Origin of the sequence: Oerskovia enterophila, from assembly GCF_001692445.1 — a bacterium.
GTDB classification, from domain to species: domain Bacteria; phylum Actinomycetota; class Actinomycetes; order Actinomycetales; family Cellulomonadaceae; genus Oerskovia; species Oerskovia enterophila.
In genome coordinates, this window is sequence record NZ_MAQA01000039.1 from 1 (window position 1) to 46149 (window position 46149).

At 72.8% G+C, this 46149-nt stretch carries 44 protein-coding genes and 1 riboswitch; of the genes, 26 read left to right on the plus strand and 18 right to left on the minus strand.

Going from position 1 to position 46149, the window contains the following annotated elements; genetic code table 11:
- The 10 genes from OERS_RS14650 to hisG form a co-directional block, all read left to right on the plus strand.
- On the plus strand, positions 1-652 hold a 652-nt coding region (locus OERS_RS14650), incomplete at its 5' end, for an HAD family hydrolase (protein ID WP_322788302.1).
- Positions 653-773: 121 nt separating this feature from the next.
- On the plus strand, positions 774-1727 hold the full coding sequence (fmt, locus tag OERS_RS14655) for a methionyl-tRNA formyltransferase (protein ID WP_068626545.1): 954 nt from the start codon (positions 774-776) through the stop codon (positions 1725-1727).
- Positions 1724-3364 carry an RsmB/NOP family class I SAM-dependent RNA methyltransferase gene (locus OERS_RS14660; protein WP_068626547.1) on the plus strand — a complete coding sequence of 547 codons (1641 nt, stop codon included), beginning with the start codon at positions 1724-1726 and terminating at the stop codon, positions 3362-3364. Before fmt ends, OERS_RS14660 begins: the two co-directional genes overlap by 4 nt.
- Before the next feature lie 97 nt (positions 3365-3461).
- On the plus strand, positions 3462-4124 hold the full coding sequence (gene rpe / locus OERS_RS14665) for a ribulose-phosphate 3-epimerase (protein WP_068626549.1): 663 nt from the start codon (positions 3462-3464) through the stop codon (positions 4122-4124).
- A gap of 152 nt (positions 4125-4276) precedes the next feature.
- Positions 4277-4402: riboswitch (FMN riboswitch) on the plus strand.
- A gap of 112 nt (positions 4403-4514) precedes the next feature.
- A complete protein-coding gene (gene ribD / locus OERS_RS14670) occupies positions 4515-5792 on the plus strand; it encodes a bifunctional diaminohydroxyphosphoribosylaminopyrimidine deaminase/5-amino-6-(5-phosphoribosylamino)uracil reductase RibD (protein ID WP_068626551.1) in 1278 nt (425 codons plus the stop codon).
- Positions 5792-6487, plus strand: a complete 696-nt coding sequence (locus tag OERS_RS14675) for a riboflavin synthase (protein WP_083201498.1) — start codon at positions 5792-5794, stop codon at positions 6485-6487. Before ribD ends, OERS_RS14675 begins: the two co-directional genes overlap by 1 nt.
- Positions 6484-7932 carry a 3,4-dihydroxy-2-butanone-4-phosphate synthase gene (ribB, locus tag OERS_RS14680; RefSeq protein ID WP_083201499.1) on the plus strand — a complete coding sequence of 483 codons (1449 nt, stop codon included), beginning with the start codon at positions 6484-6486 and terminating at the stop codon, positions 7930-7932. Before OERS_RS14675 ends, ribB begins: the two co-directional genes overlap by 4 nt.
- Entirely contained in the window at positions 7929-8396 is a 468-nt protein-coding gene (gene ribH / locus OERS_RS14685) for a 6,7-dimethyl-8-ribityllumazine synthase (protein ID WP_068626553.1), read from the plus strand. The genes ribB and ribH overlap by 4 nt, the downstream gene beginning before the upstream one ends.
- Before the next feature lie 154 nt (positions 8397-8550).
- A complete protein-coding gene (locus OERS_RS14690; protein WP_056651951.1) occupies positions 8551-8814 on the plus strand; it encodes a phosphoribosyl-ATP diphosphatase in 264 nt (87 codons plus the stop codon).
- A gap of 193 nt (positions 8815-9007) precedes the next feature.
- On the plus strand, positions 9008-9862 hold the full coding sequence (gene hisG, locus OERS_RS14695) for an ATP phosphoribosyltransferase (protein ID WP_068626554.1): 855 nt from the start codon (positions 9008-9010) through the stop codon (positions 9860-9862).
- 183 nt (positions 9863-10045) lie between these two features.
- Here hisG and OERS_RS14700 read toward each other — a convergent pair whose 3' ends face one another.
- Positions 10046-10579 carry a GNAT family N-acetyltransferase gene (locus OERS_RS14700; RefSeq protein WP_068626555.1) on the minus strand — a complete coding sequence of 178 codons (534 nt, stop codon included), beginning with the start codon at positions 10577-10579 and terminating at the stop codon, positions 10046-10048.
- A gap of 109 nt (positions 10580-10688) precedes the next feature.
- Here OERS_RS14700 and OERS_RS14705 point away from each other — a divergent pair, with 109 nt between their 5' ends.
- Positions 10689-11168, plus strand: a complete 480-nt coding sequence (locus OERS_RS14705; RefSeq protein ID WP_068626591.1) for a PH domain-containing protein — start codon at positions 10689-10691, stop codon at positions 11166-11168.
- Positions 11169-11318: 150 nt separating this feature from the next.
- Here OERS_RS14705 and OERS_RS14710 read toward each other — a convergent pair whose 3' ends face one another.
- Entirely contained in the window at positions 11319-13229 is a 1911-nt protein-coding gene (locus OERS_RS14710) for a DEAD/DEAH box helicase (RefSeq protein ID WP_068626558.1), read from the minus strand.
- A gap of 473 nt (positions 13230-13702) precedes the next feature.
- On the opposite strand from OERS_RS14710, the gene OERS_RS14715 reads away from it, so the two are divergent.
- The 11 genes from OERS_RS14715 to OERS_RS21580 all read left to right on the plus strand — a co-directional run bounded on the left by OERS_RS14715 (position 13703) and on the right by OERS_RS21580 (position 24523).
- The gene (locus OERS_RS14715; RefSeq protein WP_068626560.1) at positions 13703-14308 is read left to right on the plus strand and encodes a CDP-alcohol phosphatidyltransferase family protein; all 606 of its coding nucleotides are present in this window, start codon (positions 13703-13705) and stop codon (positions 14306-14308) included.
- Positions 14305-15237 carry a DUF881 domain-containing protein gene (locus OERS_RS14720; protein WP_068626562.1) on the plus strand — a complete coding sequence of 311 codons (933 nt, stop codon included), beginning with the start codon at positions 14305-14307 and terminating at the stop codon, positions 15235-15237. Before OERS_RS14715 ends, OERS_RS14720 begins: the two co-directional genes overlap by 4 nt.
- Positions 15234-15566: a small basic family protein gene (locus OERS_RS14725; RefSeq protein ID WP_056651935.1), complete on the plus strand. Its 333-nt coding sequence runs from the start codon at positions 15234-15236 to the stop codon at positions 15564-15566. The genes OERS_RS14720 and OERS_RS14725 overlap by 4 nt, the downstream gene beginning before the upstream one ends.
- 8 nt (positions 15567-15574) lie before the next feature.
- Positions 15575-16918 carry a DUF881 domain-containing protein gene (locus OERS_RS22060; protein ID WP_068626563.1) on the plus strand — a complete coding sequence of 448 codons (1344 nt, stop codon included), beginning with the start codon at positions 15575-15577 and terminating at the stop codon, positions 16916-16918.
- Between the two features lie 183 nt (positions 16919-17101).
- Entirely contained in the window at positions 17102-17593 is a 492-nt protein-coding gene (locus OERS_RS14735) for an FHA domain-containing protein (RefSeq protein ID WP_068626565.1), read from the plus strand.
- 137 nt (positions 17594-17730) lie between these two features.
- Positions 17731-18399 (plus strand): transcriptional regulator FtsR, encoded by a 669-nt coding sequence (gene ftsR, locus OERS_RS14740; protein WP_082848662.1) that lies wholly within the window; start codon positions 17731-17733, stop codon positions 18397-18399.
- A 131-nt stretch (positions 18400-18530) separates the two neighbouring features.
- Positions 18531-19043 (plus strand): bifunctional nuclease family protein, encoded by a 513-nt coding sequence (locus tag OERS_RS14745; protein ID WP_068626599.1) that lies wholly within the window; start codon positions 18531-18533, stop codon positions 19041-19043.
- A gap of 207 nt (positions 19044-19250) precedes the next feature.
- A complete protein-coding gene (locus tag OERS_RS14750; RefSeq protein ID WP_056651927.1) occupies positions 19251-19844 on the plus strand; it encodes a MerR family transcriptional regulator in 594 nt (197 codons plus the stop codon).
- 244 nt (positions 19845-20088) lie between these two features.
- Positions 20089-23487, plus strand: coding sequence for a pyruvate carboxylase (locus OERS_RS14755; protein ID WP_068626600.1), 3399 nt, complete (start codon positions 20089-20091; stop codon positions 23485-23487).
- 206 nt (positions 23488-23693) lie between these two features.
- Positions 23694-24374: an MBL fold metallo-hydrolase gene (locus OERS_RS14760; RefSeq protein WP_068626567.1), complete on the plus strand. Its 681-nt coding sequence runs from the start codon at positions 23694-23696 to the stop codon at positions 24372-24374.
- Positions 24371-24523 (plus strand): hypothetical protein, encoded by a 153-nt coding sequence (locus OERS_RS21580; protein ID WP_157257649.1) that lies wholly within the window; start codon positions 24371-24373, stop codon positions 24521-24523. Before OERS_RS14760 ends, OERS_RS21580 begins: the two co-directional genes overlap by 4 nt.
- Before the next feature lie 16 nt (positions 24524-24539).
- Here OERS_RS21580 and OERS_RS14765 read toward each other — a convergent pair whose 3' ends face one another.
- The 5 genes from OERS_RS14765 to OERS_RS14785 all read right to left on the minus strand — a co-directional run bounded on the left by OERS_RS14765 (position 24540) and on the right by OERS_RS14785 (position 28764).
- Positions 24540-25793: a phospholipase D-like domain-containing protein gene (locus OERS_RS14765; RefSeq protein ID WP_231907592.1), complete on the minus strand. Its 1254-nt coding sequence runs from the start codon at positions 25791-25793 to the stop codon at positions 24540-24542.
- Between the two features lie 82 nt (positions 25794-25875).
- On the minus strand, positions 25876-27024 hold the full coding sequence (locus OERS_RS14770; protein ID WP_082848657.1) for a tyrosine-type recombinase/integrase: 1149 nt from the start codon (positions 27022-27024) through the stop codon (positions 25876-25878).
- Positions 27025-27222: 198 nt separating this feature from the next.
- The gene (locus OERS_RS21210) at positions 27223-27480 is read right to left on the minus strand and encodes a hypothetical protein (protein WP_139107860.1); all 258 of its coding nucleotides are present in this window, start codon (positions 27478-27480) and stop codon (positions 27223-27225) included.
- A 348-nt stretch (positions 27481-27828) separates the two neighbouring features.
- Positions 27829-28155 carry a hypothetical protein gene (locus tag OERS_RS14780; protein ID WP_068626570.1) on the minus strand — a complete coding sequence of 109 codons (327 nt, stop codon included), beginning with the start codon at positions 28153-28155 and terminating at the stop codon, positions 27829-27831.
- 159 nt (positions 28156-28314) lie between these two features.
- Positions 28315-28764, minus strand: coding sequence for an iron chaperone (locus OERS_RS14785; protein WP_322788304.1), 450 nt, complete (start codon positions 28762-28764; stop codon positions 28315-28317).
- A 490-nt stretch (positions 28765-29254) separates the two neighbouring features.
- Between OERS_RS14785 and OERS_RS14790 the strand changes: the two genes are divergently transcribed.
- Entirely contained in the window at positions 29255-30208 is a 954-nt protein-coding gene (locus OERS_RS14790; protein ID WP_068626573.1) for a patatin-like phospholipase family protein, read from the plus strand.
- Positions 30209-30299: 91 nt separating this feature from the next.
- On the opposite strand, the gene OERS_RS14795 is transcribed toward OERS_RS14790, so the two are convergent.
- Both OERS_RS14795 and OERS_RS14800 read right to left on the minus strand, forming a co-directional pair.
- Entirely contained in the window at positions 30300-30587 is a 288-nt protein-coding gene (locus tag OERS_RS14795) for a DUF1905 domain-containing protein (protein WP_248948594.1), read from the minus strand.
- A 437-nt stretch (positions 30588-31024) separates the two neighbouring features.
- Positions 31025-32110 carry a tyrosine-type recombinase/integrase gene (locus OERS_RS14800; RefSeq protein WP_056651909.1) on the minus strand — a complete coding sequence of 362 codons (1086 nt, stop codon included), beginning with the start codon at positions 32108-32110 and terminating at the stop codon, positions 31025-31027.
- Positions 32111-32579: 469 nt separating this feature from the next.
- Between OERS_RS14800 and OERS_RS14805 the strand changes: the two genes are divergently transcribed.
- Complete coding sequence (locus tag OERS_RS14805) at positions 32580-32924, plus strand: RNA polymerase-binding protein RbpA (protein WP_030151331.1); 345 nt, start codon at positions 32580-32582, stop codon at positions 32922-32924.
- A gap of 288 nt (positions 32925-33212) precedes the next feature.
- On the opposite strand, the gene lnt is transcribed toward OERS_RS14805, so the two are convergent.
- The 9 genes from lnt to OERS_RS14850 form a co-directional block, all read right to left on the minus strand.
- Positions 33213-34811, minus strand: coding sequence for an apolipoprotein N-acyltransferase (gene lnt / locus OERS_RS14810; RefSeq protein WP_056651906.1), 1599 nt, complete (start codon positions 34809-34811; stop codon positions 33213-33215).
- Positions 34812-35106: 295 nt separating this feature from the next.
- Positions 35107-36771, minus strand: a complete 1665-nt coding sequence (locus tag OERS_RS14815; RefSeq protein WP_068626578.1) for an amidohydrolase — start codon at positions 36769-36771, stop codon at positions 35107-35109.
- A gap of 74 nt (positions 36772-36845) precedes the next feature.
- Positions 36846-39875, minus strand: coding sequence for a DEAD/DEAH box helicase (locus tag OERS_RS14820; protein ID WP_068626580.1), 3030 nt, complete (start codon positions 39873-39875; stop codon positions 36846-36848).
- Positions 39876-39983: 108 nt separating this feature from the next.
- A complete protein-coding gene (locus OERS_RS14825) occupies positions 39984-41138 on the minus strand; it encodes a diacylglycerol/lipid kinase family protein (protein WP_068626582.1) in 1155 nt (384 codons plus the stop codon).
- Positions 41131-41877, minus strand: a complete 747-nt coding sequence (gene tatC / locus OERS_RS14830; RefSeq protein ID WP_056652289.1) for a twin-arginine translocase subunit TatC — start codon at positions 41875-41877, stop codon at positions 41131-41133. Before tatC ends, OERS_RS14825 begins: the two co-directional genes overlap by 8 nt.
- Positions 41878-41913: 36 nt before the next feature.
- A complete protein-coding gene (gene tatA / locus OERS_RS14835; RefSeq protein WP_036571710.1) occupies positions 41914-42111 on the minus strand; it encodes a Sec-independent protein translocase subunit TatA in 198 nt (65 codons plus the stop codon).
- 46 nt (positions 42112-42157) lie between these two features.
- Positions 42158-42484: a hypothetical protein gene (locus OERS_RS14840; RefSeq protein WP_056651892.1), complete on the minus strand. Its 327-nt coding sequence runs from the start codon at positions 42482-42484 to the stop codon at positions 42158-42160.
- Between the two features lie 10 nt (positions 42485-42494).
- Positions 42495-43499 carry a helix-turn-helix transcriptional regulator gene (locus OERS_RS14845; protein ID WP_068626584.1) on the minus strand — a complete coding sequence of 335 codons (1005 nt, stop codon included), beginning with the start codon at positions 43497-43499 and terminating at the stop codon, positions 42495-42497.
- On the minus strand, positions 43492-44520 hold the full coding sequence (locus OERS_RS14850) for a helix-turn-helix transcriptional regulator (protein ID WP_248948596.1): 1029 nt from the start codon (positions 44518-44520) through the stop codon (positions 43492-43494). Before OERS_RS14850 ends, OERS_RS14845 begins: the two co-directional genes overlap by 8 nt.
- 119 nt (positions 44521-44639) lie before the next feature.
- On the opposite strand from OERS_RS14850, the gene OERS_RS14855 reads away from it, so the two are divergent.
- Entirely contained in the window at positions 44640-45812 is a 1173-nt protein-coding gene (locus tag OERS_RS14855; protein ID WP_068626587.1) for a DUF3866 family protein, read from the plus strand.
- Positions 45809-46149, plus strand: a 341-nt coding sequence (locus OERS_RS14860) for a hypothetical protein (protein WP_211268490.1), incomplete at its 3' end; no start/stop codon positions are given. The genes OERS_RS14855 and OERS_RS14860, both read left to right, overlap by 4 nt.

Genomic DNA, 46149 nt, shown 5'->3' on the forward strand with positions numbered 1-46149 from the left:
GCCCCCGAGCGCCGACCCCGGGGGGAGCGCGCCCGCCCCCGAGATCGACACCGTGCTCTTCGACTTCGGCAACGTCCTGGTGACGTGGGACCCGTACGCGGCCTACGAGGGACGCATGGCCCGTGCCGACGTCGAGGCCTTCTTCGAGGCCGTCGACTTCCCCACGTTCAACGCGCGCCAGGACGCGGGCCGGTCCTGGGCCGACGCCCGCCGCGAGCTCGCCGAGCACCACCCCGGGCATGTGGGCACGCTCGACGTGTACACCGAGAACTTCGCGGCGAGCCTCGTGGGGCCCGTGCCCGGGACCGAGGAGGTGGTGCGCGAGCTGCGCACGCTCGGCGTCCGGCTGTACGGGCTGACGAACTGGTCCGCGGAGATGTTCCACGAGGCCGAGCCCGCGGCCCCGGCGATCGGGCTCATGGAGGACGTCCTGGTCTCGGGGCGCGTGGGGCTCGTCAAGCCGGACCCGCGCATCTTCGAGGTCGCGATCGAGCGCTTCGCCCTGGACCCCGCACGCACGCTCTTCGTCGACGACTCCGTGGCGAACGTCACGGCCGCCGGGACGCTGGGGTTCCGGACGCTGCGCTTCGAGCACGTCGAGGGGCTGCGCGCGAGGCTGCGAGAGCTCGGCGTCCAGGTCGCCGCGGCCTGATCCGCGCCCTGACCCGGCCCGGGCGCTGACGCCGCACCCGGCCCCGCGCACCGCCCGGACAGGGGCGCCCGTGGGGCGCCGCCGTCCCTGCCCGCAGGGGTGCACCGCCTAGACTCGCCCCATGCGTGTGCTCTTCGCCGGAACCCCGGAAGCGGCCGTCCCGGCCCTCGATGCCCTGATCGACTCCCGGCACGAGGTGGTCGCCGTCCTCACCCGCGCCGACGCGCCCTCGGGCCGCGGCCGCAAGCTGACCCCGAGCCCCGTGCGGGTCCGGGCCGAGGAGGCCGGGATCCCGGTCATCACCGACCGGCCCCGCGGCGCGGAGTTCGTCGCCCGGCTCGAGGCCCTCGAGATCGACTGCGCACCCGTCGTGGCGTACGGGCAGATCCTGCGCCGCGAGGTGCTCGACGTGCCCCGCTACGGCTGGGTCAACCTGCACTTCTCGGTGCTCCCCGCCTGGCGCGGCGCGGCCCCCGTGCAGCGTGCGATCATCGCGGGCGACGAGGTCACCGGCGCCACGACCTTCCTCCTCGAGGAGGGCCTGGACACCGGCCCCGTGCTGGGCACCGCGACCGAGACCATCCGCCCCCGCGACACCGCGGGCGACCTCCTGGGACGCCTGGCGACCTCGGGGGCCGGCCTGCTCGTGGCCACGCTCGACGCGATCGAGGACGGCGTGGCCTCCCCGGTCGCCCAGCCCGCCGAGGGCGTCAGCACCGCCGCCAAGCTCCTCCCGGAGGACGCGCACGTGCACTGGGCCCACCCCGCGCTCGCGATCGACCGTCAGGTGCGCGGCTGCACGCCCGCACCCGGCGCCTGGACCACGCTGCCGGACGGGGCCCGCCTGGGCCTGGGGCCCGTCGCGCCGCGCCCCGACGTGCAGGACCTGGCCCCCGGCGAGCTGCGCGCCGGGAAGCGCGAGGTCCTCGTGGGCACCGGCACGCACGCGGTCGCGCTCGGCGAGGTCGCCCCCGTGGGCAAGAAGCACATGGCCGCGACCGACTGGGCCCGCGGCGCCCGCCTGGGCGACCACGTCGTCCTGGGGACCCCCGACGACACGAAGGACCACGCATGAGCGGCGAGGCACGCACCCCCGGAAGCCCCCAGCGCGGCGGGGGCACCGGACCCGACCGGCCCGGCGGCGACCGCCGCGACGCCCAGGGCCGCGAGCGCGGCGCGGCCCGCGCCCGGGGCGCGGGCCAGCGGTCGGAGTCGGCGCCCTCCCAGCGGGCCAAGGTGACCGACCCCGCGCGCAACGTCGCGTTCGACGTCCTGCAGGAGGTCGCGTCCTCCGACGCCTACGCGAACCTCGTCCTGCCGCCCCTGCTGCGCGTGCGCGGCATCCGCGGGCGCGACGCGGCCTTCGCGACCGAGCTCGCCTACGGCACCCTGCGCCTGCGCGGGCGCTACGACGCGATCGTCTCCCGGTGCGTGGACCGCCCGCTCGACCAGGTCGACCCGAACGTGCTCGACCTGCTGCGCCTGGGCGCCCACCAGCTCCTGGGCATGCGCGTGGCCCAGCACGCGGCCGTCTCGGAGACCGTGGGCCTGGCCCGCGCCCGCGCCGGGGCGGGCAGCGCCCAGTTCGTCAACGCGGTCCTGCGCAAGATCTCGCGCTCGACCCTCGAGGAGTGGCTCGAGGTCATCTCCGCCGACGCGCCCGACGACGTCACGCGCCTCGCGATCACCCAGTCCCACCCCGTGTGGATCGCCCGCGCCATGCGCGAGGCACTGGTCGGCACGGGACGCTCGGCCGACGACCTGGCCGAGCTCCTCGAGGCCGACAACACCGCACCCCGGGTGACCCTCGTCGCGCGCCCCGGCCTGGTCAGCCGCGAGCGCCTCGCGGGCGAGGTCACGCACGACGTGCGCGGGGACGCCACCACGGCCCCCGGGCGCTGGGCGCCCACGGCCCTGGTCCTGTCCGGCTCGGACCCGGCCGCGATCCCCGCGGTCCGCCACGGGGCCGCGGGCGTCCAGGACGAGGGCAGCCAGCTCGTGACCCTCGCGTTCGCCGCGGTGCCCACGCTGCCCAGCGTGCCCGAGCTCCCCACTGCAGGCGCCGGCACCGGTGCTACGGCGGGCGACCTGCCCGACGGCGCCGCCAACCCCGACGAGCGCTGGCTCGACCTGTGCGCGGGCCCCGGCGGCAAGGCCGCGCTCCTGGCGTCCCTCGCGGGCGAGCAGGGCGCACGCATCGTCGCGAACGAGGTCGCCCCGCACCGGGCCCGCCTGGTCGAGCAGGCGCTCGCGGCCGTGCCGGCGGACGCGGTCGAGCGCGTGCAGGTGGGCGACGGTCGCCGGGTGGGGGTCGAGGAGCCCGGCGCGTACGACCGCGTCCTGGTCGACGCGCCCTGCACCGGTCTGGGGGCGCTGCGCCGGCGCCCGGAGTCGCGCTGGCGCCGCACCCCCGGCGACGTCGCGACCCTCACGACGCTGCAGCGCGAGCTCCTCGGCTCGGCCCTGGACGCCGTGCGCCCCGGCGGCGTCGTCGGGTACGTCACGTGCTCCCCGCACCTGGCGGAGACCCAGCTCGTGGTCAAGGACGTCCTGGCCGGGCGCGACGACGTCGAGGTCCTCGACGCGGCCGCGGCCGTGCGGCAGGTCGCGGGGGACGACATCCCCCTCGCGGACCGCACCGACGTGCAGCTGTGGCCGCACGTCCACGGGACCGACGCGATGCACCTGACGCTGCTGCGCCGTCGGGCCTGAGCGCTGCCGTCCGCGGCCGGGCCGGGTGGTGAAGGCCACCTGGCCCGGCCGTTCCGCGTTCCCGCACGCGGAGCGGGTGCCCTCTAGGCTGGTGCCCATGTCCGCACTCATCGCCCCCAGCATCCTGTCCGCCGACTTCGCGAACCTCGAGCGCGACCTGGGCGCGATCGCGACCGCCGACTACGCGCACGTCGACGTGATGGACAACCACTTCGTGCCCAACCTGACCCTGGGGCTGCCGATCTTCGAGCGCCTGGCCCAGGTGTCCCCGGTGCCGATCGACGCGCACCTCATGATCGCCGACCCGGACCGCTGGGCTCCCGGCTACGCCGAGGCCGGCGCCGCGTCCGTCACCTTCCACGCCGAGGCCGCCACGGCCCCCGTGCGCCTGGCGCGCGAGCTGCGCCGCCTGGGCTCGCGCGCGGGCCTCGCGCTGCGCCCCGCGACGTCGGTCGAGCCGTTCCTGGACCTGCTGCCCGAGTTCGACATGCTCCTGGTCATGACGGTCGAGCCGGGCTTCGGCGGCCAGTCCTTCATCGAGGGCACGCTGCCCAAGATCCGCCGCATCCGCGACGCCGTGTCCGAGGCCGGCCTCGACGTGTGGATCCAGGTCGACGGCGGCGTCTCGCGCGCCACGATCGAGCGCGCGGCCGAGGCCGGCGCCAACGTGTTCGTCGCGGGCTCGGCGGTCTACGGGGCGGAGAGCATCCCCGAGGAGATCGCGGCCCTGCGGGCGCTCGCGGAGGGCCACGCGCACTGACGTCGTTCACATCGGTCCAGCCCGCGGGACGGGCAGGGCTGCGTGCCCGCCGTCGAACGCCGGTGTGGCATGCTGGGTGGAGACGAGAAGCCGGGCCCGGCGCGCACCTTCGGTGGGCGGGGTCCGGGCTCGACAGCATGAGCAGTACGCACACACGTGCTCCGGGGTCGGTGTAATTCCGAGCCGGCGGTGACAGTCCGCGACCCACGCCTCGGCGTGGTTGACCTGGTGGAACTCCAGGACCGACGGTGAAAGTCCGGATGGGAGGAAGTACGTGGCGGCGCGGGGCGGAGCCCTGTGCCGTGGTGTCGTGACGTCCGTGGACCCTCGGGTCCCGTGGCGTCCGCCACCCCTCACCCCGGAGCGTCGTGCTCACCGGGAGGAGGACGTATGGGCGCCAGGCCCACCCTGACGATCGACGCCGCGATGGTGCGCGCGCTCGAGCTGGCCGCGCGCGGTCCGGCGCACGGCCCCAACCCGCGCGTGGGCTGTGTCCTGCTGGGGGCCGTGCCCCGCCCGTTGGACTCCCTGCCCGACGGCGCCGCTCCCGGCCCCGTGGACGACGCACCCCGGGCGGTGCTCGCGGAGGGCTTCCACCGGGGCGCGGGCACCGCGCACGCCGAGGCCGCGGCCCTGGCCGACGCCCGCGAGCGCGGCGTGGACGTGCGCGGCGCGACGGCCGTGGTGACGCTCGAGCCCTGCAACCACACCGGACGCACCGGGCCCTGCGCCCAGGCGCTGCTGGACGCGGGCGTGGCGGAGGTCGTCTACGCCGTGGGCGACCCGAACCCGGTCGCCACCGGGGGTGGCGAGCGCCTGCGCGCGGCCGGGGTGCGCGTCGCCGCAGGGTTGCGCGAGGCCGAGGGCGAACGGCTGCTCGGCCCGTGGCTGGTCGCCGTGCGCCGGGGGAGCCCGTACGTGACCCTCAAGCTCGCCTCGACCCTGGACGGGCGCGTGGCGGCCCTCGACGGCACCTCGCAGTGGATCACCGGTCCGGTCGCGCGCGCGCACGCCCACCGGGTGCGTGCGCAGGTCGACGCGATCCTCGTGGGCACCGGCACGGTCCTGGCCGACGACCCGTCGCTCACGGCGCGCACACCGGTCGCCTCGCCCGCGAGCGCCGCTCACGGTGACGAGCGTGCGGCCGGGCCCGAGCCCGGGCTTGCCGACCATCAGCCGGTGAGGGTCGCTGGTGGGGTGGTCGGGCTGGAGCCCGGGCTTGCCGACCATCAGCCGGTGAGGGTCGTCGTCGGGCTCCGTGACCTTCCTGCGCACGCGCGGCTCGCTCCGGGCGGGGCCTGGAGGGCCGACGGCGGCGGGCCCGTGCTGCACCTGCGCACGCGCGACGTGCGGGCCGTGCTGGCCGACCTGGGCGCTCGCGAGGTGCGTCACGTCCTGGTCGAGGGCGGGCCGGGCCTGGCGACCGCGTTCCTCGCGGCCGGGGCGGTCGACGAGATCCACGCCTACCTCGCCCCCGTGCTGCTGGGGGCGGGCCTGGGTGCGGTGGGCGACCTGGGCGTGAGCACGCTCGCGGGCGCTCCCCGCTTCACCACGCACGACGTGCGCCGCCTGGGCGAGGACGTCCTGGTCGTGGCCCGTGCCTCACCCGCTGCCCCCGCACACCTCCCGAGCACCGTCCCCAGCACCACCCCCGAACAGGAGAGCTGATGTTCACCGGAATCGTCGAAGAGATCGGTACGGTCCGCGAGATCGCGTTCCCGGGCGGTCAGGAGTCCGACGCGGTCCTGACCGTGCACGGCCCCCTGGCCACCTCGGACGCGCACCTGGGCGACTCGATCGCGGTCAACGGCGTGTGCCTGACCGTGACGGGTGTGGGTCAGGACGGCTCGTTCACGGCCGACGTGATGCCCGAGTCGCTGCGCCGCACCGCGCTCGGCGACCTGGCCGCCGGGTCGCCGGTGAACCTCGAGCGGGCCGTGCGGGCCGACACGCGCCTGGGTGGGCACATCGTCCAGGGCCACGTCGACGGCGTCGGCGAGCTCGTGAGCCGCACGCCGGGCGAGCGGTGGGACGACCTGGTCCTGTCCGCGCCCGCGGGCCTGACCCGCTACGTCGCGGAGAAGGGCTCGATCACGGTCAGCGGCGTCTCCCTGACCGTGACGCACGTGGGCGAGACGACGTTCGGCGTCTCGCTGATCCCCACCACGCTCGAGGCCACGATCCTGGGCTCGCTCGTGCCGGGCGACCGGGTCAACCTCGAGGTCGACGTGATCGCGAAGTACGTCGAGCGCCTGCTCGGCGCCCGCGAGCCCCACGGGGACGGCGCCTCGGGCGCGAGGACCCCCTCGACCGCCACCGACCTGCTCGGCACGAGCGCAGCACAGGAACGAGCACCGCGATGAGCACCCTCCCGGGCAGTGAAGAACCCGTCGACCCCGCCGCTCGCGCCGTCCCCGCCTCGGCCCCGCACGTGGACCCCGTGCGCACCGGCACCATCGAGGAGGCCCTGGACGCGATCCGCGCGGGGCGCCCCGTCCTGGTCGCCGACTCCCCGGACCGTGAGAACGAGGCCGACGTGATCTTCGCAGCCCGCACCGTGACCCCCGAGTGGGTCGCGTGGACGATCCGTCACTCCTCGGGCTACCTGTGCGCGCCCATGCCGGCCGCGCGCGCCGACGCCCTGGACCTGCCGCTCATGGTCCCGCACAGCCAGGACCCGCGGCGCACGGCGTACACGGTCACGGTCGACGCGGCCACGGGCGTGACCACGGGCATCTCCGCGGCCGACCGGGCCCGGACCCTGCACGTCCTGGCCGACCCCGCCTCGGGCGCGGGCGACCTCATCCGCCCCGGGCACGTCCTGCCCCTGCGGGCCGTGCCGGGCGGGGTGCTGCACCGTGCCGGGCACACCGAGGCCGCGGTCGACCTGGTGCGCCTGGCCGGGGCGGGCGAGGTCGGGGGGATCGCCGAGCTCGTCAACGACGACGGCACCATGATGCGGCTCGACGACGCCGCGCACGCCGCCGCGGAGGCGGGCCTGGTCCTCATCACCATCGCGGACCTCATCGCCTGGCGCCGCGAGCACGACCCCGTCGTGCCCGAGCACGAGGCCGCACCGAGGGCCACGCCCCGCGTGCAGGCCACGAGCGTCGCCGACCTGCCCACCGCGCACGGGCACTTCCGCGTCCACGGCTACCGCGACCTGCGCACGGGGGCCGAGCACGTGGCCCTGGTGCCCGTGGCGGTGCCCGCCGGGGGAGGGGGCGCCGCCGACCCGGGGCCGGGCGCCGCGGGCGCGACGCCGCTCGTGCGCGTGCACTCCGAGTGCCTGACCGGGGACGCGTTCGGGTCGCTGCGCTGCGACTGCGGCCCCCAGCTGCAGGCCTCCATGGAGCGCGTGGCCGCCCAGGGCGGGGCAGTGGTGTACCTGCGCGGGCACGAGGGCCGCGGGATCGGCCTGCTCGCCAAGATCGGCGCCTACGAGCTCCAGGACGCGGGCTTCGACACCGTGCAGGCCAACCTCGAGCTCGGCTGGCCCGTGGACCGGCGCGAGTACGGGGCCGCGGCCGCGATCCTCACCGACCTGGGTCTGGACCACGTCACGCTGCTGACGAACAACCCGGCCAAGGTCACGGGCCTGGCCGCGCACGGCATCGACGTCGTGGACGCCCACCGGCTCGAGGTCGGGCACGGCGAGCACAACCACGGGTACCTCATGACCAAGAAGGTCGCGATGGGCCACCTCCTGGACACCCTCGAGATCACGCCCGAGCCGGCCACCGGCCCCGGGCTCGTACCGACCGACCCCACCAGCACACCCACCACCACCGAGGAGAGCGACCGATGAGCGGCGCAGGAGCACCCCAGATCACCGTCGACGGCACCGGGCTACGGGTCACCGTGGTCGCCGCCAGCTGGCACACCGAGGTCATGGACGGCCTCCTCGCGGGGGCCCGCCGGGCGCTCGCGGCCGCGCACGTCACGCACGTCAAGGAGATCCGGGTCCCGGGCTCGTTCGAGCTGCCCGTGGCCGCGGCGCGGGCGGCCGAGCGCGGCGCGGACGCGGTGATCGCGCTCGGCGTCGTGATCCGCGGGGGGACCCCGCACTTCGAGTACGTGTGCTCGGCCGCGACCACGGGCCTGACGGACGTCTCGGTGCGCACGGGGGTCCCGGTGGGCTTCGGGGTGCTCACGTGCGACGACGAGCAGCAGGCGCTGGACCGTGCGGGGCTGCCCGGCTCGCGCGAGGACAAGGGGGCCGAGGCCGTCGAGGCGGCGATCGCGACCGTCGTGGCGCTGCGCGACCTCTGAGGTCTCCTCCGGCGGGTCGTCGGCGGGTCGTCGACCACTGGCGACATCCGGCGACGCTGTCGTCGACGGGCCCGTCGGCCGGGCACGGGACCGACGGGTGACCGGTGGGCGGGACGGTTGGGCCCGCCGGTCACGGGGCGACTACCCTGGTCGGGTGAAGACGTTCGAAGGGCTGTTCGCCGAGCTCACCGAGAAGGCCACCACCCGACCCGCCGGTTCCGGCACGGTTGCGGAGCTGGATGCCGGTGTCCATGCGATCGGGAAGAAGATCGTCGAGGAGGCCGCCGAGGTGTGGATGGCGGCCGAGTACGAGGGTGACGACAAGACGGCCGAGGAGGTCTCCCAGCTCCTGTACCACGTGCAGGTGCTGCTCCTGGCCAAGGGCCTGACCCTGCAGGACGTGTACAAGCATCTGTGAGCCCGGCCAGGTCCGGGTCCAGGGGGAGGCGCACGGGGGCTCAGGCACCCGGGTCGCTTCCCTCACGCATGTCCGTCGTCCGCAGTCGTCCACCGTCCGTCCCTGCGCGCCGGCCGTCGCCGGCGCACCGACCGGGTGATCGGTCGTCCTGACCGCCCCGTTCCCCGAACTCCCCAAGAAACGCGAGGATCTCGTGCTCCGCATCGCCGTTCCCAACAAGGGCTCCCTGTCCGAGCCCGCCGTCGACATGCTCCGCGAGGCCGGCTACCGCCAGCGCCGCGACACCCGTGAGCTCGTGCTCGCGGACCCGGACAACGACGTCGAGTTCTTCTTCCTGCGCCCGCGCGACATCGCGGTGTACGTGGGCACCGGCACGGTCGACGCCGGCATCACGGGCCGCGACCTGCTGCTCGACTCGGGGGCCGCGGCCGTCGAGCACATGCAGCTGGGCTTCGCGGGCTCCACGTTCCGGTACGCGGCCCCCGTGGGCACCATCACGTCCCTCGACCAGGTCGAGGGCCTGCGCGTGGCCACCTCCTACGAGGTCCTGGTGGAGAACCACCTGCGCGCCAACGGCGTCACGGCCTCGGTCGTGCACCTGGACGGCGCGGTCGAGTCCGCGGTCCAGCTCGGCATCGCCGACGTCGTCGCGGACGTCGTGTCCACGGGCACGACCCTGCGCGGGGCGGGCCTGGAGGTCTTCGGCGACCCGATCCTGAAGTCCGAGGCCGTCCTGATCCGCCCGGCCTCGGTGAGCGACGACGCGGTCTCCGCGGGCCTGGAGACGCTCACGCGCCGCCTCCTGGGCGTCCTCACGGCCCGTCAGTACGTCCTGATGGACTACGACGTGCCCGCACACCTCGTCGAGGCCGCAGTGGCCCTCACGCCCGGCCTGGAGTCCCCGACCGTCTCCCCGCTGCACGACCGCGACTGGGCGGCCGTGCGCGCCATGGTGCGCCGCGACCAGACGAACAAGCTCATGGACGCCCTCTACGAGGTCGGGGCACGCGCGATCCTCGTGACCTCGATCCACGCCTGCCGCCTCTGAGGCCACGGGCCACCCTGCCCGGCGACCGTTGCCCGGTGCCTCGACGCGTCGTCCTCGCGCGGGGTCACCGGGCAACGTCGTTCCCGGGTGCTCCCGGCCCCGGCCGGGCCTGGTGAGCGCCCGGGGCGCCCTGCGCACGAGCCGGTGAGAGCGCACGAGCGCGGGGTCCGCCCCCCGCGGCGCTCAGCGCCCCGGGCGCTCGTCGCTCGCCAGCACCTGGTACATGGCGTGGTCCTGCCAGCGGCCCGCGATCTGCAGGTAGCCCGGGGCCAGGCCGTACCGGGTGAACCCGTTGCGTTCGAGCACACGCTGCGAGGCGGCGTTGTGCACGAGGGTCTCGGCCTGCACACGGTGCAGACCCAGCGGCCCGAACGCGTGGTCGACCATCTCTCCCACGGCCGCGGTCGCCAGGCCCCGTCCGTTGTGCGCCTCGTCGACCCAGTAGCCCAGCGCGCACGAGCGCAGGGCTCCCCGCACGATCCCCGAGGCGATGATCCAGCCGACGACCCGCCCGTCCTCGGTCACCACGACCCGGGCCGCGACGCTCCCGGCGCGTTCCTGCGCGAGGGCGGCGGCGACGCTCGCGTGCTGGCCCGCGAGCGTGAACCACTCCTCGGGGCGCTCGGGCTCGAACGGGGCGAGGAACTCCTGGTTGGTGCGCAGGAGGTCGGCCAGGGCCGGGGCGTCGTCGGGGTGCAGGGCACGGGTGGTGGGCACGCCCCATGGTCCCTCACCCGGCGACCGCGTCCGGCGACGAGGTCACGGGGTGGACCAGGAGCACGCGCAGGACGTCGACCCGGACTCGCGCACGGGGGAGGATGGAGGCGTGAGCAGCCACGTCGCACCGGCCGCCGGAGACCTGCCCGGCGACCCCTACGCCCCCTTCCGGCCCCGCTGGGGCACCGCGGTCGCCTACACGGCCGCGGTCGTGATCCTGGCCGGGTGCACGTTCGTCGCCCTGGTCGCCACCGGGCCAGGAACCGACTCGGGGTGGAACAAGGCCGCCACCATCGGCGTCGGGGCGTTCTGCGCGCTGATCCTGTGGCGCCTGGGACAGGTCCGGGCCACCGTGACCCCCGAACAGCTCACGGTCCACAACATCCTCTTCACCCGCCGCCTGGAATGGGCCGAGGTCCTCTCCGTGCGCTTCGGCCCCGGCGACCCCTGGGTGCGCCTTGACCTCTCCGACGGCAAGGCGCTCGCGGTCATGGGCATCCAGCGTGCGGACGGGGCGCGGCGCAGCGAGGAGCAGGCTGCCCGCCTCGCGGCCCTCGTCCAGGCCCTGGGCGAGGCGTCCGAGGACTGACGCGGCGCCGTCGGGCGTCCTGCAGCCCTGCGCCCGCTCCTGCCCGCGCACCGCCCCGGGTCCCAGGAACGCGTGAGGGCCCCCGGAACCTGACGGTTCCGGGGGCCCTCACGTCGTGCTCAGCGGCCTGTGGTCAGGCCGAGCGAGAGATCAGCGCTCACCCGTGCGGTAACGGGGAGCCTTGCGCTCACCGCCACGCTCGGGACGCTCGTCGTAACGACCGGCCGGGCCGTGGCCCGAGTAACCGCCCGAACGGGGAGCGGAGCCACCGGCGCGCGGGGCACGGCTGCCCTGGGGCGCACCCTGGTCGACCTGGATGCGCAGCGACTTGCCGGCGACGCGCGCCCGCGAGATGCGGTCGATCGTGGCCGAGTCGAGCGGCGTCGCGATGTCCACCAGCGAGAAGCTCGGGAAGATGTCGATCTTGCCGAGGTCCTTGCCGTTGAGGCCACCCTCGTTCGTCAGGGCCCCCACGATGCCCGACGGCTGGGCGCCGTGCGTGTGCCCGACGGCCAGGCGGTACCGGGTGCCCACGACGTCGCGGCGGATGCCACGCTCGCCGCCACGCCCACCCTCACGCGGACCGCGGGAGTCACGGTCACCGTAGGGACGCGACTCGCGCTCACGGCGGGCGTTCTTGGCCTCGGCACGCTGCGCCTCGAAGAGCTCCTGCTCCTCGCGGGCCTTGGGGCCGTCGTCGCCGACCGACAGGGCGACCAGCACGGCAGCCAGGTCGATGGGGTCCACGTCCGACTCGGCGACGTACGCCGCGACCAGGTCGCGGTACATCGACAGGCGACCGGCAGCCTGACGCTCGGCGACCTGACCCAGGATGCGGCGCGCCTTGTGCGCGGACACGTCCGCGGGGGAGGGCACGTCGACCTCCTCGAGCGTCGCGCGGATCGTCTTCTCGATGAACTTCAGACGGTTGCGCTCGCCCGGGGTCACGAAGCTCAGGGCCTCGCCCGTGCGCCCGGCACGGCCCGTACGACCGATGCGGTGCACGTACGCCTCGGGCTCGCCCGGCAGGTCGAAGTTCACGACCAGACCGATGCGGTCCACGTCCAGGCCGCGCGCCGCGACGTCCGTCGCGACCAGCACGTCCAGTGCGCCCGAGCGCAGGCGCTCGACGATCTTCTCGCGGTCCTTCTGCGCCACGTCACCCGAGATCGTGGCCGCCGAGATGCCGCGCTCGACGAGAGCCGAACCGACCTCCTCGGCCGCACCCCGGGTACGGGTGAACACGATCGCCGCGTCGGCGTCCGAGGTCGCGAGCACACGCACCAGGGCACCGGTCTTGTGACGGAACGGCACCACCGAGTACGTCTGACGCACCGACGTGACCGTCGAGGACTGACGCGTGACCGCGATCTCGACCGGGTCGTTCAGGTGCTGGGCGGCCACGCGACGGATCGGAGCCGGCATCGTCGCGGAGAACAGGGCGACCTGACGCTCACGCGGAGCCTGACCGAAGATCTTCTCGACGTCCTCGGCGAAGCCCATGCGCAGCATCTCGTCGGCCTCGTCCAGCACCAGGTAACGGATGTCGTCCAGCACCAGGCTGCGACGCTCCAGGTGGTCCATCACGCGGCCAGGGGTCCCGACGACGATCTGGGCGCCACGCTGCAGCGCACGCTGCTGAGGCTGGTAGGGGGAGCCGCCGTAGACCGCGACGACCTCGATGCCCGGCACGTGCTTGGCGAACGACTCGATCGCCTCGGCGACCTGCATCGCGAGCTCACGCGTCGGAGCCAGGACCAGGCCCTGGACACGACCCAGGTTCGGGTCGATCGCAGCCAGCATCGGCAGACCGAACGCGGCCGTCTTGCCCGTACCGGTCTGGGCGACGCCCGTGATGTCACGCCCCGAGAGCAGCGCAGGGATCGCCCGCTCCTGGATGGCGGAAGGAATGGTGAAGCCCAGGTCCGTCACGGCCTGGAGGATGTTCGTGGGCAGACCGAGGTCCGCGAACGTGGGGCCCGACTGCTCGGCAGGAGCCGGCGTCTGGGCCGCCTCGACCTGGTCCTGGGCGTACGAGGGCGCAGAGGTGTCAAGAGACATAGAGATGTGTTCAACCGTTTCGCTGAGGGTGGGAGTTACGCGTGGTTGCCAAGTCGGCTCTCCACTGGCCGCACTCCCGAACACACACCGGTGACTCGCCCGCGCCAAGAAGCGGCGGGCCACACTCACACGAACACGCGGGAACAGCGACGAACTCCAGATTGTGCTGCCAGTCTACGCGACGCCCGTCCCCAGCAGGGGCCCGAGCACCGGTGACCTCCACCACAAGCCCCCGGAACGCCAACGGACGCAGACAAAACCAGCACACGCACAACGCCCCGCGCCCGCGCCGAGTTCCGCATTGCCGTTGTCACACACACCACGTCCCACACAAAACATGCCAAACCCGGAAGAACACCCCGAGCGGCGCTGCAAATGCCCCACCAAGCTGCCCCCACGCCCCTAGGATGACCACCCGTAGGATGAAGACGGACAAGCGATGCGCAAGACGCAGTGAGCAACGGACGGTGGGCGTGGCAGCAGGGCAAGAGGTCAGCTCGCGCATCCTCACCATCCCCAACGCCATCAGCTTCCTCCGGCTCGCCCTCGTCCCCCTCTTCGCCGTCCTCATCGTCCGCGGCGACGACGCCTGGGCGCTCGCGGTCCTGGCGATCTCCGGGGCCTCGGACTGGCTCGACGGCGTCCTTGCGCGACGCCTGAACCAGGTCACCAAGCTCGGGCAGGTGCTCGACCCGGCAGCCGACCGGCTCTTCATCTTCGTGACGCTCCTCGGCCTCGCCTGGCGCGACGTCGTGCCGCTGTGGCTCGTGCTCGTCATCGTGGCCAGGGACCTGACGCTGCTGGCTCTGCTGCCGGCGCTCACGCGCCACGGGTACGGCCCGCTGCCCGTGAGCTTCGTCGGCAAGGCTGCGACGTTCGCGCTGCTCTACGCCTTCCCTCTCCTCCTGCTCGCCGAGAGCCCCGGTGCGCTGGGGGCCACGGCCTCGATCATCGGTTGGGCGTTCACCTGGTGGGGAGTCGGTCTCTACTGGCTCGCCGGGTTCCAGTACGTCCGCCAGACCCGGCAGCTCCTCGCCCCCAGCAACCGCCCCGACCCTCAGGACACGGCCGCAGGATGACCCACGCTCCCCGCAACGACGCGCCCGCACCCCGCCGCCCTCCACGGGTCGACGCCTCGATGACCTTGCTGACCGAGGTCATGGACCGCCCGCTCGACCCCGGCTACGCCGAGGCCGCCGCGCGCCGCGCGAGCGGCCAGGAGCAGTCGAAGGGCCCTCGCGCCTGGCTCCTGGTCGTGACGTTGGGCGTCCTGCTCGGCTTCGTCACGACGACGGCCACGGTCGACCTCAGGGCTCCCCAGGGGTCCGCGATCGCCGCCCGGCAGGTCCTCGAGAACGAGATCACCGACCGCCGGGAGGCCGTCGACGATCTCGCTGCACGCGCGACGGCCCTCAGCGAGGAGACCGAGGCCCTCCAGACCCAGGCGCTCTCGGACATCGACCCCGCCCTCCTGGAGTCGCTCAAGGTCGACGGCGTGACGAACGGTTCGATCGCGGTGAAGGGACCGGGGATCGTCGTGACGCTCAAGGACGCACCGGCGGGGCTCGGCGCGTCCGACGAGGACGCGTTCCAGAAGAAGGTCCAGGACATGGACCTCCAGCACGTCGTCAACGGCCTCTGGGCATCGGGAGCGGAAGCGATCGCGATCAACGGGCAGCGCCTGACCCCCCTCAGTGCCGTGCGCAGCGCCGGCGAGGCGATCCTCGTGGACCTCCAGCCCTTGATCGGCCCGTACCGCGTCGAGGCGATCGGCGATCCCGACACCCTCGAGACCGCGTTCGCCCGGTCGGCCGCGCAGGACTACCTGATGACCATCAGCCAGGCCTGGGGCATCCAGCAGAGCCGCGTCGCGCAGAGCAAGCTCTCGCTCCCGGGGAACGGGGTACAACGCCTGTACTACGCGCACGCCGTAGACTCCACCGCAACCGGGGGCGACGAGCCCGCGGGCACCGACAGTTCACCCGCAGAGCAGGAGAGCACGGAATGATCGCAGTCGTCGGACTGGTCCTGGGCGTCGTGGCGGGGCTCGTGCTCCAGCCCACCGTGCCCGTAGCGCTCCAGCCCTACCTGCCCATCGCGGTGGTCGCCGCGCTCGACGCTCTCTTCGGCGGCTTGCGTGCCATGCTCGACGGACTGTTCGACGACAAGGTCTTCCTCGTCTCGTTCCTGTCCAACGTCGTCGTGGCGGCGCTCATCGTCTTCCTCGGCGACCAGCTCGGCGTGGGCACGCAGCTCTCGACGGGCGTCGTCGTCGTCCTCGGCATCCGCATCTTCTCCAACGCCGCTGCCATCCGCCGGCACCTGTTCAAGGCGTAGGCCCCGCGATGGCGAAGAACCCGACGCCCGACGACGCAGCACTGCCCGAGGAGTCCCCGGTCGACGAGACGCCGCAGGACGGCACCGTGGCAGAGGCGGCCGAGCCCTTGCCTGCCACGGACGAGGCCACGGTCGCGGATGCGGATGCGGCGGAGGATGTCGAGCCCGACGTCCCGGCGAGTGACGTCGTGGTGCCGGACGAGGCTCCCGAGCCCGTCGAGGTGGTCGAGCCTGAGCCGCCCGTGGCGGTCGTCGGCGCGTCCGACGTGCCGCAGGACGATGCTCGCGAAGACGTCGCGACCGAAGACCCGGGCACGATCGGCCACCTGCCGGACCCCGCACCGACGACCCCGGCACCCGGGACGGTCGCCGAGGTCGGCGCACGGGCCCCCGCAGGGCAGCCTGCCGACACGGACCACGGTGCGGAGGAGGCGCTGGCGGCCACCGGTGCCACCGAGGTGGTTCCCGCCCCGCCCAGGACGACCAGTGCGCCCGCCGAGGCCGCGGCGCCGGGCGGGGGAGACGCCGTCGGGCAGGACGCCCCGGTCGAGCCGCAGCCCGCCCCGCGCCCACGCCCGACGGCGCACGGTCGCCACGAGGCGTCCGCGCCGCCCGCCGCGGACGCTCCGGGAGGGTGGTCCAAGCTCGGGCACGCGATGCGTCCCCAGCTCACGCGCTCCAAGCTGCTCGCAGGTCTGCTGTGCGCGCTGCTCGGCTTCGCGCTCGCCGTCCAGGTGAGCCAGACGCAGGAGCAGCAGCTCTCGTCGTTGCGGCAGAGCGACCTGGTGCGTCTTCTCGACGAGGTCACGCAGCGCGCGAACGAGCTCGAGGAGCGGGTCGCGACGCTCCAGTCGACACGTGACGAGCTCAAGTCGGGATCGGGGCAGCAGCAGGCGGCCCTCGAGCTGGCGCAGAAGCAGTCCGAGTCCCAGGGGATCCTCTCGGGCCGGCTGCCCGCCGAGGGCCCGGGGATCGAGCTGTCGATCGTCGAGCCCGGCCAGCCGCTCTCGGCTCCCAAGATGTTCAACATCCTCGAGGAGCTGCGCAACGCGGGAGCCGAGGTGGTCGAGGTCAACGGCGTCCGCCTCGTCACGAGCAGCTACTTCGAGGACAGGGACGGCGGGATCGTCGTCGACGGCCAGAAGATCACCTCGCCCTACCGGTGGACCGTGATCGGCGACCCGTCGACGCTCGAGACGGCCCTCGAGATCCCTGGCGGGGCCATGGCCACGGTCCGGACCGCCGGCGCAGTGCCGACGATCACCCAGGAGGAGCTCGTGACGGTCGACGCGACGCGTGAGCCGCAGGCTCCGCGGTTCGCGACCCCGGTCCCCGCCGAGGACGGCAGCTGACCCTCGTCATGCCTCCTGACGTGCACGGATTCTTCTCTCGGACCCGTCCGTCGGGGTAGGTTGGTCGCGTTGGAGGGCATTCTCCGCCTCACCGCGTTCCCTGTACCCGGGGGACCGGTAGGTGTAGTAACTTCCCCCCAAGGTATTTTGCTCTGAATGCGTAAAAACTCCCGAGGAGGCGAGATGACCACTCCAGGTGAATCTGCGGAGCCGCGCCGGGGAGGCAGCGATACGACCGTCACGTTCGGACGAATCGAGCTTCCGATCGACGACGGCCTGCAGCCGGGCAGCCTCACTGCTGAGGAACAGACCGCCATCTCGGCGCTGCCGCGCCATTCTGCGTTGCTCGTCATGCAGCGGGGACCTGCCGTCGGGTCGCGCTTCCTGCTGGACGCCGACCGGGTCGTCGCGGGCCGCAGCGAGCACGCGGACATCTTCCTCGACGACGTCACGGTCTCGCGCAAGCACGCCGAGTTCGTGCGCGAGGGTGGACAGTTCGTCGTGCGCGACATCGGTTCCCTCAACGGGACCTACGTGAACCGCAACCGGGTGGACGCCGTGGGTCTGGTGACCGGTGACGAGGTCCAGATCGGCAAGTACCGCCTGACCTTCTACGCCAGCCCCGTCCTGGACGAGCCCACGGGCCCGGCGGAAGGCGCGGCAGAGCACCCGTGAACCAACCGGCACGTTCCCCCTGGGGACACGAAGACCGGTTCGGCGGGGCCGGTGCGCACGCCGCGCGGGCCCTGGCGGACCACGAGGTCGAGGACTCCACCGCGAGATGGCCTCACGGGATCTCGCGGCGCGCGACCATGCGCATCTCCGACGTGCTGCGAGCTCTTCGCACGGAGTTCCCGGGAGTCAGCCACTCCAAGCTGCGCTTCCTCGAGGAGCAAGGGCTGATCGATCCCGAGCGCACCCCGTCCGGCTACCGGCAGTACAGCCCGGCCGACGTCGAGCGCCTGCGGTACGTGCTGCTCGAGCAGCGCGACCGTTACCTCCCGCTCAAGGTCATCAAGGAGAACCTGGCCGCCCTCGACGAGGGCGAGGTCGTGGAGAACCCCGCGCCCCGGCTCGCTACGAGCGGGGGCGAGCCCGAGCGCGCGCAGACGCGGCAGAAGTACACCGTCGCGACCCTGGCCTCGACCGCCGAGGTGGACGTCTCGCTCGTCGAGGGGCTCATTTCTGCGGGCGTGCTTCGCCAGGCGCCCGGTGGACAGCTGGACGCCTGGTCGCTCGAGGTGGTCCAGCTCGCGGCGGCCTTGTCCGAGTACGGGATCGAGCCGCGCCACCTGCGCCTCCTGCGCACGTCGGCCGATCGGCACGTCGGCCTGGTCGAGCAGGTCGTCGCGCCGTGGCGCAGCCAGCAGAGCGCCTCGGCCCGCGCGCACGCCAGCGCCCTGGCCGGCGAGGTCGGCGAGCTCTTCGCCAAGCTGCACACCGTCTGGGTCCGCCAGGGAGTGGGCGACCTCACGAACTGATCCACCGTTCACCTGCGCCCCCGGTACGTCCTCACGTACCGGGGGCGCAGTACGTCCACGGACGCAGCGGTCCTGCTCCTGACGGAGCGGGCCGCGCGTCGTACGGTGGAGACGTGAGCGACAAGGTGCCGATGGTCCCCGTGGAGGTCCTCGGCGTGCGCCAGCAGCAGGGTGCAGGGCAGGAGATCGTCGTCCTCCTCCTCGACCCCGCGGCCGAGCTCGTGGTGCCGATCATCATCGGGCCGCGAGAGGCGAGCGCGATCGCGATGGCTCAGGCGCACCTCACCGCGCCGCGGCCCATGACCCACGACCTCCTGAGGAACGTCCTGGACGCGCTGCGCGTCGAGCTCACGCGCGTCGAGATCGTGGCGCTCGACGACGGGATCTTCTACGCCGAGATGGTGCTGGGGACCGGGGTGCGCGTCGACGCGCGGGCGTCGGACGCGATAGCCGTCGCGGTGCGGACGGGGAGTCCCGTCCTGTGCTCGGCAGAGATCGTGGCACTGGCCGGTGTCGAGCTCGTCGACGGCGAGCAGCAGCGGGAGATGGAGCGGTTCCGAGATTTCCTGGATCACGTGACGCCCGAGGACTTCGGCCCTCCCGAGGAGGGAGAAACCCCTGAAAGCCCTGAAAGGGACGTGTAACTTTCAGGCTCTACCTGAGACAATAGCGGCACAGTTATACATTTTGGACACTCAATCGTGACCTGAGGTCGGAGGAAGCGTCACAGCCTGGGGGAGCCCGTCAGGGCCTCGGAGTCACCCGCGACACGCCCCGGCTTCAGAGGGTCAGTCGTTGACGGCCCACGGTCACGGGCCTAGCGTGGAGTCCACATCACCCTTGGAGGCACAGTGAACAGCAGCGGTGGAGCCAGCGCGGAGCCGGGTGCTCCCGTTCCCCATGCGGCACAGGGCCTGCTGTTCGGTGAGGACATCACCGAGCACGACACGAACACGGGGTACCGCGGGCCCACGGCCTGCCGGGTCGCCGGCATCACCTATCGACAGCTCGACTACTGGGCGCGCACGGGACTTGTCGAGCCGACCGTCCGCCCCGCCAGCGGTTCGGGGACGCACCGCCTCTACGGCTTCCGCGACATCCTCGTCCTCAAGATCGTCAAGCGACTCCTCGACACCGGGGTCTCCCTGCAGCAGATCCGCACGGCCGTCGACCACCTGCGCGAGCGCGGCGTCGAGGACCTCGCGCAGATCACGCTCATGAGCGACGGGGCGAGCGTCTACGAGTGCACGTCCCCGGACGAGGTCGTCGACCTCGTCCAGGGCGGACAGGGCGTCTTCGGCATCGCTGTCGGCCGGGTCTGGCGCGAGGTCGAGGGCACGCTCAGCGAGATGCCCACCGAGTCGCTCGCGGACACCGACGACGCGCCCAGCGGCCCCACGCAGGACGAGCTGGCGCTGCGCCGTCGGGCACGGACCGCGGGCTGAACCCCGCTCCCGCACACCTTCCGCCGAGCCCCGCCCTGCCTCCGCAGGGCGGGGCTCGGCGCGTGTCGCAGGCCACATTCGCGGCCGCTCGCGAGGTTCTGTTGCCCGAACCGTGAAGAACCCGTGCGAAGATCGCCTGTGGGCGTCCCGGCTCGTGCCGGAGCGACGCCCGTGACGAGCGGGTGCGTGGACCTCTTCTCGCGACGGTCCCGGACCCGACCCACGATGACGGATGGGGTACTTGGTGTTCTCGAAAGTTCTGGTCGCCAACCGCGCGGAGATCGCGGTCCGGGCGTTTCGCGCAGCGTACGAGCTCGGCTCCCGGACGGTGGCCGTCTTCCCCTACGAGGATCGGAACTCCGAGCACCGGCTGAAGGCCGACGAGGCGTACCGGATCGGTGAGGAGGGCCACCCTGTCCGGGCCTACCTCGACATCGAGGAGATCGTGCGCGTCGCCAAGGACGCGGGCGCCGACGCGATCTACCCCGGCTACGGGTTCCTCTCGGAGAACCCCGACCTGGCACGCGCCTGCAAGGACGCGGGCATCGCGTTCGTGGGACCGCCCGCCGAGGTCCTCGAGCTCGCGGGCAACAAGGTCCGCGCGCTCAAGGCTGCCCGTGAGGCCGGGATCCCGGTCCTGGCGTCGAGCGAGCCCTCGTCGGACATCGACGAGCTCATCGCGGCCGCCGACGAGATCGGCTTCCCCATCTTCGCCAAGGCCGTCGCGGGTGGCGGCGGGCGCGGCATGCGCCGTGTCGACCGCCGCGAGGATCTGCCCGAGGCGCTGGCCGCCGCGATGCGTGAGGCCGACGGCGCGTTCGGCGACCCGACCATGTTCCTCGAGCAGGCTGTCCTGCGCCCGCGTCACATCGAGGTGCAGATCCTGGCCGACGGCCAGGGCAACGTCGTGCACCTGTACGAGCGTGACTGCTCGGTCCAGCGGCGCCACCAGAAGGTCATCGAGATCGCGCCCGCACCCAACCTGGACCCCGCGGTCCGCGAGGCGCTCTGCGCCGACGCCGTGAAGTTCGCGCGGTCGATCGGGTACCAGAACGCCGGGACGGTCGAGTTCCTGCTCGACACCGTGGGGGAGCGTGCGGGGCAGCACGTCTTCATCGAGATGAACCCCCGCATCCAGGTCGAGCACACCGTGACCGAGGAGGTCACGGACATCGACCTGGTCTCCTCGCAGATGCGCATCGCCGCGGGGGAGTCGCTCGAGGACCTCGGCATCCGTCAGGAGGACGTCCACGTCAACGGCGCGGCCCTCCAGTCGCGCATCACGACCGAGGACCCCGCGAACGGGTTCCGTCCCGACACGGGCCGGATCGTGGCCTACCGCTCGCCGGGCGGCGCCGGCGTACGGCTCGACGGCGCGACGGCGACCGCGGGGTCGGAGATCTCGGGCCACTTCGACTCGATGCTGGTCAAGCTCACGTGCCGCGGGCGCGACTACCCGACGGCCGTCCGGCGCGCACGACGCGCCCTCGCGGAGTTCCGCATCCGCGGCATCCGCACCAACATCCCGTTCCTGCAGGCCGTCCTGTCGGACGCCGAGTTCATCGCGGGTAACCTGTCGACGTCGTTCATCGACGAGCGCCCCGAGCTGCTCGCGGCGCGCGAGAGCGCGGACCGCGGGACCAAGCTCCTGAGCTACCTGGGTGACGTGACCGTCAACCGTCCGCACGGGACGGGCCCCGGCGGGATCGACCCCGCCGCCAAGCTCCCCGAGATCGACCTGTCGATCGCTCCCGTGCCGGGAAGCCGTCAGCAGCTCCTGGAGCTGGGGCCCGAGGGCTTCGCCCGCGCGCTGCGCGCCGAGACCGCGGTCAAGGTCACCGACACGACGTTCCGCGACGCCCACCAGTCGCTGCTCGCGACGCGCGTCCGCACGCACGACCTGGTCACGGTCGCCCCCTACGTGGCGCGCACGACACCGCAGCTCCTGTCGGTCGAGGCGTGGGGCGGGGCGACGTACGACGTCGCGCTGCGTTTCCTCGGCGAGGACCCGTGGGCCCGGCTCGCGGCACTGCGCGAGGCGATGCCCAACGTCGCGCTGCAGATGCTCCTGCGGGGCCGCAACACCGTGGGCTACACGCCGTACCCCACCGAGGTCACCGAGGCGTTCGTCCGCGAGGCCGCGGCCACCGGGGTCGACATCTTCCGCATCTTCGACGCCCTCAACGACGTCGAGCAGATGCGCCCCGCGATCGACGCGGTACGAGCGACGGGGACCGCGGTCGCCGAGGTCGCCCTGTGCTACACGGGCAACCTGCTCGACCCGGCCGAGTCCCTGTACACGCTCGACTACTACCTCGAGCTCGCCGACCGCATCGTCGACGCCGGGGCGCACGTCCTGGCGATCAAGGACATGGCCGGCCTGCTGCGTCCTGCGGCTGCCGCTCGCCTCGTCACGGCCCTCCGGGAGCGCTTCGACCTGCCCGTGCACCTGCACACGCACGACACCTCGGGCGGGCAGATGGCGACCCTCATGGCAGCGGTCGCCGCGGGCGTCGACGCCGTGGACGTCGCGAGCGCCGCGATGGCGGGCACCACGAGCCAGCCCTCGATGTCCGCCCTGGTCGCGGGCCTCGAGCACACCGAGCGCGACACGGGCCTCTCGCTGCGTGCGGTGTGCGACCTGGAGCCCTACTGGGAGGCCGTGCGCCGCCTCTACGCGCCGTTCGAGTCGGGGCTGTCGAGCCCGACCGGGCGCGTGTACGAGCACGAGATCCCCGGCGGCCAGCTCTCGAACCTGCGCCAGCAGGCCATCGCGCTCGGCCTGGGGGACCGGTTCGAGCAGATCGAGGCGACGTATGCCGCGGCCGACCGCATCCTCGGCCGACTGGTGAAGGTGACCCCGTCGTCCAAGGTCGTGGGCGACCTGGCGCTGCAGCTCGTGGCACGCGGCGCAGACCCGGCCGACTTCGCCGAGAACCCTCAGGACTACGACATCCCGGACTCGGTCATCGCGTTCCTGGGCGGCGAGCTGGGCGACCCGCCCGGCGGGTGGCCCGAGCCGTTCCGCAGCAAGGCTCTCGCGGGCCGGGTCGTGCGCAACGCGGTCACGCCCCTGACGGTCGAGGACCAGGCGGACCTCGACGGGGACTCGGACGCGCGCCGCAACCGGCTCAACCACCTGCTCTTCGCCGGCCCGACCAAGGAGTACGAGGCGTCACGTGCCGCGTTCGGCGACGTGTCGGTGCTGGGCACGCAGGCGTACCTTTACGGCCTGACGCCCGGCGAGGAGGTCGAGGTCTCGCTCGGCCGCGGCGTCAAGCTCCTGGTGGGGCTCGAGGCGGTCGGCGAGCCCGACGAGCGCGGTCGCCGGACCGTGATGTTCACCCTCAACGGTCAGCTGCGCCCGCTCCAGGTGCGCGACCGGTCGATCGAGGTCGACTCGTCGTTGGCGGAGAAGGCCGACCCCGGAGCGCCCGGGCAGATCGCCGCGCCGTTCGCCGGCGCTGTGACGCCCGTGGTCCACGAGGGCGAGGTGGTCGAGGCCGGGCAGACCGTCGCGACGGTCGAAGCCATGAAGATGGAGGCCGCGATCACGACGCCCGTCGGGGGCACGGTGCAGCGCGTCGCGATCGGTGCGGTCCAGCAGCTCGAGGGCGGGGACCTGGTCCTGGTCGTCGTCTGACACCCGTGATCCACTGCCCGCGGGCCGGGTCGGCAGCGACAGGCTGCTGACCCGGCCCGCGTCGTCGCCGGGGAGAGGCGCATGCCCGACGACGGAGCTCCCGCGGGTGCGGGGGCGCGGCCGGGCACGTCGGAGCCACCTCGCGACGACCGCGGCCGCTCACGGCACACTGGAAGCAGGAAGACACCCCGGCCCAAGGAAGGCTCATGCACCTCACGTTCCACGGACACTCCTGCGTCGCACTCGATCACGACGGGACCACGCTCACGGTCGACCCCGGGACCTTCGCCGACACGTCGTCCGCGCTGGCGGATCCCGGGACGCTCCTCGTGACGCACGCGCACCCGGACCATCTCGACGTCGCGGCGGTCCGCAAGGCGCTGGACGAGCGCCAGGGGCTGGCGATGATCGGCCCGCAGGCGGCGTTCGACCTGCTGGGCGAGGCTCCCGACGGCGAGAGGTACCGGGTCGTCGAGCCGGGCGACGTGCTCACGCTGGGGCCGTTCGCCGTGCTGGTCGGAGGCGGTCAGCACGCGGTGATCCATCCCGACATCCCACGGGTCGCGAACGTCACCTACCTGTTCTCGGCCGACGGCGCGAGCGTCTATCACCCGGGCGACTCGCTCAGCCCGCCCCTGACGGACCGGCGTCTGGACGTGCTGCTCGCTCCGGTGGCGGCGCCGTGGATGAAGGTCGCGGAGGGCATCGACTTCGTCCGCGACCTGGACCCGTGGGCCGTGGTGCCGATCCACGACGCGATCCTCTCGACCGCCGGCCTCGGTCTGGTCCATCGCTTGTTCGGGGTGGGCCGCACCGGCGGGACCTACGACTACCGTCCGCTCGAGGTGGGCCAGCGCCTCGACATCACCCCGAGGAGCCGACCATGACCGAGCAGCAGTCGCACCGTGATCCTGAGGCGGTCGCGCAGGAGCTCCTGCGCGAGCACCCGGAGTTCGACGAGGTGCCCGTCATCGAGATCGACGAGACCGTCCCGCCGCGCCCGGAGGAGGAGATCGCGGACGCGGTGAGGGAGTGATTCCCCTCCGCAGCCCCTACAGCAGCGGGCGCAGCGGGGTCAGCGCGACCTCGCCGAGCTTGGCGGCGATCGACCTGCTCGACCACTCCGTCAGCGTGAGCTCGCGGCAGTTGCTGAGGTCGACCTCGAAGACCTTCTCCATCTGGCTGGCGATGCCGGCGTCGACGATCTCCAGGTTGACCTCGTAGTTGCCGGTCAGGCTGAGGCGGTCGATGTTCGCGGTGCCGATCGTGGTCCAGCGCCCGTCGATCGTCGCGGTCTTGGCGTGGACCATGGCGTCCTTGTAGAGCCAGATCGTGACGCCGCCCCGCAGGAGCGTGGTGTAGAGGCCGCGGGAGAGCCAGTCGGCCACGACGTGGTTGGAACGCTCGGGCACGAGGACCCGGACGTCCACCCCTCGTTGTGCCGCCATGAGGAGGGCGTCGAGGATCTCGCGGTCGGGGATGAAGTAGGCCTGCGTGATGTAGATGTGGTCCGAGGCCCGGTCGATCGCGTCGAGGTAGATGCCGCGGATCGGGAAGACGAGGTGCGCAGGCGCGTTGCGTGCCGCGCGGAGCTCGGGGAGCCACAGGCGTGAACCGGGGTCCTCGAGAGGAGGCTGGTCCGACTTCCGGTTCGAGTTCCAGAAGTCCACGAAGGCGTTGCGCAGCTCCCAGGCGGACGGCCCTTCGAGCCGGATGTGGGTGTCGCGCCACTGGGTCGCGTACATCGAGCCGATGTTGTACCCGCCCACGAACCCGATCTCGTCGTCGACCACGAGGATCTTGCGGTGGTCACGCCCGGACTTGCGGACGTTGAGCACCAGGACGCCAGGGCGGAAGACGGGGTACCGGATGACGTGGATGGGGGAGGGGAACGTCAGGAACTCGCGGTGCACCACGAGGTTCGCGAAGCCGTCGTAGATCACGAAGACCTCGACGCCGCGTTCGCTGGCCTCGATCAGGGCATCCTTGAACTCCTGCCCGAGCTCGTCCCCCTTCCAGATGTACGTCTCGAGCATGATGCGACGCCGGGCGCCGCGGATGGCGGCGAGCATCTCCCGGTAGAGGTCGTCGCCGTACGTGAAGATCGTGGTCTCCGTCTCGCCGATCCGTCCCTCGGCCGGGGCCGAGCGGGGGAAGCGGCTGGGGTCCGTGACGCGCCGCTTGCGGATGGCGTCGGCGATCACGAGACCCGTGGCCACGGTCATGGGGACGGCGACCGCGAGAACCGCTGCGCGGGCCATCACCGTTCGGGCGAGCTGGACGGGAGACGTCTTCGAGGGGCGCACCTGCTCACCGTAGCCGCAGGACGCCGAGAGCACCCGGAGAAAACTGGTGACGTCGGTCGGTCCGACCGCGACCGCCGCGATATCAGGGACGCGCCGTGTCGATTTCACCCGTTCTGTCATGCTCCGGCAGGGGCTCGCTCCCCATCTCCGCGGGCAGGCCGGCCGAGAGCGGGTGGGACCGGATCGCCGCGGCGAGCTCGCCCTCGATCCGGTCGAGGTAGACGCCCGTGGTCGCGATCGAGGCGTGGCCCAGCAGCTCGGCGATGACCTTGACGTCCCATCCCTGGGCGACGAGGAGAGTCGCGGTCGTGTGCCGCAGGGCGTGGGGCGTCGCGGCGCGCCGGTACTCGTCGGGCATGCGGGCGATGCACCGGTTGAGCAGCGCGCGGATCGCCTGGGCGTCGATGCGGCGGCCGCGCCAGGTGAGCAGGAGGGCTCGGGACGCGTCGTGGTCGCCGGGTCGCCGGGCGAGCAGCTGGGGACGCAGGCCGGCGAGGTACTCCTCGAGGGCTCGCGACAACGGTTCTGACAGGCTGACGGTGCGGACGGTGCCTCCCTTGCCCTTGATGCGCCAGCGCGTCTGGTCCGGCTCGCGCACGAAGTCGTCGACGTCCGCGCGCGCGACCTCCGAGACGCGCGGCCCGAGGATGAGCAGGAGCGCGATGATGAGGCGGTCGCGCAACGCGAGGTCGTGGTCGGCGCGGGGCGGAGGAGATGCGGCCGCCGGGCCCTGAGCCGCCGAGGGACCCGGCCCGCGGGGCTTGGTGCTCGCGGTGACCAGGAGCGCCTGGGCCGCCGTCGCCGAGAGCGCCGTCCGCGCGACGCGCAGGCCGCCGCGGAGCCTGGCCGGGGGAGAGGCCCACTGCATCGGGTCGGCCTGGACCCACCCGTCGCGCGCGGCGTGCGTGAAGAATCGGGAGATCGACTGCCGGAAGCGGTTCACGGTCGCGGCCGACCGCCCGGGCCCGTCGGGCTTGGTCCGGGGGTCTGCGTACCGGCCGTCGGGGGTGATCTGGTAGCGCAGGAGGAAGTCGTCGATGTCGTCGCCCGTGATGTCGTCGAGGATCGTCTCCGGCCCGGCGAGGGAGGCGAGCTCACGCAGGTCGCGCTCGTAGTTGCGTTGGGTCGTGGGGGAGAGGACCCCTCTGACCGTCTCGGCGGACACCGACGAGAGGTACGTGGCGACGGCCTCGGCGACGGTGACGCGACGTAGGCGGGGAGGTGCGACCACCGTGCGGCTCCTGGGAACGGGATGACATCGGACATCCGGAGCATAGGGTGCGCCACTGACACCTTCGAGGGGACCGGTGATCACGTCCGACCCTCAGAGCATGGTGTTGTGACAAACACAATGGTTTGTCTTGTATGTCCCAATTGAAGAAGGCTACCGCAGGTGGTGTCGTCGCGAAAGGGGTACGGGCGGTCGTCCTCAGGCGCCCGACGGCGCAGCGGCGGCCGCGTCGTCGTCTCGCCTGGGTCGGGCGCCCAGCAGGACGCCCGTGCCCGAGGGGGACCGGTCGCGTGCCGGGCTGAGCCACAACCGATAGATCCACCAGGGGGCTGCGAGGATCACGACGGTCGCGCTGAGCGCAGCCGCCAGGGCCGCCACGGCGAGCGTCGCCACCAGGAGCATCGCCACGAGGATCGCACGCGCGCCCTGGAGCGCTACCCGTCGGCCGGTCGGCACCAGAGGGATTCTGGACGAGGTCGACGGCTCGGTGATGCTCGGTCCATCGTGTTGCGTCGCCACGAACGGTCCTGAGCTCATCGTCGACTCCAGAGGCTGCTGGCGCCGCCGCTCGACGCCCTTGCGAAGGAGAGAGTCGGTGGTGCGCGCTCCTGATGCGCCCGACGCGGCCGACGGGCTCGATCCGCGCATTCTGGGGCGCACAGGGGGCCCTCGATGGCCGCCCGTGCGCCCGAGAGGGGTGGCCCCGTTCGGCCATAATGACATAATGTACATTATCGGCGTTGTACGGTGGGGGTCGAGAGGGGGTAGAAGGGGCGTCGTTCCAACGATCTGCGGACGGGACCGTTAGTCACCGATCAGGTGCAGCTCCGTGGTCGCGTCGACGGCGCACCGCTCGGCTAGGCCGACGACCTCGTCGACGATGCGTGCAGCGGCCCCGGATGCCGCGCCGTCGACGGATCGCAGCTCGGCGACGAGCTGATCCACCTCCGACGACGTCAGCACGAGATCTCCGTACGGGTCGATCTTCGCCAGCAACGGCCGCCCGCTCGCTGCGGCACGCCGGACGAGCTCGCCCTCGGTGTCGCAGGTGGCCGCCAAGGTCCTCAGTGTGCGACGACGAGAGCTCGTGCCTCGCTGCGAGACGGCGACCAGCAGGATGTCGAGGGGCATGGTGAGCATCCTGCCAGACGGCTCCGGGCGCCGCGGCCAGGAGATCCCCGCCCCGCCACTCCCCCGGGTTTCACGCCGTGAACCAGCATCCTCGCAGGTCAGAGGCCATTTATGGGACTCTGACCTGCGAGGTGACCACGTGGCGTCTCCTGCCGTCGGTCAGCCGACCGCCCGCTTCACGAGCTCAGCGATCGTCGCCTCGTTCTCCTTCGTCAGCTCCGTGAGGGCGTACGCGACGGGCCACAGCGTGCCGTCGTCGAGCTGGGCCACGTCGTTGAAGCCGAAGGTCGGGTAGCGTGCGCCGAACTTCTCCGCAGGCTGGAAGAAGCACAGGATCTTGCCGTCCTTGGCCCACCCGGGCATCCCGTACCAGGTCTTCGGTGCGAGCGAGGGCGCGTGCTCCGCGACGAGCTCGTGGAGCCGAGAAGCCATGGAGCGATCCGGTTCGGACAGCTCCGCGATCTTCTCGAGCTGGGCCTTCTCCGCCTCGGCCCGGTTCGCGGACGCCTTGAGCTCCTTGGCGCGCTCCTTCATCGCCGCACGTTCCTCGGCCGAGAACCCCTCGTAGGCCTTGCTGCTCTTGGCGGTCTTCGCGGTGCCGGTCATCATGGTTCCCCTTCTCGGTGGGCCTGTCGTCAGGAACGACGTTACTGAGGGCGTGCGCGAGACGCTTCTCCAGAACTGCTCGATCCCGACAGCCGGCGAGCCTGATCAACTCCCAGAGAATGTCACCGTGTCGTCGGAATTCTCCGAGCGATCCTCGGCTCGAGGATCGCTCGGAGAATTCCATCGGGTGCGGCACGAAGACCCCCGACAATGTCGGCTGAGGTTCGCACCGGATTTGTCGGCGCCCCTGTCGGGCCATGCCGGGATTCACTGGAGGTCTTTGCACCTTTCGTTGTGCAGCATTCCTCGGCACATTGCCGTGGTCAACCGCGCGTTCGACGTGCTAGCGTCACGGTGATCGTGATCCGTCAGAAGGAGGTGAGACCCGTGAACGCAGTATCCGTACCGGGCGCTCCCCCGCAGCCCACGATCGCGCGACTGAGCTAGTCGCCATCGGGAGCGCTCGCCAGGCACTTCGCGAAAGGCGACTCCCATGAACATCTCACCTGATTCCTCCCCAGCACCCGACTCCTCGAACAGTGATCAGAGCGTGCCGCCGTTCCCTGTCGGCGAACGGGCACTCGTCCTCGGCGGCGGCGGGTCCACAGGTAACGCCTGGCTGATCGGCGTCGTCGCCGGTTTGTTCGAGGCCGGGCTCGACGTGACAGCAGCGGACCTCACCGTCGGGACGTCGGCCGGCTCGACCGCCGCCGCCCAGCTGGCCGGCGCGCCCCCGACCGAGCTGCTCGCCGCGATCCTTGCGGCTGCTCCCCCGCGTCCGAACGGCGCCCCCGGTGGAGACCGAGGACGTGCCGCGAACCGAGCGGTCGGGGACCACCTTGAGCGGATGAAAGCTCTCATCGCCTCCGCCGGCGACGCTGCTGACCTGCGAAGAAAGGTGGGCACCGCAGCGCTCGACCGAGAAGCCGCGTCGGACGGGTCCTGGCGCGCTCAGTGGCGCGCCACCGTCGCTTCTCGGCTCCCGAGTCAGCACTGGCCGCAGCGAAAGGTGCTCCTCACGGCCGTCGACGCCGAGTCCGGTGAGCCGGTCGTGTTCGACCACCTCAGCGGGGTCGACCTGGCGGACGCCGTGGCCGCGAGCTGTTCGAGCGGCCTGCCCTACAGGATCGGCGACCGTCGCTACATCGACGGCGGCTACCGGCGCAACGAGAACGCCGACCTTGCCGCCGGGTACACACGGGTGCTGGTGCTCTCACCGTTCGGCGGCCGGTCGTTCACGCCGCCGGCTTGGGGTCTGCAGCTCACCGCGCAGGTGGACGAGCTCCGGGCGCTGGGCAGCGAGGTGGAGACGATCTTCCCGGACAGCGCTTCCGAGCACCTGTTCGGCGCGAACGCGATGGACCTGTCTCTGCGCCCCCTGGCCGCTCGAGCCGGACATGCCCAAGGAATGGCCCTGGCCGACGCGCTGATCGCCTTCTGGCGCTGAATCCCTGAGGGCTCTTGCCTCTTTCCCGTCGGTCGCGCGGCACGCAACCGCGCCGCGCGACCGACGGGAAAAGGGAGAAACACTCCGAGGCTCACGTCAATCGTTCGGTCAGGTGGACGGTGACGGTATCTCCGACGTCTTTCCCGAGCTTCTTGCGCAGCTTGGCGCTGATCGAGAGCATGTGGCCACCTGACCCGGTCGGCATCAGCCCGGCCGTCAGGTCGTGGCCGTCCACCGTCGCGACCACTTTCACGGCCTTGCCGGTTGCCAACAGCTCGACCGAGTCGGGAACCTCGACGCACGACCACACGTCGCCGCGCACGGTCACTCCGATCGGAGCGGAGAACGAGACGTCCATCGGACCTGGAGAGCTGCTCACCGGGTGACTCCTTCGTCGATCGTCAGCACCGCTCCTCCAGCAGCGCCCTGGTGCTCGACACTATCGAGCGGCAAGGACGGGCTGCTCGGCACACGCCGCAGGTCAGCTCGGTCTGCACGCCGACCGCCCCCGACCCGCGTGCGCGGTCGAGACGGGCGAGGGGGCACGGGCTGCTGCATCGACCAACCACGAGATGTCTTGATGTCGACAGACTTCGTCAGGAAGCCCTGAGAGCGTCGGTGCCAGATCTGCCTCCGGTGCGATCTGCGCAGTTCGCCGTTCGATGAACGATGCCCGTTTTGCCCCTGGATGCGACTACCCCGTGAGTTCTATACCCACGGGGCGCAGGTCTCTCGCCCCGGCAGAATCGTTGATATTCCGCCCTTTCTGCGGGCCACCCGCAGGGCGTCGCGCGCCCCGTGGGCACACCACGGGCACTAGCCAGGCGAGACTGCGCGCAGTCTCGCGGACTCCAGGGCGACCGCGACGCCGTCGAGATCGTTGTCGAAGAGGTCCGCATACACGTCGAGCGTCATGCTCGCGGAGGCGTGTCCCAGCATGCGCTGGACCGCCTTGACGTTCGCCCCGGCCGACACGGCGAGGCTCGCCGCGGTGTGGCGCAGGTCGTGCGGGGTCAGGTGGTCGTCGATGCCCGCGTCGCGAGCCGCGCGCCAGAACCATCCGGTGCCGGACTTCGAGCGCTTGAGGTAGTCGCCGCGGTCGCCGTGGAAGACGACGTCGTCGCGCCCCTTGCCCTCGCACGCCGCGGCGAGGCGCATGGACAGGAACGCCGGGAACGGGACCGAGCGTCGCTCGTGCGTCTTGGGGGTGCCGATCACGATGTCCGAGCCGACCTCGACCGCGTTCTGGTTGACGCGCAGCCGGTGCCGGAGCATGTCGAGGTCCCTGACGCGCAGGCCCGCGGCCTCGCCCCAGCGCAGCCCGCAGTACGCGAAGACGAGGACCAGGGTCTCGTGCCGTCCGGCGGCCGCGGCCAGCGCCGCGACCTGCTGGTGGTCGAGGTAGGTGTGCTCGCGCCGGACCTTGCGCGGCAGGTTCACGCCGCGGGCGGGGTTCGTCAGGATCCTGCGGTCGTCGACCGCGTCGTCGAGCAAGGACGCCAGGGCGCCGTGGGCTCGCGCGACCGTCGTGGGGCTGTAGGCGGCGCTCAGCTCGGAGACCCACGCCTGGACAGCGGTGCGCCGGATCTCGGCGACCGGGACGCTCCCCCACCGGGGCGTGACGTGCAGGCGCCACGAGCTCTCGATCGCTCGGGCGGTCGACGGCTTGAGGTGCGTCTGGCGCTGGAGCCACGCTCCCCCGAGCTCGAGGACCGTCGACCGGGCCGCCGCGGGGTCGATGAACTCGCCGCGCAGCATCGAGACCTCGAGCGAGGACGCGAAGGCCTCGGCGCTCCGCTTGGTCTTGAAGCCCCGCTTCTTGGTCTGCTTACGTTCGGGGGTGCGGTAGCGAACCATGTACCGCCGTCCGGCGGTCGTCTCGTAGGCCTCAACGGTCGCCATGATCGACCGCCCGCCGCTCGCCGTCTCCCTGGTGCCTCACACGACGAACCGTACCGCGATCGTGGCATTGACGACTATCCGGACAGGCCAGCCGTGATCCCCGGGTGGCCTGTCCGCATCACCTCGGCGCACCGGTCAGGGCCTGGCGTCGAGGAGGATTCCTCGCCCATCTCTCAGCCAGGGCAAGGTGTCGCGCACCTGGGAGCCGCCCTGGCGTGGCCTCGCCGGAGCAACGTCACACCCCGATTCGGCGCTTGAAGTTGCGCCCGCCCTCGAAAACCGGAAACCTGGTCGGTGGTCTCGCGGGAGTGCGTGTCCCACCCGATGCGCACGGTCTGCTGGGCAGCCTCGACGGGTGGGTTCGGCGCGCCTCCTGCTTCACCGGACCTTCACGTCCGACCGGAACACTCGCAGCCGGCCGGACGTTGACCCCCATAGACAACCCTGCCGCTACCCCTTGGAGGACACCATGGCCGACCGGTCCCTACGTGGAATGAGCATCGGCGCGAAGAGCATGGAGTCCGACGCGGGCGTCGACTTCGCCCCCCGCTTCCAGGCTCACTACGACTGCCCCAACGGGCACACGATCATCCTGCCGTTCTCGACCGAGGCCGAGGTGCCGGCGGTCTGGGAGTGTCGTTGTGGCGAGGAGGCCCTCCTGCGTGACGCAGAGCGCCCCGAGCCCAAGGCCGGCAAGCCTGCCCGCACCCACTGGGACATGCTGCTGGAGCGTCGCACCATCAAGGAGCTCGAAGAGCTGCTCGACGAGCGCCTCGGCCTCCTGCGTGCCGGCAAGCTGCGTCGCAGCGCCTGATCGACTGCCTCGAAGGGCCCGGAACTCCTCGGAGTTCCGGGCCCTTCGTCGTTCCATCGTCCGGCGTGCGCCGTGTTGTCAGAGGTGGCCCGGGCTCGAGCCCGGGCCACCTCTGACAACGGAGCGCTTCTGACGCTGTGCTCGTCACGGTCACCTTCGCGTGCGCTCCCAGTACCCACCGCACCTCGTGCACGCGCTGCCTGCCCGACGGCGTCACCGCCCCGGGCGCGTGCCGCCGTCGGGCACGAGCTTCCTCCCGCGGAGCAGCCCGACCGACCCGACGCGCACCTACCGGCGCGCGGTCTTCTTCGCCGCCGGTCGCTTGGTGCCGCCCTTGACGCTCGCTGCCGGCGCGCGCCGGACGTGGGCCGCGACTCCGGCGACCACGAGCAGGACCGTCAGTCCCCCGGCGATCCACCCGGGCCAGTAGCCCGCGCGCACGGCCGGGGTCAGCGAGTCACGCAGGGGAAGCGTGGCGATCAGCTGGTCGGGCGTGAAGAGCTCGGTGCTCTGCAGCAGGGCCCCGTTGGGGGCGATGATGCCGCTGACGCCGACCGTCGAGATCTGCACGGTCGCGCGACCGGTCTCGATCGCTCGCAGGCGCGACATGGCCAGCTGCTGGGTCGACTCGGCGCTGTACCCGAACGACGCGTTGTTGGTCGGGACGACGAGGAGCTCGGCACCGGCGTTCACGGCGTCGCGGATCAGCTCCTCGTACGCCACCTCGAAGCAGATGACGTTGCCGAGCCGCACGGTACGCCCGAGCCGCTCCGAGGGCAGGTCGATCACGGCGACCTCGTCGCCCGCGATCATGTCGGTGCTCACCCGGTCGACCTGGTCGGAGAAGATCCGCACGAAGCTGCGCATCGGGATGTACTCGCCGAACGGGGCGGGGTGCTGCTTGGCGTACCGGTCGACGACCCCCTCGCCGGGAACCCAGAGCAGCGACACGTTGTACCGCCCGCCGGTCTCGGGGAACTCCTGGGCGCCCACGAGGATCGGTGCGCCGACGGCGCTCGCGGCCTCGTCGATGTCGGCGGCGACGTCGGGCGTGGTCTGGGGGTCCAGGTCGGAGCCGTTCTCGGGCCACAGGACCACGTCCAGCTCGCCGGGCTCGACCTCGTCGAGCAGCGCGAGGGTCCCGTCGACGTGGTTCTGCAGCACCACTCCACGGTTGGCGAAGGACCCGAGCCCTGGTTCGTCGACGTTGCCCTGGACGGCGCCGATCGCGAGCGTCCCGGTCTCGGCGCGCACGTCGAGCGGGACGACGAGCCCGACCCCCAGCAGCACGGCCGCGGTCGCGAGCGAGCACAGGGCGGGGAAGACCTTGAGGCGGCGCGACTCGAGCAGGAACACGGCCAGCAGGACACCGATCGCGGCCGTGAGCAGCGAGACGAGCAGTCCCCCTCCGAGCCAGGCCGTGCGCCCCAGCAGGGAGTCGACCTGGGAGAACGCGAGCCGGCCCCAGGGGAACCCGCCGAAGGGGAACTCCGAGCGCCACTGCTCGACCGCGACCCACAGGACCGAGAACGTCACGACCTGCCAGGCCAGGTTGCGGCCGACGAACCCGATGCGTCGCACCCACGTCCACATCGCGCCCAGCAGCGCCAGGAACACCGACTCCAGGACGCTCAGGGCGAGCCACGGGACGGTGTCGGTCGCGATCTGCGCCCACTGGATGTGCGGGAGGAAGAAGGCCAGGCCCCAGACGAACCCGACCAGGGCGTTCCACCAGGCGCCGTCGCGGCGCAGGGCAAGGAAGAAGGCGGCGACGCCCACGAAGGCGAGGGGCCACCACCCGCGGTCGGGAAAGGCGGCGTTGGTCAGGAGGCCGCCACCGGCGGCGAGAAGGATCAGCAGCCAGCGGCTCGGCTCACGGGTCGACACCCGTGCAGACTACGCCACGCACCTGCAGGTCAGGCGGTGGATGTGGGCCGACCCGCGCGTCCTTCGGACCACGTCGCACCGCCACCGGTGAGGCCGTGTTGTCTACTGAACGCGCGGGTCGAGCCGATGCGCATCAGGGCGCACGGGGAGAACGGTGAGATGGTGGCTCGCTCCCCCGCGGCGCTGAAGGCCGGAACACGTCAACGAACTTACCGGTCCTCACGGTGGTGTCAATCCGAGCGGGCGCCTGCGGGACGGCGGACCGCCCCGCAGGCCCGCGAGGGCGTCGGAGGGCTCAGTCGAACGTGTCGAACAGCACGACGCCGTCGCGCACCGTCTGCAGGCACGTCGGGTCGGGGGCGCCGTCGGTCAGATCCGGCAGCAGGGGGGTGCCGGAGCGCGCGTCGGTGCTCCACGAGGAGACCGTGGTGCCTGTGCCCTGGACCGCGAGGTGCTCGGCACGCCACACCGCGAGGTGGGCCGGGGACCCCACGCGCAGCTGACCCGCACCCGTATGGTCCTGGCCGGCGATGCGCCAGCCGCCGCGGGTGTGCGCCCGGAACGCCGCCCGGGCGGAGATGCGCTGGTCGGGGTCCGCGTGGGACATCGCGGCACGGACGGCCGACCACGGGTCCAGGGGCGTCACCGGCGAGTCGGACCCGAACGCGAGCGGCACCCCGGCCCCCGCGAGGTCGGCGAACGGGGACAGGCCCGCGACGCGCGTGGGACCCAGCCGTGAGGCGTACATGCCGTCCGGGCCGCCCCACGCGGAGTCGAACACCGGCTGGATGCTCAACGACACCCCGAACAGCAGGAGCGTGGACAGCGCGTTGGTGTCGACGAACAGGGCGTGCTCGACACGGTGCGCGGCCCGGCGGTGCGCCGCGGCCCCGTCCGCGTCGGCCGCCGCACGCAGCCCCACCAGGAACGCGTCCATGGCCCGGTCGCCGATGACGTGGAACCCGCCCTGGGTGCCGGCCGCGGCGACCGCGGACAGGTGCGCCGCGATCTGCTCGGCGCTCAGGTACTGGTTGCCGCGCCCGTCGGGACCGGCCTCCCCCGGTGCCCCCGTCAGGTCGGAGTACCGGTGCCGCAGGGCAGCGGTGCGCGAGCCGAGCGACCCGTCGACGTTCAGGTCGCCCGCGATGCCCGCGAGCCCAGGCAGGTCCGCGAGCAGCGCACGGGCGTCGTCGGGTGTGGTGCACAGCTCGCCACGGTAGGCGACCAGGTGCGGCAGGGCGCCCGCCGGGTCGGCGGTGAGCGCCATGAGCTCGCGCAGCCCCTCGCGCGTGTCGATCGAGGGCGCGCTGTTCTCGTGCAGGGACACGATGCCCCGGCGCGCGGCCGCGTCCAGGGCCGTGCGGTACAGGGCCGTGCGACGCTCGGGGCTCAGGTCGCGCGCGGCGTCCCGGGCGCTGTGGTGCGCGTCCTCGGTGACCCACCCGGTCTCGGTCCACCCGCGCTGCCCCTCGAGCCCGGCCGCGCGGGCGAGGGAGGTCGAGACGACCGCGGAGTGCACGTCGACCCGGGCCGCGTACACGAGCGCTCCCCCGCAGGCCGCGTCGAGCTCCTCGCGCGTGGGCGCCCGGTGCTCGGGCCACTCCTGCTCGTCCCACCCGAACGCGAGGAGCACCTCGTCGGCCTGGGCCGCCGGCCGCGCGGCGACCGCGGCGTGCAGGGCCTCGAGCGCGCCCGCCAGGGACGTGACACCGGCGCTCGCGGACAGGTCCACCCCGGCCAGGGCCAGGCCCGTCTCCAGGACGTGGACGTGGGAGTCGACGAACCCGGGCGCCACGAGGGCCCCGTCGAGGTCGATGACCCGGTCGGCGCGGGCGGCGAGCCCGGCGGCCGTGTCGTTCGCGCCGATCCAGGTGATCACCCCGCCGTCGACGAGCATCGCCTCGGCGAAGGGGTCGGTCGAGGAATGAATGACACCGTTGCGGTACAGGGTGGAGGCCACGAAACCACACGATAGGCCACCCGGCGCCCCTCGCGCCTCGTCGAGGGGCGCTCGCGGCCCGCGTGACGCCAAGGTCACACGCTCGAGTAGGCCACGACCCCTCGCCGGACGGCCTCGATCGCACGGATCGCGGTCTTGCGCATCGCGGGCGTGGGGGCCGCGGTCGCGAGCTGGTCGAGCACGTCGATGATCTGCTTGCACCAGCGCACGAAGTCGCCCGCGGCGAGCTCGGACCCGCGCAGGACGGCGTCGAGGCTGCGGCCGTTGGCCCACCGGTGGACCGCCGCGACGAGCCCCAGGTCGAGCGTGCCGCTCGCGTCGATGTGGTGCGCCTCCTCGAGGTCGTCGACCTCGGACCACACCACGACCGTGCCGTCGAGGGCGCGGGCGAGCTTGCCGTCGGGCCCGCCGGGGACGTAGGGCTCTCCCGGTTCCTCGCGGCGGGCGGAGAACACCAGGGTCGAGACGACCGCGGCGAGCCCGGCGGGGTCCAGCTCGTCCCAGACGCCGCGGCGCAGGCACTCGGCCAGGAGGAGGTCGTTCTCGGCGTAGAGCCGGCGCAGCCAGTTGCCCGCGTCGGTGACCTTGACCTCGGGGGCGGGCCGGCGCCCGGTCCCGGGGCGGGTCGCGACGGCCTGGTCCGGGCCGACGGCCCCGGTGTCCACCGTGCCGCCGGGGGCATCGCGGTCGAGGGGGCCCCCGCCCGCCGGGTGCGTGTCGACCTCGAGGTACCCGAGCCGGGTCAGGATGTCGCAGATGCGGTCGAAGACCCGGGCGATCGACCCGGTGCGCCCCTCGACGCGGCGGACCAGGGCGTCGTGCTCCTTCTTGAGCTTGGCCCACCGTTCGGCCCAGCGGGCGTGGTCCTCCCGCTCGGGGCAGTCGTGGCACGGGTGTGCGCGCAGGGCGGCCCGCAGGCGCGTGAGCTCCTTGTCGTCGGCCGCGGCGGACCGTACCCGCGGACCGCCGCCGCGCGCCGGGGCACCGGGGACGTCGACGAACGCGCCGAGCGCGTTGCGCAGCGACGACGCGAGGTCGCGGCGGGCCGCGGGCACGCGCGGGTTGAACGTCTTGGGGATGCGGACCTTGCCGACCGTGCGGATGCCCGAGGGGGCGTCGGCGACCGTGAGCTTCTTGACCTGCTTGTCCTCGGTCAGGACCGTGGGGCGCGGGCCGTCGAACCCGCCGTCCTTGCCGGGGTCGAGGACCACGACGTAGCCGGCGCGGCGCCCCGAGGGCAGCTCGACGACGTCCCCGACGCGCAGGTTCTCGAAGTCCGCGACCACCTGGGCGCGGCGGGCCCGCTGCGCGGACTTCGACAGGTCCGCCTCGCGGGTCGCGATCGCGCGCCGGAGCCGGGCGTACTCGGAGAAGTCCCCGCGGTCGCACGTCATGGCTTGGGCGTAGCCCTCGAGGGCCTCGGCGTGGGCCTGGGCCTGCTTGGCCAGGCCCACCACGCCGCGGTCGGCCTGGAACTGGGCGAACGACGTCTCCAGGACGTCGCGGGCGCGCTCGCGCCCGACCTGCGCCACGAGGTTGACGGCCATGTTGTAGGTGGGCCGGAACGAGGACTTGAGCGGGTACAGGCGCTTGGACGCCAGGCCAGCGAGGGCCACGGGGTCCAGCCCTGGATGGTCGACGACGACGGCGTGCCCCTCGACGTCGATGCCCCGGCGCCCGGCACGCCCCGTGAGCTGGGTGTACTCCCCGGGGGTCATGTCGACGTGGGAGGTGCCGTCCCACTTGACGAGCTTCTCGAGCACGACCGAGCGGGCGGGCATGTTGATGCCCAGGGCCAGGGTCTCGGTCGCGAACACGACCTTGACCAGGCCGCGGCTGAACAGGTCCTCGACGATCTCCTTGAAGATGGGCAGCATCCCGGCGTGGTGGGCCGCGATGCCGCGCGCGAGCGACTCGCTCCAGGTCCAGTACCCCAGGACGTCGAGGTCCTCGGCGGGCAGTGTCGCGCTGCGCTCCTCGACCACGGCACGGATCTGCGCCTCCTGGGCGGGTGTGGTCAGGCGCAGGCCCGCGGCCAGGCACTGGGTCACCGCGGCCTCGCACCCGGCCCGCGAGAAGATGAAGAAGATCGCGGGCAGCAGCCCGTCGGCGTCCAGGGCGTCGACGACCGCGAACCGTGGCGGCGTCCGGCGCCCCGACCCCTCCCGGTTCCCGTAGCCGCCCGACCCGCCAGGACGCCCGCCCCGGCCACGGTATCCGCGGTCGCCGCGTCCCCCGCCACGCCCCGGGTACCCGCCGTCGCGCGCCCCGCTGCGGAACGCCGCGAGCAGGTCCGGGTTGATGGGCGGGTTGACCCCGGGGTCCGTCGGGTCCACGTGCCCTGCGTACAGGTCGATCAGCTCGGCCCCCGTGCCCGGGCGCAGCGCCTCTCCCGGGGTGCGCGACCGGTCGCGCGAGCCCACCAGGACGTGCTGCCACAACGGGACCGGTCGGCGCTCGCTGACGATCACGGCGGTGTCGCCGCGGACCATCTCGAGCCAGTCGCCGAACTCCTCGGCGTTGGACACGGTCGCGGAGAGCGACACGAGCTGGACGTCGTCGGAGAGGTGGATGATGACCTCTTCCCAGACGGGTCCGCGGAACCGGTCGGCGAGGTAGTGGACCTCGTCCATGACGACGAACGCGAGCCCGTCGAGGGCGCGCGAGCCCGCGTAGAGCATGTTGCGCAGGACCTCGGTCGTCATGACGACGATCGGGGCGTCTCCGTTGATCGACGTGTCGCCTGTCAGGAGCCCGACCTGGTCGGCGCCGTGGCGGCGCGCGAGGTCGGCGTACTTCTGGTTGGACAGGGCCTTGATGGGCGTGGTGTAGAAGGCCTTGCGTCCCCCCGCCAGGGCCAGGTGCACCGCGAACTCCCCCACGACGGTCTTGCCCGCACCCGTGGGTGCTGCCACGAGCACGCCGCGCCCCTCCTCGAGGGCCTGGCAGGCGCGGACCTGGAAGTCGTCGAACGGGAAGCCGACGACCTCACGGAAGGCGGCGAGCTGGGTGCGGGAGGCTGCCTGGAGCGCGCGCGATGCCGCGTAGCGTTCCGCGGGGCTCTGGGTCTCGTCGGTCCCGGCGGAGCGGGGTGCTGCGGTCATGCCTCCACCCTACGGTCCGCCGGTGACGGGGCCGCGCCAGGCGCCGCCGACGACGCTCGAGCGACGGCGGCGTCCCCCGAGCCCGGAGGCCCCGGCCTGGCGCCTCGGTCAGCCCGGCGTGATGGTGTGGTCGCGGGGGTCGAGGACCAGGAGCGCGCCGGGGACGACCGTGACGCGCACGGGCAGGCGAGAGATCCGTTCCCCGTCCGCGAACGCGGGCGGGGGTGGACCGCCGGCGTCGGTGGCCTCCAGGACGACCGAGCGTGCCTGGTAGAGGTCGACGGCCGGGTGGTGCACGTGCTTGCCGCGGTACATGCCCGGGAAGACGCGGGCCACGCCGAGGCGCGTCAGGGGGCCCGCGGTCACGAGGTCGAGCAGGCCGTCGTCGATCGAGGCGTCCGGGGCGACCCGGACGCCGCCGCCGAAGCGCGGCCCGTTGGCCACGGCGACCACGGTCCCGGGCGACTCCCACACGAAGGGGTGCGTGGCGTCGTCGGGCGTCCGGGGTGCGCGCTCCCCCGGGGTCGCCGGGCCCGACGGCGAGGGGTGCGCGGTCGAGGCGGCCGTGCTCCCGGCGGGGTCGCCGGCGCCCGCGGTGTCCGAGGCGCCCGGCGCGCCGACGAGCTGTGCCGTGATGCGGTACCCGTAGGGGCGGAAGCGCGCGAGCTCGCTCGCGACGGCGCGCACGTACTTGGCGCTGCCGCGCGGCCAGGTCAGGGCGTTGGCGCGCGCGTTGACCGCGGCGTCGAGGCCCGCGGACAGGACGCCGCAGAACCAGCGCTCGCGCCCGGGCCGGGGGTCCAGGTGGGCGTCGAGAGGCTCGGCGCGGGCCGCGTCCACCCGGCGCGTCCCGCCCGTGCCGGCCGCGCGGGCTCCCAGGGCGTCGAGGAGCAGGGTGACCGCCGCGTCGACGGCGTGCACGGGCAGCCCGAGGGCCGAGGCGAAGTCGTTGCCCGTCCCGGCCGCGACGATCCCGAGCGGGACCCCGGTCCCGGCGACCGCGTTGACGCCGAGGTGGACCATGCCGTCCCCGCCCACGACGACGAGCGCGTCGAGCGGGCCGCCCGTGCCGCGGCCCGCGACCGCGTCGCGGGCGTTCCCGAGCGCGAGGGGTGCGTTGGGGGCGCTGAGGTCCAGGACGTCGTGCCCGGCCTGACGCAGGAGCTCGATCGTGCGGGCGCCGTCGCCCCGGCCGCGCCCACGGTCGGCCGTCGGGTTGACGACGACTCCGAGGCGGGCCGGGCGCGGTGGTGCCTCAGGCACCGGCGAGTGCTGCGGCGTTGCGCTTGTCCGTGCTGCGGTCGCGCAGGAACGCGATCCCGACGGCACCGAAGTACAGCAGGCAGATCGGCAGGGCCACGAGGATCATCGTGAGCGCGTCCGGGGTGGGGGTCATGACGGCCGCGAACACGAACGCGATGAGCACCGCCCAGCGCCACCCGGCGAACAGGGCCGTGGCCCGCACGAGCCCCGCGAAGTTCAGGGCGACCAGGACCACGGGCAGCACGAACGCGAGCCCGAAGGCCAGGACGAGTCGCATCACGAAGCTCAGGTAGCCCTGGGCGTCGGTGAGGTTGGTCGCGCCCTCCGGGACGAAGCCCGCCAGGATGTCGACCGCGTGCGGCAGGACCCACCACGCGAGGAACGCCCCGCCGAGGAACAGGGGCACCGATGCCCCCAGGAAGCCCATGGCGTAACGGCGTTCCTTCGACGTGAGCCCCGGGGTGATGAACGCCCACAGCTGGTACAGCCACCACGGGCACGACACGATGACCCCGAGGAACAGGGAGACCTTGATCTTCATGTCGAGCGCGGTCGCCATGCCCGAGAAGTTCAGGTTGATGACCTTGCCCTGCTCCGCGGCAGCCTTCTCGAGCGGGGCCTGCAACGCGTCCAGGAGCGGCTGGTACAGGAACCACCCCAGGATCGCGCCCGCGACCAGTCCGCACGAGACCAGGAAGAGTCGCTTGCGGATCTCGAGCAGGTGCTCGCGCAGCGGCATGCGACCTTCGGACGTCTTGGTCGAGCTGGACACGGGTCAGGCCTTGGGGGCGTCGTCATCCTTGACGGCAGGCTCCGCGGGCTTGTCGTCGTCGCGCAGGTCCTTGACCTCGCTCTTGAAGATCTTGAGCGACTGGCCGACGCTGCGGGCCAGGTCGGGAAGTCGCTTCGCCCCGAACAGGAGCAGGACGACGACGACAAGAACGATGATGTGCCAGGGCTTCAGCATGCCCATGAGATGGCTCCCTTGGAGTCGGACGCGAGTCTTGTTGTCGCAGATCCTACGCGTTGAATCGGCGCCAGCGGTCCCACGTCACTTTGTTGCGGGTCCTGCGCTGGGACCGGCGCTCGGCCCGCTCGGCGCGCAGCTCCTCCACGCGCTCGTGCAGCAGCACCGGGTCGTCGAACAGGGTGGGCGCGGTGCTGGGCTGCGCGGCCGCCACCGCCGCGGTCAGCTCGTCGGTGCGCCGGGCGAAGCGGTCCATGACCTGCGACGACTCCGACATCTGCCGCAGGAGCGCCTTGGCCTTGCGCCACAGGTCGCGCCCCAGGAAGAACGCGCCGACGAGCGTGCCGACGACCAGGACGGACCAGATGGTGAACCACATGCCGACCAGCCTAGTTCGCGGACGGCACGCTCGGGGCCGGGTCGGGCCCCTCGTCGACCGCGGACTCCCCGTACGCGGCCAGGGCGGCGCTCGCGGCCTGCGCGACGTCGTCGGCCACGGCCTGGGGCGTGACGGCCAGGACGTGGCGGGCGTGCTCGAGCAGGAGCCGGCGCAGCCACACGGGGTTCGTCACCCGCAACGACACCTCGAACGCGCCGCCGGGCAGGTTGCGGACCTTCTCCACCGGGACCTGCTCGGCGACCCAGCGCGCGGGGCTCGCGAACGTGATCGTGGCCAGGGGCGCGTCGCCCGTGGGCGTGAAGTCGACCTCGGTCGGCAGGTCGTGCTCGGCGGCGGGCACGTCGAGCTCGGTCGCGGCCAGGAGCCGGTCGAGGCGGAACGTGCGCTGACCCTGCGCGCGGTAGCACCACGCGAGGAGGTACGACCAGGCGTCCTGGGTGTGCAGGGCCACGGGGTCGATCTCCCGCTCGGAGACCACGTCGGCGCTCGTCACGTACCGCACGCGCAACCGGTGCCGGTTCGCCAGGGCCGAGGACACGGCCGCCACGACCGCGGGGTCGCCGTCGGTGGGCAGGCGCACGTCCAGGGCCGCCGCGGCCTCGCCCGTCGCGCCGGTCAGCTTGTCCAGCACCGAGGCGACGACGTCGGAGCGCGCCCGGTCCGAGCGGACCGCGCCCGTCTCCCCCATCGCGCGCAGCGCCGCGATGAGCGCGACCGCCTCACGCGTGCCCAGGCGCAGGGGCCGGGTCATGCCGCGCGCCTCGGTCAGGCGCACCACGCCGCGCTCGAGCGAGTCCGCGTCGAAGTCGATCAGGTCGTCGGGCCAGTACCCGGGGGTGCCGGACACCCACAGGGCGTCGACGTCCTCCACGATCTGACGGGTCGTGACCCCGAACCGGGACGCGAGCTCCTCGACGGGCACACCGCCCGCCCCGTCCAGATAGCTGACGATGCCCAGCAGGCGCACCAGCCGGTCGTCCGCACGCTCAGCCACGCTGCTCCTCGGTCGTCGTCGTGCTCGTCCCGTCCCGGTCGGTGGACCGGTCGGTCGGGGAAGGGGTCGGCACGCCCGCCGCGGCTCCGGCACCCAGGTGCACAGCGGACCCCAGGCGCGCGGCGGCGCGCAACCGGCGCACGACGGCGTCACGCAGCTCGGGCGGGCTCAGCACCACGACCGCGTCACCGTACCCCGCGATCTCGTCCGCGAACGTGTGCGCGTTCGTGTAGGCCACGTGCACGACGTCGCGCCCGTCCTGCCGGGGACCCGCCCCCTCGCCCGTGCCGTCCCCGTCGCTGCGCCCCCGCGCGCGCAGCGCCTCGGCCCGCTCCGGACCGATCGCCAGGCGCGCCTCGTGCTCGCTGCCCGCCCTCGCGCCCAGCAGCGCGTCGACGTCCACCCCCTCGGGGATGGCGAACGCCCCACCGCGCCCCAGCAGGCGCACCCTGCCCTCGATCCGGCTCAACCGGTACGCCCGCGGCGCACGGCGCTCGCGGTCGAAGCCCAGCAGGTACCAGCCGCCCCGGCGGGCCGCGATGCGCCACGGCTCGACCGTGCGCGTGAGCACCTCACCCGTGGACGCCGCCCGGTACGTGAACGACACCGCGCGCAGCGCCTCGATCGCGTCGAGCAGCGGGCCGTACGCGTCGCCCACGGCCCGCACCCGAGGGGCCAGGCCCGCGACCGCGTCGTTCGCGATCTCCCCCGCCCCCGCCGCCCGCAGCTTCGTCAGCGCCCGGGAGATGTCGGTCCGCAGCGTCTTGTCCTGCCAGAACTGGGCCGCCAGCGACAGGACACCGAACTCGGCCGGGGTCAGGTCCACCGCGGGCAGCGCGTACGCGTCCTGGTCGATCCGGTACCCCACGTCGTCGCTGTGGCCCCCGGCGTCGACCGTCACGATGGGGATCCCCAGGTCTCGCAAGGAGTCTTTGTCGCGCTCGAACATGCGCTCGAACGCCTCGGGCGAGGGCGCGTCGGCATACCCCGCCACGCTCGTGCGGATCTGCTGCTTCGTCATCGACACGCTCGTGTTCACGAGGGCGATCACGAGGTTCAACAGCCTCGTCGCAGGGTTGACTGGTTGGCTCGTCTGATCAGGCATCGGCACCCACGCTAACGAACGGTAGCCTCACCCGTGTGATGACGTGGCGATCTGCAAGGGTGATGTCGCGCGGCCGAGGCTGGCAGGGCGCGCAGGAACTGACCGTCGAGCTCGACGAACCGCTGCCCGCGACCGCGGGACCGGGCGCCCAGGAACGCCCCCGGACCGTGCGCGCGCTCGCCTACCCGCAGCTCGTGGGCGACCCCCAGGTCGGCGACCGCGTGCTCCTCAACGTCAGCGCCCTCGCCCGAGGGCTCGGCACCGGCGGGTACGCGCTCGTCGTCGCCCTGCCCGACGCGCTCCCCGCCGACCCGCCCGCAGGCCCCGGCCACCTCGTCAAGGCCCGCTACACCCCCCTGCAGGCCCTCGTCCTGGGCGTCGACGAGCAGGAGTCCCCCCACCACGACACCCTGCGCGACGCCGACGACCTCGCCGGCATGCCCGTCGTCGTGGCCGACCTGCACTCCGCGCTGCCCGCGATCGTCGCCGGAGCACGCCTCGCCGCAACCCAGGGCGGACGCCCCGCCCCCCGCATCGCCTACGTCATGACCGACGGCGGCGCCCTGCCCGCCGCGTTCTCCCGCACCGTCTCCGGACTCCGCGACGCCGGCTGGATCCACACCTGCCTCACCGTCGGACAGGCCTACGGAGGCGACCACGAAGCCGTCACCGTCCACACCGGCCTGCTCGCCGCCCGCCACGTCACCGGAGCCGACCTCACCATCGTCGCCCAAGGACCCGGCAACCTCGGCACCGGCACCCGCTGGGGCTTCTCCGGCGTCGCCGCCGGCGAAGCCCTCAACGCCGCCGCCACCCTCGGCGCCCTGCCCGTCGCCTCCCTGCGCGTCTCCGGCGCCGACCCCCGCGACCGCCACCTCGGCATCTCCCACCACTCCCTGACCGCCTACGGACGCGTGGCGCTCGCGGCCGCCGACGTCGTCGTGCCCCGCCCCACCGCGGAGGTCGAAGCCCTCCCCGGGTGGGGACCCGCGCTCACCGCACGCATCACCGAGCAGGCCGCCCGGCTCGCCGCCCCCCACGGGCCGCACCGACTCACCCACGCCGACGTCGACACCGCGCTCCTCGACGCGCTCCGCGCCACCCCCGTCGGCCTCTCCACCATGGGCCGGGGACTCGACGACGACCCCGCAGCCTTCCTCGCCGCCGCAGCAGCCGGCCTCCACGCCGAGAGGAACCGACCCGCATGAGCGACCGGACACGACTGGGGGGTGTCGTCGTCCTGATCGCTCTCGTCCTGGTCGGCGCCGCCGCCGGGTCCCCTTGGAGCTACGTACGCCCCGCATGGTTCCTGCCCCCCGACGACTCCGACGTCCCGCCCCCCGAAGCCCCCGCCCCGGTCGACGGTCCCACCTACGTCGACACCCTGCCACCAGGCCTCGACGACCGAGCCGTCGGGATGACCATCGGCGACTACACGACCTACCTCGGCCTCGCCGTCGCCGCGGTCCTGATCGTCGTCACGATCCTCTACCTGCGCCGCCGCAGCAACGAACCCGACGAACCCGGCGAGGCCCACCACGACCA

Coding starts and splice junctions, on each gene's coding strand:
- fmt (WP_068626545.1), top strand. CDS start 774: ATGCGTGTGCTCTTCGCCGGAACCCCGGAAGCGGCCGTCCCGGCCCTC.
- OERS_RS14660 (WP_068626547.1), top strand. CDS start 1,724: ATGAGCGGCGAGGCACGCACCCCCGGAAGCCCCCAGCGCGGCGGGGGC.
- rpe (WP_068626549.1), top strand. CDS start 3,462: ATGTCCGCACTCATCGCCCCCAGCATCCTGTCCGCCGACTTCGCGAAC.
- ribD (WP_068626551.1), top strand. CDS start 4,515: ATGGGCGCCAGGCCCACCCTGACGATCGACGCCGCGATGGTGCGCGCG.
- OERS_RS14675 (WP_083201498.1), top strand. CDS start 5,792: ATGTTCACCGGAATCGTCGAAGAGATCGGTACGGTCCGCGAGATCGCG.
- ribB (WP_083201499.1), top strand. CDS start 6,484: ATGAGCACCCTCCCGGGCAGTGAAGAACCCGTCGACCCCGCCGCTCGC.
- ribH (WP_068626553.1), top strand. CDS start 7,929: ATGAGCGGCGCAGGAGCACCCCAGATCACCGTCGACGGCACCGGGCTA.
- OERS_RS14710 (WP_068626558.1), bottom strand. CDS start 13,229: ATGTCTCTTGACACCTCTGCGCCCTCGTACGCCCAGGACCAGGTCGAG.
- OERS_RS14720 (WP_068626562.1), top strand. CDS start 14,305: ATGACCCACGCTCCCCGCAACGACGCGCCCGCACCCCGCCGCCCTCCA.
- OERS_RS14725 (WP_056651935.1), top strand. CDS start 15,234: ATGATCGCAGTCGTCGGACTGGTCCTGGGCGTCGTGGCGGGGCTCGTG.
- OERS_RS22060 (WP_068626563.1), top strand. CDS start 15,575: ATGGCGAAGAACCCGACGCCCGACGACGCAGCACTGCCCGAGGAGTCC.
- OERS_RS14735 (WP_068626565.1), top strand. CDS start 17,102: ATGACCACTCCAGGTGAATCTGCGGAGCCGCGCCGGGGAGGCAGCGAT.
- ftsR (WP_082848662.1), top strand. CDS start 17,731: ATGCGCATCTCCGACGTGCTGCGAGCTCTTCGCACGGAGTTCCCGGGA.
- OERS_RS14745 (WP_068626599.1), top strand. CDS start 18,531: ATGGTCCCCGTGGAGGTCCTCGGCGTGCGCCAGCAGCAGGGTGCAGGG.
- OERS_RS14760 (WP_068626567.1), top strand. CDS start 23,694: ATGCACCTCACGTTCCACGGACACTCCTGCGTCGCACTCGATCACGAC.
- OERS_RS21580 (WP_157257649.1), top strand. CDS start 24,371: ATGACCGAGCAGCAGTCGCACCGTGATCCTGAGGCGGTCGCGCAGGAG.
- OERS_RS14780 (WP_068626570.1), bottom strand. CDS start 28,155: ATGCCCCTCGACATCCTGCTGGTCGCCGTCTCGCAGCGAGGCACGAGC.
- OERS_RS14785 (WP_322788304.1), bottom strand. CDS start 28,764: ATGATGACCGGCACCGCGAAGACCGCCAAGAGCAGCAAGGCCTACGAG.
- OERS_RS14790 (WP_068626573.1), top strand. CDS start 29,255: ATGAACATCTCACCTGATTCCTCCCCAGCACCCGACTCCTCGAACAGT.
- OERS_RS14800 (WP_056651909.1), bottom strand. CDS start 32,110: ATGGCGACCGTTGAGGCCTACGAGACGACCGCCGGACGGCGGTACATG.
- OERS_RS14805 (WP_030151331.1), top strand. CDS start 32,580: ATGGCCGACCGGTCCCTACGTGGAATGAGCATCGGCGCGAAGAGCATG.
- OERS_RS14820 (WP_068626580.1), bottom strand. CDS start 39,875: ATGACCGCAGCACCCCGCTCCGCCGGGACCGACGAGACCCAGAGCCCC.
- tatC (WP_056652289.1), bottom strand. CDS start 41,877: ATGCCGCTGCGCGAGCACCTGCTCGAGATCCGCAAGCGACTCTTCCTG.
- tatA (WP_036571710.1), bottom strand. CDS start 42,111: ATGGGCATGCTGAAGCCCTGGCACATCATCGTTCTTGTCGTCGTCGTC.
- OERS_RS14840 (WP_056651892.1), bottom strand. CDS start 42,484: ATGTGGTTCACCATCTGGTCCGTCCTGGTCGTCGGCACGCTCGTCGGC.
- OERS_RS14850 (WP_248948596.1), bottom strand. CDS start 44,520: ATGACGAAGCAGCAGATCCGCACGAGCGTGGCGGGGTATGCCGACGCG.